The 55000-nt window shown below is 62.5% G+C and carries 53 protein-coding genes, 2 tRNA genes and 3 pseudogenes (1 of these 58 cut by a window edge); 34 read left to right on the top strand and 24 right to left on the bottom strand.

The window, feature by feature from the left end; translation table 11 throughout:
• From BHE01S_RS11325 to BHE01S_RS11310, 3 genes are all read right to left on the bottom strand, one after another.
• Nucleotides 1-1087, bottom strand: partial view of an MFS transporter gene (locus tag BHE01S_RS11325; protein WP_218000410.1) — the 5' portion only. It extends 239 nt beyond the left edge of the window; only the first 1087 of its 1326 coding nucleotides appear in the window; the start codon lies at nucleotides 1085-1087; its stop codon lies off the left edge, out of view.
• A gap of 289 nt (nucleotides 1088-1376) precedes the next feature.
• Nucleotides 1377-2768 (bottom strand): diguanylate cyclase domain-containing protein, encoded by a 1392-nt coding sequence (locus BHE01S_RS11320; RefSeq protein WP_042263830.1) that lies wholly within the window; start codon nucleotides 2766-2768, stop codon nucleotides 1377-1379.
• A gap of 389 nt (nucleotides 2769-3157) precedes the next feature.
• Nucleotides 3158-4306, bottom strand: a complete 1149-nt coding sequence (locus BHE01S_RS11310) for a branched-chain amino acid ABC transporter substrate-binding protein (RefSeq protein ID WP_042263922.1) — start codon at nucleotides 4304-4306, stop codon at nucleotides 3158-3160.
• A gap of 517 nt (nucleotides 4307-4823) precedes the next feature.
• Here BHE01S_RS11310 and BHE01S_RS11305 point away from each other — a divergent pair.
• Complete coding sequence (locus BHE01S_RS11305) at nucleotides 4824-5399, top strand: class I SAM-dependent methyltransferase (RefSeq protein ID WP_084068761.1); 576 nt, start codon at nucleotides 4824-4826, stop codon at nucleotides 5397-5399.
• A 149-nt stretch (nucleotides 5400-5548) separates the two neighbouring features.
• On the opposite strand, the gene BHE01S_RS11300 is transcribed toward BHE01S_RS11305, so the two are convergent.
• Together BHE01S_RS11300 and argC are read right to left on the bottom strand one after the other, a co-directional pair.
• The gene (locus BHE01S_RS11300) at nucleotides 5549-5851 is read right to left on the bottom strand and encodes a DUF4148 domain-containing protein (protein WP_042263824.1); all 303 of its coding nucleotides are present in this window, start codon (nucleotides 5849-5851) and stop codon (nucleotides 5549-5551) included.
• A gap of 366 nt (nucleotides 5852-6217) precedes the next feature.
• Entirely contained in the window at nucleotides 6218-7147 is a 930-nt protein-coding gene (gene argC, locus BHE01S_RS11295; RefSeq protein WP_042263822.1) for an N-acetyl-gamma-glutamyl-phosphate reductase, read from the bottom strand.
• Nucleotides 7148-7276: 129 nt separating this feature from the next.
• Here argC and BHE01S_RS11290 point away from each other — a divergent pair, with 129 nt between their 5' ends.
• Nucleotides 7277-8161, top strand: a complete 885-nt coding sequence (locus BHE01S_RS11290; protein WP_042263819.1) for a LysR family transcriptional regulator — start codon at nucleotides 7277-7279, stop codon at nucleotides 8159-8161.
• A 28-nt stretch (nucleotides 8162-8189) separates the two neighbouring features.
• Here the strand turns inward: BHE01S_RS11290 and BHE01S_RS11285 are convergent, their stop codons facing one another.
• Complete coding sequence (locus BHE01S_RS11285; RefSeq protein WP_042263918.1) at nucleotides 8190-8480, bottom strand: hypothetical protein; 291 nt, start codon at nucleotides 8478-8480, stop codon at nucleotides 8190-8192.
• A gap of 151 nt (nucleotides 8481-8631) precedes the next feature.
• Between BHE01S_RS11285 and BHE01S_RS11280 the strand changes: the two genes are divergently transcribed.
• Complete coding sequence (locus BHE01S_RS11280) at nucleotides 8632-10077, top strand: DEAD/DEAH box helicase (protein WP_042263818.1); 1446 nt, start codon at nucleotides 8632-8634, stop codon at nucleotides 10075-10077.
• 413 nt (nucleotides 10078-10490) lie between these two features.
• Complete coding sequence (locus BHE01S_RS11275) at nucleotides 10491-11408, top strand: LysR family transcriptional regulator (RefSeq protein WP_042263817.1); 918 nt, start codon at nucleotides 10491-10493, stop codon at nucleotides 11406-11408.
• Here the strand turns inward: BHE01S_RS11275 and BHE01S_RS11270 are convergent.
• Entirely contained in the window at nucleotides 11403-12614 is a 1212-nt protein-coding gene (locus BHE01S_RS11270) for a polysaccharide pyruvyl transferase family protein (RefSeq protein WP_042263816.1), read from the bottom strand. The genes BHE01S_RS11275 and BHE01S_RS11270 overlap by 6 nt on opposite strands.
• Before the next feature lie 183 nt (nucleotides 12615-12797).
• Between BHE01S_RS11270 and BHE01S_RS11265 the strand changes: the two genes are divergently transcribed.
• Complete coding sequence (locus BHE01S_RS11265) at nucleotides 12798-13223, top strand: Fur family transcriptional regulator (protein WP_042263815.1); 426 nt, start codon at nucleotides 12798-12800, stop codon at nucleotides 13221-13223.
• A 243-nt stretch (nucleotides 13224-13466) separates the two neighbouring features.
• Nucleotides 13467-13904: a PRC-barrel domain-containing protein gene (locus tag BHE01S_RS11260; RefSeq protein WP_042263814.1), complete on the top strand. Its 438-nt coding sequence runs from the start codon at nucleotides 13467-13469 to the stop codon at nucleotides 13902-13904.
• Between the two features lie 17 nt (nucleotides 13905-13921).
• Here BHE01S_RS11260 and BHE01S_RS11255 read toward each other — a convergent pair whose 3' ends face one another.
• Entirely contained in the window at nucleotides 13922-14776 is an 855-nt protein-coding gene (locus tag BHE01S_RS11255) for an urea carboxylase-associated family protein (protein WP_042263917.1), read from the bottom strand.
• A 270-nt stretch (nucleotides 14777-15046) separates the two neighbouring features.
• Between BHE01S_RS11255 and BHE01S_RS11250 the strand changes: the two genes are divergently transcribed.
• The 3 genes from BHE01S_RS11250 to BHE01S_RS11240 all read left to right on the top strand — a co-directional run bounded on the left by BHE01S_RS11250 (nucleotide 15047) and on the right by BHE01S_RS11240 (nucleotide 17512).
• Complete coding sequence (locus tag BHE01S_RS11250) at nucleotides 15047-15946, top strand: LysR family transcriptional regulator (RefSeq protein ID WP_042263812.1); 900 nt, start codon at nucleotides 15047-15049, stop codon at nucleotides 15944-15946.
• Between the two features lie 221 nt (nucleotides 15947-16167).
• Nucleotides 16168-16479 carry an antibiotic biosynthesis monooxygenase family protein gene (locus tag BHE01S_RS11245; RefSeq protein ID WP_042263809.1) on the top strand — a complete coding sequence of 104 codons (312 nt, stop codon included), beginning with the start codon at nucleotides 16168-16170 and terminating at the stop codon, nucleotides 16477-16479.
• 19 nt (nucleotides 16480-16498) lie between these two features.
• A complete protein-coding gene (locus BHE01S_RS11240) occupies nucleotides 16499-17512 on the top strand; it encodes a zinc-binding alcohol dehydrogenase family protein (RefSeq protein ID WP_042263807.1) in 1014 nt (337 codons plus the stop codon).
• A gap of 127 nt (nucleotides 17513-17639) precedes the next feature.
• On the opposite strand, the gene BHE01S_RS11235 is transcribed toward BHE01S_RS11240, so the two are convergent.
• The 3 genes from BHE01S_RS11235 to BHE01S_RS11225 all read right to left on the bottom strand — a co-directional run bounded on the left by BHE01S_RS11235 (nucleotide 17640) and on the right by BHE01S_RS11225 (nucleotide 20991).
• Entirely contained in the window at nucleotides 17640-17867 is a 228-nt protein-coding gene (locus BHE01S_RS11235) for a hypothetical protein (protein ID WP_042263805.1), read from the bottom strand.
• Nucleotides 17868-18171: 304 nt separating this feature from the next.
• On the bottom strand, nucleotides 18172-19473 hold the full coding sequence (locus BHE01S_RS11230) for an MFS transporter (RefSeq protein ID WP_042263803.1): 1302 nt from the start codon (nucleotides 19471-19473) through the stop codon (nucleotides 18172-18174).
• Nucleotides 19474-19515: 42 nt separating this feature from the next.
• Complete coding sequence (locus BHE01S_RS11225) at nucleotides 19516-20991, bottom strand: mannitol dehydrogenase family protein (RefSeq protein ID WP_042263801.1); 1476 nt, start codon at nucleotides 20989-20991, stop codon at nucleotides 19516-19518.
• Between the two features lie 136 nt (nucleotides 20992-21127).
• Here BHE01S_RS11225 and BHE01S_RS11220 point away from each other — a divergent pair, with 136 nt between their 5' ends.
• Genes BHE01S_RS11220 through BHE01S_RS11210 form a run of 3 tightly spaced genes read left to right on the top strand, consistent with a single transcriptional unit; the run spans nucleotide 21128 to nucleotide 24151 of the window.
• Nucleotides 21128-21859: a GntR family transcriptional regulator gene (locus tag BHE01S_RS11220; RefSeq protein ID WP_042263800.1), complete on the top strand. Its 732-nt coding sequence runs from the start codon at nucleotides 21128-21130 to the stop codon at nucleotides 21857-21859.
• 19 nt (nucleotides 21860-21878) lie between these two features.
• Nucleotides 21879-23087, top strand: coding sequence for a D-mannonate dehydratase ManD (manD, locus tag BHE01S_RS11215; RefSeq protein ID WP_042263798.1), 1209 nt, complete (start codon nucleotides 21879-21881; stop codon nucleotides 23085-23087).
• Between the two features lie 35 nt (nucleotides 23088-23122).
• The gene (locus BHE01S_RS11210; protein ID WP_042263795.1) at nucleotides 23123-24151 is read left to right on the top strand and encodes a Zn-dependent oxidoreductase; all 1029 of its coding nucleotides are present in this window, start codon (nucleotides 23123-23125) and stop codon (nucleotides 24149-24151) included.
• A 16-nt stretch (nucleotides 24152-24167) separates the two neighbouring features.
• Here BHE01S_RS11210 and BHE01S_RS11205 read toward each other — a convergent pair whose 3' ends face one another.
• A complete protein-coding gene (locus BHE01S_RS11205) occupies nucleotides 24168-25046 on the bottom strand; it encodes a LysR family transcriptional regulator (RefSeq protein WP_042263914.1) in 879 nt (292 codons plus the stop codon).
• A 121-nt stretch (nucleotides 25047-25167) separates the two neighbouring features.
• Between BHE01S_RS11205 and bla the strand changes: the two genes are divergently transcribed.
• Nucleotides 25168-26067, top strand: a complete 900-nt coding sequence (bla, locus tag BHE01S_RS11200) for a class A beta-lactamase (protein WP_407669498.1) — start codon at nucleotides 25168-25170, stop codon at nucleotides 26065-26067.
• Between the two features lie 69 nt (nucleotides 26068-26136).
• Here bla and BHE01S_RS11195 read toward each other — a convergent pair whose 3' ends face one another.
• Nucleotides 26137-27558: an aldehyde dehydrogenase family protein gene (locus BHE01S_RS11195; protein WP_042263791.1), complete on the bottom strand. Its 1422-nt coding sequence runs from the start codon at nucleotides 27556-27558 to the stop codon at nucleotides 26137-26139.
• Between the two features lie 101 nt (nucleotides 27559-27659).
• Here BHE01S_RS11195 and BHE01S_RS11190 point away from each other — a divergent pair, with 101 nt between their 5' ends.
• The 6 genes and pseudogenes from BHE01S_RS11190 to BHE01S_RS39020 all read left to right on the top strand — a co-directional run bounded on the left by BHE01S_RS11190 (nucleotide 27660) and on the right by BHE01S_RS39020 (nucleotide 32859).
• Nucleotides 27660-28595, top strand: coding sequence for a LysR family transcriptional regulator (locus BHE01S_RS11190; protein WP_042263789.1), 936 nt, complete (start codon nucleotides 27660-27662; stop codon nucleotides 28593-28595).
• A gap of 200 nt (nucleotides 28596-28795) precedes the next feature.
• Nucleotides 28796-30997 carry a TonB-dependent siderophore receptor gene (locus BHE01S_RS11185; protein WP_084068752.1) on the top strand — a complete coding sequence of 734 codons (2202 nt, stop codon included), beginning with the start codon at nucleotides 28796-28798 and terminating at the stop codon, nucleotides 30995-30997.
• Between the two features lie 144 nt (nucleotides 30998-31141).
• Nucleotides 31142-31226: transfer RNA gene (locus BHE01S_RS11180), tRNA-Leu, on the top strand.
• Nucleotides 31227-31504: 278 nt separating this feature from the next.
• Nucleotides 31505-31580 (top strand) — tRNA-Ala (locus BHE01S_RS11175).
• Nucleotides 31581-31791: 211 nt separating this feature from the next.
• Nucleotides 31792-32028, top strand: a pseudogene (locus tag BHE01S_RS39530) (Arm DNA-binding domain-containing protein); the annotation flags it as partial.
• Nucleotides 32008-32859 carry a tyrosine-type recombinase/integrase gene (locus tag BHE01S_RS39020; protein WP_407669497.1) on the top strand — a complete coding sequence of 284 codons (852 nt, stop codon included), beginning with the start codon at nucleotides 32008-32010 and terminating at the stop codon, nucleotides 32857-32859. The pseudogene BHE01S_RS39530 and the gene BHE01S_RS39020, both read left to right, overlap by 21 nt.
• A 346-nt stretch (nucleotides 32860-33205) precedes the next feature.
• Here the strand turns inward: BHE01S_RS39020 and BHE01S_RS11165 are convergent, their stop codons facing one another.
• The 3 genes from BHE01S_RS11165 to BHE01S_RS11155 form a co-directional block, all read right to left on the bottom strand.
• Nucleotides 33206-33583 (bottom strand): hypothetical protein, encoded by a 378-nt coding sequence (locus tag BHE01S_RS11165; protein ID WP_042263787.1) that lies wholly within the window; start codon nucleotides 33581-33583, stop codon nucleotides 33206-33208.
• Nucleotides 33584-33792: 209 nt separating this feature from the next.
• Nucleotides 33793-34518, bottom strand: a complete 726-nt coding sequence (locus tag BHE01S_RS11160) for an SDR family NAD(P)-dependent oxidoreductase (RefSeq protein WP_042263785.1) — start codon at nucleotides 34516-34518, stop codon at nucleotides 33793-33795.
• A 156-nt stretch (nucleotides 34519-34674) separates the two neighbouring features.
• Nucleotides 34675-35253, bottom strand: coding sequence for a TetR/AcrR family transcriptional regulator (locus BHE01S_RS11155; protein WP_042263907.1), 579 nt, complete (start codon nucleotides 35251-35253; stop codon nucleotides 34675-34677).
• Between the two features lie 168 nt (nucleotides 35254-35421).
• Between BHE01S_RS11155 and BHE01S_RS11150 the strand changes: the two genes are divergently transcribed.
• Entirely contained in the window at nucleotides 35422-36861 is a 1440-nt protein-coding gene (locus BHE01S_RS11150) for an alpha/beta fold hydrolase (protein ID WP_042263905.1), read from the top strand.
• 177 nt (nucleotides 36862-37038) lie between these two features.
• Here BHE01S_RS11150 and BHE01S_RS11145 read toward each other — a convergent pair whose 3' ends face one another.
• A complete protein-coding gene (locus BHE01S_RS11145) occupies nucleotides 37039-38046 on the bottom strand; it encodes a LysR family transcriptional regulator (protein ID WP_084068750.1) in 1008 nt (335 codons plus the stop codon).
• 25 nt (nucleotides 38047-38071) lie between these two features.
• Here BHE01S_RS11145 and BHE01S_RS11140 point away from each other — a divergent pair, with 25 nt between their 5' ends.
• From BHE01S_RS11140 to BHE01S_RS11115, 6 genes are all read left to right on the top strand, one after another.
• On the top strand, nucleotides 38072-39160 hold the full coding sequence (locus BHE01S_RS11140; protein WP_042263783.1) for an alkene reductase: 1089 nt from the start codon (nucleotides 38072-38074) through the stop codon (nucleotides 39158-39160).
• Between the two features lie 120 nt (nucleotides 39161-39280).
• Entirely contained in the window at nucleotides 39281-40027 is a 747-nt protein-coding gene (locus BHE01S_RS11135; protein WP_042263781.1) for an SDR family oxidoreductase, read from the top strand.
• A gap of 110 nt (nucleotides 40028-40137) precedes the next feature.
• Nucleotides 40138-41079, top strand: coding sequence for an alpha/beta fold hydrolase (locus BHE01S_RS11130; RefSeq protein ID WP_042263778.1), 942 nt, complete (start codon nucleotides 40138-40140; stop codon nucleotides 41077-41079).
• 70 nt (nucleotides 41080-41149) lie between these two features.
• Nucleotides 41150-41926 (top strand): MOSC domain-containing protein, encoded by a 777-nt coding sequence (locus BHE01S_RS11125; RefSeq protein WP_042263776.1) that lies wholly within the window; start codon nucleotides 41150-41152, stop codon nucleotides 41924-41926.
• Nucleotides 41927-41936: 10 nt separating this feature from the next.
• Complete coding sequence (locus tag BHE01S_RS11120) at nucleotides 41937-43232, top strand: MFS transporter (protein ID WP_322787292.1); 1296 nt, start codon at nucleotides 41937-41939, stop codon at nucleotides 43230-43232.
• Nucleotides 43233-43427: 195 nt separating this feature from the next.
• Complete coding sequence (locus BHE01S_RS11115; RefSeq protein ID WP_407669494.1) at nucleotides 43428-43853, top strand: pirin family protein; 426 nt, start codon at nucleotides 43428-43430, stop codon at nucleotides 43851-43853.
• 66 nt (nucleotides 43854-43919) lie between these two features.
• On the opposite strand, the gene BHE01S_RS11110 is transcribed toward BHE01S_RS11115, so the two are convergent.
• On the bottom strand, nucleotides 43920-44843 hold the full coding sequence (locus BHE01S_RS11110) for a LysR family transcriptional regulator (RefSeq protein WP_245639705.1): 924 nt from the start codon (nucleotides 44841-44843) through the stop codon (nucleotides 43920-43922).
• 262 nt (nucleotides 44844-45105) lie between these two features.
• Between BHE01S_RS11110 and BHE01S_RS11105 the strand changes: the two are divergent.
• Nucleotides 45106-45459, top strand: a pseudogene (locus BHE01S_RS11105) (SDR family NAD(P)-dependent oxidoreductase); the annotation flags it as partial.
• Nucleotides 45460-45506: 47 nt separating this feature from the next.
• On the opposite strand, the gene BHE01S_RS11100 reads toward BHE01S_RS11105, so the two are convergent.
• Nucleotides 45507-46424 carry an alpha/beta hydrolase gene (locus BHE01S_RS11100; protein WP_052405846.1) on the bottom strand — a complete coding sequence of 306 codons (918 nt, stop codon included), beginning with the start codon at nucleotides 46422-46424 and terminating at the stop codon, nucleotides 45507-45509.
• Nucleotides 46425-46590: 166 nt separating this feature from the next.
• On the opposite strand from BHE01S_RS11100, the gene BHE01S_RS11095 reads away from it, so the two are divergent.
• The gene (locus tag BHE01S_RS11095) at nucleotides 46591-47139 is read left to right on the top strand and encodes a LysR family transcriptional regulator (protein ID WP_042263772.1); all 549 of its coding nucleotides are present in this window, start codon (nucleotides 46591-46593) and stop codon (nucleotides 47137-47139) included.
• A gap of 91 nt (nucleotides 47140-47230) precedes the next feature.
• Here BHE01S_RS11095 and BHE01S_RS11090 read toward each other — a convergent pair whose 3' ends face one another.
• The 5 genes from BHE01S_RS11090 to BHE01S_RS11070 all read right to left on the bottom strand — a co-directional run bounded on the left by BHE01S_RS11090 (nucleotide 47231) and on the right by BHE01S_RS11070 (nucleotide 51818).
• Nucleotides 47231-48067 (bottom strand): enoyl-CoA hydratase/isomerase family protein, encoded by an 837-nt coding sequence (locus BHE01S_RS11090; protein ID WP_042263769.1) that lies wholly within the window; start codon nucleotides 48065-48067, stop codon nucleotides 47231-47233.
• 47 nt (nucleotides 48068-48114) lie between these two features.
• A complete protein-coding gene (locus tag BHE01S_RS36630) occupies nucleotides 48115-49020 on the bottom strand; it encodes a LysR family transcriptional regulator (RefSeq protein WP_084068746.1) in 906 nt (301 codons plus the stop codon).
• Nucleotides 49021-49131: 111 nt separating this feature from the next.
• Nucleotides 49132-50139, bottom strand: a complete 1008-nt coding sequence (locus BHE01S_RS11080) for a zinc-dependent alcohol dehydrogenase family protein (protein ID WP_042263766.1) — start codon at nucleotides 50137-50139, stop codon at nucleotides 49132-49134.
• A 48-nt stretch (nucleotides 50140-50187) separates the two neighbouring features.
• Nucleotides 50188-50586 (bottom strand): nuclear transport factor 2 family protein, encoded by a 399-nt coding sequence (locus tag BHE01S_RS11075; RefSeq protein ID WP_042263761.1) that lies wholly within the window; start codon nucleotides 50584-50586, stop codon nucleotides 50188-50190.
• A 308-nt stretch (nucleotides 50587-50894) separates the two neighbouring features.
• Complete coding sequence (locus tag BHE01S_RS11070) at nucleotides 50895-51818, bottom strand: LysR family transcriptional regulator (protein ID WP_042263758.1); 924 nt, start codon at nucleotides 51816-51818, stop codon at nucleotides 50895-50897.
• A 182-nt stretch (nucleotides 51819-52000) separates the two neighbouring features.
• Between BHE01S_RS11070 and BHE01S_RS11065 the strand changes: the two genes are divergently transcribed.
• The 6 genes and pseudogenes from BHE01S_RS11065 to BHE01S_RS11045 all read left to right on the top strand — a co-directional run.
• Nucleotides 52001-52537, top strand: a complete 537-nt coding sequence (locus tag BHE01S_RS11065) for a cytochrome b (protein ID WP_042263756.1) — start codon at nucleotides 52001-52003, stop codon at nucleotides 52535-52537.
• A gap of 10 nt (nucleotides 52538-52547) precedes the next feature.
• Entirely contained in the window at nucleotides 52548-53108 is a 561-nt protein-coding gene (locus BHE01S_RS11060; RefSeq protein WP_042263754.1) for a YceI family protein, read from the top strand.
• Nucleotides 53109-53196: 88 nt separating this feature from the next.
• Nucleotides 53197-53760 (top strand): YceI family protein, encoded by a 564-nt coding sequence (locus BHE01S_RS11055; RefSeq protein ID WP_157025312.1) that lies wholly within the window; start codon nucleotides 53197-53199, stop codon nucleotides 53758-53760.
• A gap of 20 nt (nucleotides 53761-53780) precedes the next feature.
• Nucleotides 53781-54386, top strand: a complete 606-nt coding sequence (locus BHE01S_RS11050) for an FMN-dependent NADH-azoreductase (protein ID WP_042263752.1) — start codon at nucleotides 53781-53783, stop codon at nucleotides 54384-54386.
• Between the two features lie 81 nt (nucleotides 54387-54467).
• Nucleotides 54468-54728 (top strand): annotated as a pseudogene (locus BHE01S_RS39795) (hypothetical protein); the annotation flags it as partial.
• 97 nt (nucleotides 54729-54825) lie between these two features.
• Nucleotides 54826-55000: transposase (locus BHE01S_RS11045; protein ID WP_042263749.1), on the top strand; the 175-nt coding region annotated here is incomplete at its 3' end.

Below are 55000 nucleotides of genomic sequence, written 5' to 3'. Positions count from 1 at the left end.
AGGCGTAGGACATCACGTTCGAAGCGAGCGTGAAGAGCACGCCTAGCACGATCAGGGCCCACGGCTGCGTGGCTTGCGCGAATAGCGTGATGACCACCCCCATAATGAGGAGGCCGCCGACGATCTGTGTCTTGCGCTCCAGCTTGTCGGCGAACCACACGCCAATCAGCGGTCCGAACGGATTGGCAATGGCAATCACAAAGGCGTACGCAAGACTTTGCGTGATGTGGACGCCCCGGGCGATCAGCAGCGTGGGCACCCATGCGGCGAAACCGTAAAATCCGATCACCTGCGCCATGTTGAAAATCGACAGAATGACCGTGCGCCGCAAATACGGCGCGCGCAGCACTTCGCCGAGCGAGCCGCGCCCGGCCTTTTCGAGCGAGATCGCCCCGAGTGGCGGCAAAGCCGTGCCCGTTTCGGCGGCTACGCGCCGCTCGATGTCGGCAACGATACGTTCTGCTTCGTCCTCGCGGCCATTGCGCGCGAGCCAGCGCGGGCTTTCGGGAATGCTCCGGCGCAGGAACCATACCACCACCGCGCCTATCGAGCCGATCAGGATCACGACGCGCCAGTAGTCGAGGCCGACAGGATGCGAGTCCTTGAGGATATAGGCGAGAAACGCGACCACGGGCACCACGCTGAACGTGATGAACTGGTTGACCGCATAGGCGCGGCCGCGCTCGCCGCTTGGGATCAGCTCGGAAATATACGTGTCGATGGTCACGAGCTCGATGCCAATGCCGATGCCGGCAATGAAGCGCCAGATATTGAGCGCCTGGCCGCTCGTCTGAAATGCCATGATCGCCGTGCAGACGATGTACCAGATCAGCGACCACGTGAAGATGATGCGCCGCCCGAACCTGTCCGCGACCTGGCCGAACGCGAGCGCGCCGACCCACAGCCCGGCGAAGGTCGAGAACACGAAGGTGCCGAAGCCGGCCACCTTGAGCGGCCCGAGTGCGGAAAAGAAACCGAGTGATTCGGGTGTGAAAAGACCCGAATGCACCATGCCGGGCGCGACATAGCCCGTGAAGAAGAGGTCGTAAAACTCGAATACGCCGCCGAGCGACAGCAGGATCACCATCGACCAGACTGTGCGCGAAGGCGGTAGCCGGTCGAAGCGGGCGGCAATTTCCGCCGATTTTTCAATGGACATCCCGATTCCTCATTACATTTTGAAAGCGTGTGGGGAACATATGTGCATGCATCGATGTATTTGCATGGATTGTGCGCGACGTATGCAAATGCCGATACAGGCCTTAGCACGCACTTTATTGATGCCGGGACATGGAAGCACCTGGTTGAAACCCAAATGCGTTGCGCTTTTGGCAATGCCGCTTACGCCAGCGCGAGCAGCAACGAATCGGCACGCGTTACGCGAAGCTCGCGCCCGCGTGGCTCACGCGGTTGCGGCCAGCTTGTTTGGCCGCATACAGCGCGGCATCGGCGGCTTCGATCAGCGCATTGGGGGACGACGCAACGATCGCGTCGCGGGTGGCGCAGCCCGCACTCACCGTCACATAGCCGCCTGCGGCGGGCGAGGGAATGCCGAGTTGCTCGACGGCGGCGCGTGCGCGTTCGGCGAGCGCCGCGGCTTCATCCGCGCCGGTATCGGGCAGGACGAGCGCGAATTCTTCGCCGCCATAGCGGGCGACGAAACCGCCTGGCGCGGGCAACGTGCTCGCAAGCGTGGCGGCTAGCGCACCCGCTACGGCGCCGAGGCAGGCGTCGCCGTGCAGATGGCCGAAGGCGTCGTTGTAGTGCTTGAAGTGATCGACATCGAGCATCACGAGCGAGAGCGGCTGGCCGCTGCGCACGGCGCGCTCGAAGGCCTCGCGGAACTGCTCGTCGAAATAGCTGCGGTTATAGACGTGCGTGAGCGCGTCGCGTGCGGAGGCGCGGATCAGCGTTGCGTGTTCATCGGCGAGCTGGCGATAGAGCGTCGTGACTTCCCACACCAGTACGCACACGAGCACGCCTGGCGCGAACATGCTGAACACGCGCGCGACATACCAGCCCACCGTGAAGCGCTCGATGCTGAGCGTATTGAGCGCGGCGTCGACGAGCGAGGCGAGCAGCGCCACGACGATCCACCAATCGAGCACGAGGCGCAGCCGTCCCTTGAGCAGCACGAGCGCGATGGCGATCAGGTTGAGCGCGCAAATCACGAGGCCCGCGAGATTGTCCGCGATGGCCGACGCCGGCGCGGCGCTCGCAACGTCGCGAAACGGCGATGCGAGGTCCACGTGCGTGACAAGCACGCCCAGCAGCGCGGCAACCGCCGCCGGGCCCGCGATCAGCAGCCAGCCGCGCGCGTCGAGACGTTCGCGGGCGAACGGCGAGGCGGGCAGGCGCTTTCGCACCAGTTCGGCCACGATGACGAGTGCGGGAAAGCCAGCGTGCCAGAACACCCACATCCATTCGGCGCTATTCGGGAGCGCGCCGAATAGCCCCGTGCGCGCAAACACGCCAGGAAACATCAACAGTTGCAGCGCGACGGTAATGGCCGTGAACGCGTAGGCGCCGCCCAACGCGGCGAGCATGGCCACGCGCGTGGCCGCGAAACGTGCGCCCAGCAGGAACGCCGCGATGCTCGACGTGGTGAACACCGTGAGCGCGCACATCGGCATGAACGGGGCGATGCCGGGCAGAGCGTCGCGCGCACGTGGCGCCGCGAGCGCGAGCGTAAGGAGGATCGCAAACGCGCATACGCTGGCGAAGAGCGCCTGTCTGCGTGTTGCCGGACCGATCAGCAAGCCGTCCATATGATGACTTTTGGGTTGATGCGCAGCTCGGGAATGGCGATCGTGGCGTGCCGCCGTGAAGGGCCGCTCGCGTCCGGAAAGCAGACAAATTTGACTGAAGGTATTGTGCTCCGAATCGGCTAAATAGTGGGGCACGGATGCACGGGCCCCCTCATATTGCGTTTCGGTTTTGAGCGCGCGGCTTCAGGGCGCGTATTTGCGGGATAGCGCGAAGGCGGCCTGCCCCGCGAGCCAGGGCGACGGCGGCACGAGGTCCGCAGCGGGGGCGGGGCAATTGGGGATCGTGGCGGATATCCAGCTGGTATTTCAGGAATGCAGCTGCCGGCGCTGCGCGACCTCTCGCTTTGTGCGCGAACCTCGCCTGAAACAGGCGAGGTTCGCGTGGGCGATCAGAGGCCGCTGACCGTCTTGACCGTCACCCACTGGCCGTTCTTCACCTGATAGACCGTGGACGAACCGTTCTTGAGCGAGCCATTCGTGTTGAACCCGATATCGCCGGTGATGCCGTCAAAGCTGCTGGCTTGCAGCTTCGCGCGATAATCGGAGGGCTTCGTCGAATTGGCGGCCTGCATCGCCTTGATGGCGGCCCACGCCGCGTCGTAGCCGAACGGCGCGTACGAGAGCACTTCCACGCCGTACTTCTGTTTGAAGCGATCGGCGAACTTCGCGCCGACCGGCGTGCTGTCGAGCGGACGGCCGTACTCCCACGCCATGGCGCCTTCGGACACGTCGCCCGCGAGCTTGATGAAATCGACATCCTTCACGCCGCCGCCGCCCACGTACTGCGCCTTGATGCCGAGCTGGGCCATCTGCTTCATGATGCCGGCCGCCTGCGGATTAAGAGCGCCCACGAAAATCAGATCGGGGTTCTTGCTCTTGATGTTCGTGAGCTGCGTCTTGAAGTCCGTTGCCTGGTTCGTCGTGTACTCGCGGTCGACGATCTCGCCGCCGTGCGCCTTGACGGCCTTCACGAATTCGTCGGCTTCGCCCTGGCCGAACGCCGTGCGGTCGTCGATTACGGCGATGCGCTTCGCCTTCGTCGTCGTGACCGCGTAGGCGCCCGCGGTGCCCGCGTTTTGCGCGTCGCTCGAGATCACCATGAAGACGTTCTTGAAGCCGCGGCCGCTGATGACCGGGTTCGTCGCCGCCGGATCGATGTCGGGCAGGCCCGCCTTCTCGTACAGCTCGGAGGCGGGAATGGTCGTACCCGAGTTGAAGTGGCCAACGACGACCGAAACGCCTTCGTCCACGAGCTTTTGCGCGACCTGCACGCCCACGCGCGGATCGGCCTGATCGTCTTCGGCGACAAGCTCGAACGAGACCGGCTGACCGTTGATTTTGACGCCTTGCGCCTTGGCGTCGTCGAGGGCCATCTTGACGCCGTTTTCCAGGTCCTTGCCGTAACTGGCGTTCGGTCCGGTGAGCGGCGCGGCAAAGCCGATTTTAACGACGGTATCCGCGCGCGAGGCGAGCGGTGCAATAGCGAGAAGTGCTCCAACTGAAACTGCGATAGGGGTAAGAGTCTTCGCAAAACGCATGTTGTTTCCTTTGTCGGCAAGCATGGGTTCACTGCTGTGGCGTGCATACCGGCCGGGCTCGCCCGCTTCGCGCGGCCGGGTATCGGCGGGTTCACGACTCTCTTGTTCGCGTCGACTGCGTGCTGGGCTCCTCCAGAATAGGCGTGGTATCGATCGAACCGCCCTGCCTGAATATCGCCGGGGCGAAACGCTGAAAGCGACTATAGGAAGCCAATATCGCTTCGTCTTGACCATTCACGACGGTTTCAATGCGCATTTCTGCATAACCGACCGAATCGGAGCAATCAGGGCAAGTACGCCCTGCCGGCGTGAAGCCATTTGCCGTCGATGGCTGCGTAACCGGGTTACGTGCACGCGTGAGCGCGGTGGTCGATCCCGATGCGCGGCCGTAGCCGGTGGAACCGCTTCCGGGGCCTCACGCACGCCAATTCCGGCAGCCTGCTGGCAGACGAGCGTCATTGATGCCGGTCCAGAAGGCGCTGATAGACTTCTTGCATGCAACATGGGAGAAGCGATCATGGGCGCACTCGAACGTGTTTTGATGCGAACATTCGGTCGACCCGAAGGCATCCTCGGCCGGCTCGGCGGCGCAGTCATGGCAAGGATGAACCAACCGTGCGCGGCCTGGGCGATCGGCCTTCTCGAGATTCGGGAAAACGACCGGGTGCTGGAAATCGGATTTGGGCCCGGCGCGGGCATTCAGCTTCTCGCAGCAGCGACACGCTCCGGGCATGTTGACGGCATCGACCCATCCCAGGAAATGCTGGAGCAGGCCACAGCCCGCAACGGCGCGGCAATGGCTCGTGGCCGGGTCGGCCTGCGAATCGGTTCGGTGGAGCGACTGCCGTTCGACGACAACACCTTCGACAAGGTGCTGGCTATCAACTCCATGCAGGTTTGGCAGGACTCCGAAACCGGCCTCGCCGAGATACGGCGGGCCATGAAAGCCGGGGGCACAGTCGCGCTCGGTTTCACGACTTATTCCGGCCAGGAGCCGGGCGGGTTGATCGAACGACTAACCGCCGCTGGCTTCGTCGAAGCGAAGCTCGTCGAAATAGCGAAGGCGATATGCGTGCTCGCTGTCAAACCATGAACGAACAGGCCGGTGTCGGCTGTCCGGAAGGAGTGCAGAACAAGCATATTGCATTCGTGAACGGCGCGAAGCGCATAGCACGATGCTCCACGCCGTCCCGCAGAGAGACGGCATGCTCTCTATCGCCCGGCCTGGCCAGACGAAAAGGCTTACGACCCGCCAAAGAAGACCGGCTTCATCCCGGTCGGGCTGGCCGGATGGCCCATCTGCGACGAGCCGTTCATTGCGGGGCCGTAGCCGCTACCCTGGCCTGCGGCAGCTGCGTCGGTCGCCTGCATGTTGGCGGGAAAGTCGACGGTATTCGCATTGGCCGGATTGAAGCCGGCTTGCTGAAGCTGAGCGATCTCCGTCTCGACCTGTGCGCGCGTCAGCCCGCCATCCGACTGCGCCGACGATGCAAGTGGCACAGCCATGACGGCGACCGCGCAAACTGTCTGGACTAGCGTCTTCATAATGGCCCACCTCCGGGTTGATTACACCGCCTGACTCGTGCTGCAAACGGCCCGTTCATCCGAACCCTGGTTCGACCCCTTGCCAGAATTTGCAGCGCCCAAACGTTATCGCTGTCGTCTGTTTCGATCGTATGCGCGCGTGATCGTTTTGACCTCCATCATTTGATGGAGACTGTCAAACAGCTATCCCCCGATGATTGTGCCCACGAGCGTGACGCAAAATGGGGAAGGCATTCAAGGACAGCGTCCTGGCTCATCCGAACACGCCGCCGGGCGAGCCAGATTAGCCGCAGGCCAATCGCTGACTTGACTGCGCTCGCGTGCGGTGTACTCGCAATCGGGGGAGGGCAAAACGGCGTCGCGGGTCTATTGCCGGGTGAGCATGAGATTCAGGTTCTGCACCGCGGCGCCGGATGCGCCTTTGCCAAGATTGTCGAAAACCGCGGACAGCAGGACGTGCCCGTGTTCCACGTCAGGAAATACGCTCAAGTGCATGTCGTTCGTACCGTTCAGCACTTGCGGATCCAGGTGTTTTAAGGCACGCGATTCGTGCAGCGGCAAGACCCGTACGTGGGTCGCCCCGGCATAGTGACGTGCGAGGCATGCGTGCATCGTGGCGCCATCCACGCCGGGTGCCAGCATCCGCAACGCCAGCGGAACCGTCAGCACGATGCCCTGGCGGAACGCTCCGTACGCAGGGACGAAAATCGGTCGTTGCGCAAGCGAGGCGTGCTGCTGGATCTCCGGCGTGTGCTTGTGCGCGAGTTCCAGGCCGTAGACGCAGTATGAAGGCGCGCCGGCGGCTCCCGGCCCCTCGTGTTCCGCCACGCCGGCACGCCCGCGTCCGGAGTAGCCGGATACCGCATGAATGCTGATCGGGTAATTGCCCGGTATGAGCCCGGCCTGTACCAACGGACGCAACAGGCCAACTGCACCGGTCGGATAGCAACCAGGATTGGTGACCCGACGTGCGTTCGCAATTCGCTCGGCCTGCCCCGGCGTCATCTCCGGAAAACCGTAGGTCCAGCCCGGCTGTGTGCGGTGGGCAGAGCTTGCGTCGATCACGCGGACGGCAGGATTGACGATGGCGCCCACCGCCTCGCGCGCGGCGGCATCCGGCAAACAGAGGATGGCGATATCGCAGGCGTTGATGGCTTCTGCGCGACGCCGCGAATCCTTGCGCTCGGCAGCGGCGAGTGTGAACAGTCTGATGTCGGTCCGGTTGCGCAGGCGGTCGTGGATTTGCAGCCCGGTGGTGCCCTGGTCGCCGTCGATAAAAACTACGGGAGCGCTCATATGTGGATGACTCCGCTGACTGTGGGTGATAACAGGTAAAACGAGCCCCTATGTTGCGCGGACGGATAGAATAGAGAAAGTTGAATTTCATAACGAATACATTCAGATTTTCTGAATCAGGACATCGTCATGCGAGAGATCAGCCTGGACCGCTTGCGCACTCTGGTTGCCGTTACCGACCGTGGTTCGTTCGCCGATGCGGCGCGTGCATTGCACCTGGCGCCGCCGACGGTCAGCCTTCACATCGCCGAGCTCGAAGACCGCATTGGGGCGCCAATCCTGATACGCAAGCGCGGACATGTGGGGCCGACGTCGATAGGCGAGGTGCTGGTGGAGCGCGCGCGCCGGCTGCTGGCCGACGCGGAGCAGGCGTTAGACGATATTCAACGCCAGGTAGAGGGGCTTGAAGGGCGTGCGCGTCTCGGCGCATCTACGGGCGTGATCGCGCATCTGCTGCCGCAAGCGCTCGAGGTCCTGCGCGAGCACCATCCCGCCATCGACATTCAGATTGCCGTGCTGACTTCGCAAGAAACCCTTTCACGGCTGGTGGATGGAACGCTGGATATCGGGCTGATCGCGCTGCCCCAGCCCCCGGTGGCTGGACTTGTGATAAAGCCCTGGCGCCGCGACCCTGTGATGGCCTTTGTGCCGGCGCATTGGCGGTGTCCGGCGCGCGTGACCCCGGAATGGCTCGCCGCGCAACCCCTCATTCTCAATGACGCGACCACGCGTCTCTCGCGTCTGACTGCGGAGTGGTTCGCGACCGGAGGGCACCATCCTGTGCCGCGCATTCAGCTCAACTATAACGATGCGATCAAGAGTCTGGTAGCGGCGGGTTACGGCGCAGCGGTGTTGCCCCACGAGGCCACTACGCCATTACCCGACAGGCGCATTGTCATGCGTCCGCTGCGCCCGGCATTGTGGCGGCGGCTCGGTATTGCACATCGTGCGGGGTACGTTGAGCGTTCCACGCAACATGTACTTGATGTGCTGTGGGATTTGCGACTGGCGTAGGCGTTGCATCGCACGCAGTGATGCGTGGTCAGGCGAGCACAACCTCTGCAAGGAACGTTGCGAAGTAGTCGTCGTCCAGCCATCCTGAAACATGCTTTGACGCTTCGATGCGCTGGATTTCTCTCTGTCCCTTATCCGTCAGGACGGCAATCTGCAATGTGGGGAGATACTTCGTACTGGGGGGAGGGGTTTGGGCTACGGTCTGGATCAAACCCTGGGCGCGAAGCGACGTGAAAATTGCCGGTCGCTTGTGCCACGGTATTTGTCGATACAAGGCAAGTCGAAGAGCTTCTAGTACAGCGCCATTGTTGAATTCCATGAGCATCCTTCTGGTGTTCGACTGAAATGTCCTGCTGGCCCCGAGCAGCTAAGGTAACACACCAAATGGTTCTGTACGATGACACACGAATCCACGCGGCGAAATTAGCGCGGTAACCGCTAGAATTGCGGTTTTAGCCCGGAATACGTCAATGTCTTTCGCCTCGCTTGGCCTGATCGATCCCTTGCTGCGTAATGTGCAGGACCTCAATTACCGGACGCCTACGCCGGTGCAGGCCAAGGCGATTCCCGCCGTGCTCAGTGGCAAGGACGTCATGGCTGCGGCACAGACCGGTACTGGCAAGACGGCGGGTTTTGCGCTGCCGCTGCTGCAACGGCTGGTGCAACACGGCCCCGCGGTGTCCAGCAACCGCGCGCGTGTTCTGGTGCTGGTGCCCACACGTGAACTGGCTGAGCAAGTGCTGCAAAGCTTTATCGCGTACGGCAAAGGCCTCGACTTGCGATTTCTGGCCGCCTATGGTGGTGTGAGCATCAACCCGCAGATGATGAAGTTGCGCAAAGGCGTCGATGTGCTCGTTGCCACGCCGGGCCGTTTGCTGGACCTCAATCGACAGAACGCCGTGCAGTTCGATCAAGTGCAAACGCTGGTGCTGGATGAAGCCGACCGCATGCTGGACCTGGGCTTCGCGCGCGAACTCAACGCAGTCTTTGCTGCCTTGCCCGCACAGCGCCAAACCCTGCTGTTCTCCGCCACGTTTACCGACGATATCCGCGCCATGGCGGCGGGGATTCTGCGCGGCCCGGTCAATATCAGCGTCAGTCCGCCCAATGCCACGGCGAGCAAGATCAAGCAGTGGGTGGTGCCGGTGGATAAACGGAACAAGCCTGAACTCTTCATGCACCTCGTGGCCGAGAACAACTGGGAGCACGCGCTGGTGTTCGTCAAAACCCGCAGTGGCGTGGACTACCTGGCGGCCATGCTGGATGAAGCGGGCTATGCGGTCGACACCATCCACGGCGACAAACCGCAACCCGCGCGCCTGCGCGCGCTGGAGCGTTTCAAGACGGGCGAAGTCAATATGCTGGTAGCCACCGATGTGGCCGCGCGCGGACTGGATATCGACGACCTGCCGCTCGTGATCAACGTCGATCTGCCGATCGTCGCCCAAGACTATGTGCACCGTATTGGCCGTACCGGCCGCGCGGGCGCCAGCGGCGTGGCGGTGTCCCTCGTGTGTGCCGATGAAGCGCCGCAACTGGCCGCAATCGAAGCGCTGATCCGGCAAACGCTGCCCCGCGAAGAAGAACCGGGTTTTGAAGCCGAACACCGCGTGCCGCAAACCAGCGCGACGGGCCAGATCATCAAGAAACCCAAAAAGCCCAAGAAACCCAAAACGTTGCAAGCTGTGCCAGGCGCCATGCAGATGCCCAGCAAGAAACCGCACCCGCAAAGTGGCGAAAACAAGCGCAAGCCTGCCGCGCAGCGCGCCGCGGCCGCAGGTAAAGGCACAAGCTTGTCCAGCGCTAGCCCATTCAGCGTGCAAAAGCCGCGCAGCCAACCCGCCACCAGGCCAGTTGCCGGTTCGCGTAAGCCGGCTGGCAAACCCTCCAGCAGCCGCGGCAAACGCCAATCGTGATCCGTTGGGCTGAGCAACGCCAGCCCTGGAGCAGCCCGGCCACCGGTGCGCTTTGGCGGCGATGTCGGTGCAACCGTGCTTAACGCGGCCAGTGCCTGCGGGAGACGACGGCGAAGCTTACGGCGATCGCACCGGTCGCCGCGCGAAGAGGTGACGCGTGCGTCACGTCGGGCAAGCGAGGACGGCGACTGCGCCCTTTACGCGAACCGGCGTTGTCGACGAGGGGTGTGCCGGATTCGCCGCCGGCCGCCGTTTTGCCGATGGCGTCAGATTCAAGGGCCGTCTGGGGTCCGTCAGTTGTCACGCGTCGATTTGGCATTGCGGATGACTCTCGAGAGGAACACGTCCGTATTGAACGCTTCGCCAATCGATTAGTAAAATGAATGTTCTTACCCGTACGATTACTTTTCCGAATGGAACTGAAATTACTGAGGACGTTTCTGACGGTTACGGAGCTGCGCCATTTCAGTCGCGCGGCTCACGCGCTGCACATGAGTCAGCCGGCTCTCAGCAAGCAGATCGGCGCATTGGAGGCGAGCCTCGGTGGCAGGCTGTTCGAGCGCGGTCGGCACGGTGCGCAGCTCACGCCATTCGGCGAGACGTTCCTGGCTGATGCGCAGGCGCTCGTACGCGACGCGGATGAAATCCTGTTGCGCGCACGTGAAGCAAGCAGCGGGCGGCATGGCCATCTGCGTCTCGGGATCTGCCTGTCCGTATTGACGATTGTGCCGAAGCTCATCGCTGACTTTCGGGAGCAGCATCCCGCTGTCGCCGTTACGCTGAGCGATCTTTCTTCCGCGGAGCAAACGCGTCGTCTTCTGGCGGGTAAGCTCGATGCCGGTTTCCTTCGCTTGCCACCCGCGGATGGCCTTTCGTCGTTCAAAGTCGTAGACGAGCAACTTGCGCTCGCCTTGCCGCCGCACCTTCGGTACACACGCCTTCCGGCGGATCTCGACGTCCTCAATGAAATCGGCTTTATTTCGCTGGTTCGTACACGCGGGCCGGGGCTCGCCGCACAGATCGACCGATGGTGCGTCGAACATCGCTTTGTGCCGAAAGTGACGCAGCAGGCCGAAGACATCCAGTCGGTCCTTACGTCGGTCGCCGCGGGCGTGGGCATGGCATTCATCCCTTCTCGCGCACGCCACCTGCTGCGGGATGCTACGGTACTGCCGCTACACGGCAAAAACGCGAAGTGGCGCGTGGGACTCGCGTGGCCTTCGATGCGGGAAGATCCCGTTACGGCGCGCTTCGTTGCGTACTTGCGCGCCTGCCTGGCTGACCGGGGGCCGGGTCGCCGCCGCCTCACGGATCCGTCGCACGCCCTATAGCCGATTCTCGGCAAGCATGGTTTCGAATCCCGTCCGATACCGCCGCGCGAGCGTGGATGCGGTTTCGCGCAGTGATTCGCCATCGGCCGCGAGTGCATTGGCAACCGTTTCGGCAAGATTGTCCGGATTCACGACACCCGCGAGACCTGCTGCTTCCCATGTCCGCACATAGGCCTCATGCTTGTTTCCCTCGCAAGCATGTTGAGGATGACTGATATTGATGCGGGGAAGCGCGTACGCCATCGCAACAATGCGACCGTGCAGGCTGCTGCCGCAATAAATGCGGCTTCCGGCGATCAGCGCACAGATGTCCCAGACGTTCAGCGAAGCAAACACGCGTACGTGAGCCGCGCGCAGTCGCGCCGCGAGCCGCTCGTACACGGCCAGGTCGTCATGCCAGGGAGCGGCGCCCGCGCGAAACAGCACGATACCCAGGCCATGCTCCTGCGCTGCGAGTTCGAGCTGGGCCGCTAGCGTATCGAGCGTTGCGTCGTCGCCGAAGTCGGCGCTGAATTGCACGGCTGCATAACCGTGAGGGAACGCCTGCCGCACGTCGCGCGGCGCCAGGTTGGCGGCGTGCCGGCGTATTGCCGTGCCGAACAGGACCGCCGTCATGGCGGCGGGGTCCGGTATCAGGCGGGCTTCGATACCCCGTTGCGCGAGCAGCGCCTGGGTTTGACGGTCGCGCACGCTCACTGCGTCCGCGGACTGCAGCGCGGCGAGCACGTCGGCTTCCAACTGCGCACTGCGCGCATCCAGATCGACGCCTCCCACCGCGTTGAACGAGAGGTGCTTCACGCACACGCCCGGCAACGCGGACTTCGAGAGCACATATGGCGCGAGCGACGCAACGCCAACATGCTGTTGCGCCCACGCGCGCCCGTCGCGAAGCCATTCATGTTCGGCGGCAATGAGCGCCGGCACGCGCCGCGGCGGTGCGAGCATCACGGCGGCCTCCCACGCATTGCAGGTCAGCAGTTCGCCGCCTGCGTGTATCACGTTCACACGGCGCTCATGCGAGAAAGCGGCAATGCGCGCGAGTGCGACTGCGGCAGGCCCGCCATCGCCATGCGGATCGCGCGCGGCGAGCCCGGCGAACAGCAGTTCGCGGCGCGGCAGCATGCGCGCCACCACCTGAGCGATCAGCAGGTCGCCGAAGTTGTGCCGGTCGAACGCGCCGAAGATCACCGTGGGCGTGGATGCCATGCGAGCCTCAGGCCGTGCTTCTGTTCCATGTCCGCCAGTCCCGTACTTTTCGATCCAGACGGCGCCGCAGCGTGAAATCGGGCCGCAAGTCAGGCCGCAACGTGCGGCTCACCATACTGACATAAGGAAGCCTTAAGCATTCTCGGGGAAACTGTCCGACTTGCCGACGTGTTTTCCCTGCGTATGAAAACGGTCTACTCCGAACTGAAGAGCGCGCGCCTGCGCCCTACATCCAGCCGCGTGGCCGTGCTGAAGGTGTTTCATGATGCACCGCACGAGCATCTGACGGCCGACCAGGTCTTTCGCCGCATTGCAAAAGATGTCGAGCAATGCAGCCTGGCGAGCGTATATCGCGCGCTTGCACAACTGATGGAATCGTCGCTGCTCGACAGCACGTGGGTTGGCGAAACGCGTGTGGTGTACGAGCTTGGACGCGGCGCGCCGCACGCGCACCTCGTGTGCGAGAGCTGCAAGACTGTGGAGGACATCGACGAGCCCGCGCTGCAGGAACAGCACGCCGCCATCGCTGCGGCGAAGCGCTTTCGCTATACGCATTCCAGTCTCGTCGTTTTCGGGCTTTGCGCCCAGTGCGCCGCGGCATCGTCGTGAACGGGCGCGTGGCGGCCACCATGGCGTGGAGGCTTTGCATCCCGATCGCGCCGTGCTCCATGTCGAAGGTCAGCACGTCCACGCCGCTCGCCGCGAGTACCTGTACGAGCCCGACGCCCGGCAACTCGGCAGCTTGAGCGCATCGTCGCCCCATACCGGCTAACATGACATTCCGCCTGCAGTCTCGCACTGACTCGCAAGGACCTGCGCGGCGAACTAACCGGAATACAGGAGCGAAAGAAAATGCTTTTCCGCAAGACGATGTTGGCCGTAGCCGCATTCAGCGCCGTGCTGGCCAGTGCCGGCGCGAATGCCCAGATCGCGGGCGCGCAGCCCTTGAGCGTTTCGGTCGAGCAGTCGCAGGCGCTGCTCGAAGGCTGGAGCGTGAAGAAGAGCGTACTCGGCAAGCCCGTTTATAACGACGACAACGTGAAGATCGGCACCGTGCGCGACCTGATCGTGGCGCCGGACGGCTCGGTTTCCGCGGCCATCGTTTCGGCGGGCGGTTTTCTCGGCGTCGGCTCGCACGACGTGGCCGTGCCCATCGCATCGCTCGACGTGCGCCAGGGCAATCTCTATCTGCCAGGCGCAACCAAGGAAGCGCTGAAGGCCACGCCCGCGTTCCAGTACGCGAAGGTCGAGTCGCCGCCGAAGCCGAAGAAGGTCGAAAAGCAGCAGTAAGCCATCTCCGTCGCGATTCAGCAGCCGCACTTCCAGTCCGGTTGCTGCAATGCCATACCATGCAGGCCGCGATATTCGGCGACAGGCGGCGAGGACCAGCCCTCCAGCAGCGCCGGCGCCAGCCGGTAGATCTCGATGCCGAGCGGCCGGCAGACTTCCAGCGGGTCGCGCGCATCGGGTCCCCACATTGGCAGCGAGAGGTCGCCGCCGGGGCAGGTCGAAAGCGCGCACAACAGGTCGATCTCGGCGAAAAACTCGAGGTAGTCGCCCTTCTTTGCCGGGCAGGCCTTCATGAAGTACTTGTCCTCCAGATTCAGGCCGGTGCACTGGAACACATTGAGCACGTCGTGCACGTCGTATTCGGTGAGTCCGTACGGCGCGATGGCGCGCGTGAGATTCGAGTGACAGTGGAAATGAAAGTCCTCACCGGTCAGCATGCGGTTCACGTAGGGGTCGCACCGTGTCCCGAGCAAGTCGTGAACGCGCCCGCCATGCTCGTCCACGCCGTAGCCGGCGAGGCTGTCGTCGGTGATGGTGACGAGCGGTCGCAGGAAGGGCAGCGTCGACCACAGGCGGTCGAAGGTGCTCACGTGCGCCTGCTGGAGCTGGCGTGTGCGCGAAGCCCACATGCGCTCGCGCGGATCGTGCCGGTTCCACAGGTTGAGGTCGGCCACCTGCGGGCCTTCGATCGTCACGATGCGGAACACGTGCCCCGCGCTTATGCTCCAGGCTTGCCCCGCGCGTATCGGCACAACGATCGATTCGATTAGCTCGCGCTGATCCTGCTCTTCGGCGATGCGGCGGTAAAAGGGCTTGTTCACGTCGAGCGCGGAGCCCTTGGTCGACTGGTAGGCGGCGGGATAATTCAGCATTGCCTCGTACTCCTGTATGAACCCCATGTGCACGCGTTTGCGATGCCGATGGTGCATGGCTGAACCCTCGGGGGATGTCTGCTGGGGAGTATAGGAATCGCGCAACGGTAAGCCAAAGATTGTTCAGCAGCGGGAAGGCCGGGGAGTCGCGGACCTTTTGCGTGTTTGGGCCTGCCGCGCTTGCGCGGCGCCTTCGTGTACAGTTCGCTTACTTCATGACTGCGGCGCCTGCTTCCGGGGCGAGCGCAGCCCAACGAGACGCGACGGTACATGATCAGACTGGAAGACCTCGTCATCTTTATTAGTGCGGCGGACAACGGAAGCCTCTCGGCAGCCGCGCGCCAGCTCGATCTCACGCCCGCCGTGGCGAGCGTGGGCCTCAAGCGCCTCGAAACGGAACTCGGCACGCGCCTGCTCGCACGCTCCACGCGCAGCCTGCGCCTCACGCCGGACGGCGAGCGCTACCTCGTATACGCGCGCGGCGTCATGGAGCAGGTGGAAGCCGGTCAGAACGCCGTGGCGCATGGGCGCAAGATGATCGGCGGCACGGTGTCGCTGTCGATTCCCTCCGACCTCGGGCGCAACGTGCTCGCGCCCTGGCTCGACGACTTTCAGGCGCAGCATCCTGCGGTGTCGCTCCAGGTGCATATTGGTGACCATGTGACCGATATGTTCCGATCGCCGGTTGCCGTGGCGGTTCGCTACGGCGTGCCCGAAGATTCTTCCCTCGTGGCGCTGCCGCTCGCGCCCGAAAACCGGCGCGTGCTGTGCGCCGCGCCCGGCTATTTCGCGCGTCACGGCAAACCCGCGACGCCTGCCGATGTCTCGCGCCACAACTGTCTGTGCTTCGCGCTGAGCGACATGCTGCACGACCGCTGGACCTTCTACAGCGGCGACGAAGCGAGCGTCGTGAACGTGCAAGGCGACCGCAGCAGCGACGACGGCGAACTCGTGCGCCGCTGGGCCGTGGCGGGGCAGGGCCTGGCGTACAAGTCGCGTCTGGACGTGCTCGCCGATATCAAGGCGGGCCGCCTCGAAACCGCGCTCGACGCGTTTCAGGGCGAAGGCGCGCCGCTGCATCTCGTCTGTGCCCACCGCACGATGCTCTCGCCGACGGTCAACGCACTGCGCGATTGGCTGCGCGATCGCATTGCCGCGTTTCTTGCCTGACGCTTGCCTGACGTGTGATCGCGCAGCAAGTCCGCTCGCGGGTCCGATACCGGCCCGATCGCCATCGGCGCCGGCATGCATGCGCCTTTCCCATCGCTGCGCCGCCCGATCGTCCTCTCGATCTTCAAAGCTGTTTTGAAACTGAATTCGCCGCTTGCCGCTATGCGCGCCGAGCGCACTGGCCGATTATTCGTATCAGTACGAACGGCACGGAGGCTTGAATGATCGTCGCGATAGGCCGCTTTTATCTGCGAACAGACAAGATTTCGCATTTCGAGGCGGCCTGGCTGCGCGTATGCCCGCTGCTTGTGAACAAGCCGGGTTATCGCGGGCATCGCCTCGGTCCGCAGTGCGAAGACGAAGGCTGCTACGTGCTGGAAGTGGAATGGGACTCGCTCGACGCGCAGAGCGCGTTCATGATGCACGGCGATTTCCAGACCTTCCTGCACACGCTATGGCCGTACTTCTCGGCCGACCCCGACCTTTATCACTTCGCGCCCCTCGTTCAACAAAGCCGGTTTCCCGCAATTTGACTGCCCGGAGGTATTCACGATGAAAGCGATTGGTTATTACCGCAGTCTCCCCATCAGCGACCCCGAATCGCTGATCGATCTCGAACTCCCTGACCCGCAGCCGGGCCCGCGCGATCTGCTCGTTGAAGTGCACGCGGTGTCGGTGAATCCGGTCGATGCGAAGGTGCGCGCGCGCATGGCGCCCGAAAACGGCGAGCCGAAAGTGCTCGGCTGGGACGCGAGCGGCGTCGTGCGCGCCGTGGGCCGGGACGTGACGCTCTTCAAGCCGGGCGATCGCGTGTGGTATGCGGGCTCGCTGCTGCGCCCGGGCACCAACAGCGAATTGCATGTGGTGGACGAGCGCATTGTGGGCCACATGCCGCAAAGCTTGAACTTCGCCGAGGCGGCCGCGCTACCGCTCACCTCCATTACGGCCTGGGAGTTGTTGTTCGACCGGCTCGGGGTGGCTGAGGGCACGGTGCCGTCCGGCGACTCGCTGCTCGTGATCGGCGCGGCCGGCGGCGTGGGTTCGGTGCTCGTGCAGTTGGCAAGCAAGCTCACCGGCCTCACGGTGATCGGCACGGCGTCGCGGCCCGAAACGTCGAAGTGGGTGAGCGAGCTGGGCGCACATCACGTCATCGATCATACGAAGCCGCTTTCGCAGGAACTCAAGCGTATCGGTATGGAGGGCGTGGACTATATCGCGAGCCTGAATCAGACCGACCGTCACTTCGACGAGATCGTCGCTTCGATCAATCCGCAGGGGCATGTCGCGCTGATCGACGACCCGGAGCTGTTCGATTTCCGCAAGCTCAAGACGAAGAGCGTGGCCCTGCATTGGGAGTTCATGTACACACGTTCGATGTTCGGGACGAAGGACCAGATTCAACAGCACCGCCTGCTCGAGCGCATGGCTTCGCTCATCGACGAAGGCGTGTTGCGCACGACCCTCAATGAGAGCTTCGGGACCATCAATGCGGCGAACCTGCGCCGGGCGCACGAGTTCGTGGAAACCAACCGCTCGCGCGGCAAACTCGTGCTCGAAGGCTTTTAAATCACGCGGTTCGGTACTCGAGTGCACAGTCGAACCCACAACCGGCCGTGCTCACGACCCGCCGGAAGCGGTTGGGCTCGTTGCCTGAACGGCTCGACGGCAAACCACGCCGTCGAGCGCGAGCGCCTCAGCGCGAAGTGTCGGGGCGTTTCCAGTGCGCGTTGGCGTGCTTGTCCGTAATGCGGACCTTGGCCAGCAGCGGCTTATAGCCCCGCAGGACGATCTCGCTGATCGCGAGAAGCTCGGAACGAAAGATGTTCTCGGCGAATTTGCTGCCGTCCGCGAACTCCAGGGCGTAGCCATCGATGGGCCCCCATTGGCCTCTCGGTAACGGTTCGATATACACGTCCATCATCAATCTCCATTGAATAACAAGCGAATAAGAAGCGTCATTGGTTTCAGTCTATCGCAGTGAAGGACACCTTCCCTGCGGGTTTTTGGCGCCGAAATTGGCTTGTTGTTCAATGACTTACGTGATGTCTTTCACGATAAGAGAAGGTCTCCTTCCATGTGCAATTGCCGGCCTGCCTCCGCAAGCGCGGAATTTGCATACACCGGGCGCGCATTGCACGATATGAAAGAAGCGCGTGCGTGCATTCACTCCGGCTCGCGATGCCGATATGACGTCGCCGCCCGCACCCGCGCTGGTTACGCGCTGGTTACGAATACGCCTTGTCCGTGAGAGCCGCGCTCTTGCGGGCGTCGCGAATGAAAATGGCCGAGAGCACCGCGCCAGTGAGCGCAACCACGCCGGCCAGCGCGAACGCCGTGGCGAACGAACCGCTGCGCTCCACCAGAAAGCCCGTCACGGCCGGCCCGATCACGCCCGAAAGGCTGCCCACGCAGTGCATGCAGCCGCTCACGCTGCCCACCTTGGCGGAATGCACGACGTCCTGCACGATTGCCCAGTAGAGCGCGCCCGTCACATAGAGCAGGAAGAGCGCAATGGACATCAGCGCGATGGCCGCGGCAGCCGTATGCACGAGGCCCGCAACGCCCACGCACACGCCCGTCGCCGCGAGGCAAGTGGAAAGGACGAGCTTGCGGGAAAGCATGAGCTTGCCGGTCCAGCGGAAGATCGCATCGGAGATCGCGCCGCCCGCCGCGAGGCCAACGGTGCCCACGAGCCACGGCACGACGGTGGCGAGACTCATCTCGCGAATGTTGAGGTGATGCGCCTGCACGAGGTAGCTCGGGAACCAGCTCAGAAAGAAGAACAGCACGTAGTTATAGGCGAAGAACGCTACGGCCGTCGCGATCACGAGCGGCTGGCGCAGCCATGTCGAGAGCGGCGCAGCGGCGGCGCTCTCGGGCACCGTGTGGGTCGTGTGCGCGACGCTCGATCCCCGCCGTGTGGGCTCGGCTTCGTCGAGCGTGCTGACGAAGCGGCTCTCCGAAGGACGGTCGGCGGTGAGCAGCATCCATGCGACGCACCATACGAGGCCAATCGCGCAGATGATCCAGAACGCCGGGCGCCAGCCGAAGCTGATCGCGAGCAGCCCGATCACCGGGCCGGCAATCGCGCCGCCAAGCGGCGAGCCGGCGCTCAGGAGCCCCATGGAGGTCGCCGCGATGTCGCGCGGCATCCAGTTGTTGACCATCTTGTTCGCGCCGGCGCAGAGCGGCCCTTCGGCCATGCCGAACAGCACGCGCAGCACGAGCAGGCTCGCGAAGCCCACGGCCGCGGCCGTGAGCCCGCAGAAGATCGACCACAGGCCGACCGCGAGGACGTACACGATCTTCGGCCCGAGCCGGTCGCTTGCGATGCCGCCCACGAAATTGAAAAGCGCATAGCCGACGAAGAAACTGCTGAACACAATGCCCATCTGCGCCGCATCGATGCCAAGGTCCTTTTGAACGAGCGGCGCAGTGATCGAGAGCGCGACCCGGTCGAGGTAGTTGATGCCGTAGACGAGGAATAACAGGAATACGGTTACCCATCCCATCGTGCGTTGCTTCATGTTCGGTCTCCAGTCTCTAAAGATATCGGCACGCGTGCGGCTTCAAGCCGGCGCGGGGCCGGCCAGCAGCGCGTTCGTGCCGTGCCGGCGCAGCGATTGCAGATGCCGGGCGAGCCGTTCGGCGAACGCCTGCGGCCAGGGCGTCGCGCCAAATACGCTCGCGTGCGAGAGTGCGGCTTGCACGGCGTCGAGCGCCGCGCTCGCGCCGCGCAACCTCGCGGCGAGCCCGGGGGCGCCAGGATCGCTGATGACGAGCGACGTGCCCGCGTCGCTGCGTTCGGCCGCGAGGTAGTGGAGCCAGGCGGCGAGCGCGCGTTCGAGATGGGGACGCTCGATACCACGCACCACGCTCTCGCGCAACGCGGGTAGCCAGCGCACCGGCACTTTCTGCGTGCCGTCCGACGCAATCTGGCTGGTACGGTGCGCAAGCGTTGGGTTGGCAAAGCGCGCCAGAAGATCCTGGCAATACGAAGCAACGTCGAAGCCGGGCGGCACCGTCACGGTGGCGAGCAGGTCCTCGATCATCAGCGCGCGTACGAAGGCGGCCATGGCGGGATCGTTCATTGCATCGGAAACGGTTTCGCGCCCGCGCAACTGGCCCACGTACGCAATTGCCGAATGCGAGCCGTTCAGGAGGCGCAGTTTCATGGCCTCGTACGGCTGCACATCGCGCGTGAGCAGCGCGCCCGCGTCTTCCCACGCGGGGCGCGGGCCGCTGAAGCGGTCTTCGATGACCCACTGGGTGAACGGCTCGCATACGATCGCGGCTTCGTCGCGCAGGCCGAGTCGCGCGGTAGCCGCGTCGAGCGACGCGGGCGTGGCGGCCGGCACGATGCGATCGACCATCGTGTTGGGAAACGCGATCGTCTCGCCGATGCGGCGCGCGAGCGCCGGGTCGAACTGCTGCGCATACTGGATCAGCAGTTTGCGCAGTGTGTCGCCGTTGGCCCGCATGTTGTCGCAGCAGACCACCGTGAGCGGCGCGCTCACCGGGCGGTTGCGGATGCCTGCGGCAAGTACGCCAAGCGTGGTGCGCGGCGCCTCGGGTGTCATGAGGTCGCGGCGGATGGCTGGGTCGCCGGCGTCCAGGTCGGCGCTGGCGGGCGCGACGTTGTAGCCCTTCTCGGTCACCGTCAGGCTCACGATGGCCACACCGGGGTCCGCAATCGTGCCGAGCACCCGGTCCATCGCCTCGGGTGCGTAAAGCGAGCCACGCAGCGCGCCGACCACGCGGCTCGCCGCCACCTCGCCGCTGCGCTCGGTCACCGAATAGAGGTGGTCCTGGGCGGCCAGCGCCTGCGGCACGCGCCGCTCGCGCAGGCTCACGCCGACGATGCCCCAGCGCGTGTCGCCGCGCTCGAGCAGCGCTTCCGTATAGAGCGCCTGGTGCGCGCGATGAAACGCACCCAGCCCGAGATGGACGATGCCGGGGCGCACGCGTTGGCGGTCGTACCCCGGTTGGCGTACCGTCGTCGCAGCGTTTGTTAGTGAGCGCTCACACAGAAGGGATATCGTCATACCCGTGTACCATGGTAGGAGTGCGGATGGCCGAAGCTTAATCCGATGTTTTATCTCGTTTTATCGGGGTTAACGCTATGCAGTTACCGAAAAGCGAATTTGCTACCATGGTACAAACAGCTTCCCGTTATCCTCAATGAGCCAGACCGTCATCGAACCGCAAGAGGGCACCGTCCTCGCCGCACTGAGCGGGTTCGTCGCCAATCCCGATACTTCCTATCGCCCGCAGGTGCATGCCTTCCTGCGCGACGCCATCGTGCGTGGCGCGCTGCCGCCGCACGCAAGCCTTTCAGAAGCCGCGATCGCCGAGGCGCTGCAGGTGAGCCGCACGCCGGTGCGCGAAGCGCTGGCTCAGCTCGCCGACGAACATCTCGTAAACATCTATCGCAAGGTCGGCACGATCGTCGCGCCGATCTCCGTTTCGCAGCTCGAAGAGGGACGCTTCGCGCGCAGCACGCTCGAATGCGCGAACCACGTGCAGCTGGCCCAGACCATCACGCTCGACCAGCTCTCGGAGTTCGGCCGGATCGTCGATGACCAGCGCGACGCCGTCGCGCGCGGCGACGTCGATCGCTTTTTCGATCTCGACGAGCTGATGCACCGGCGCCTCTTCGAATTCGCGGGCCGCTCGCATGTCTGGGAAATGCTGCAGCCCATGAAGCGCCAGTTCGACCGTGTGCGCTGGCTGCTGCTCGATCGTGTGGCGGACCATGCGCAGCGCGCGCTGCGCGAGCACGAGCTGATCCTCGCGCAAATGGCCTCGCGCAACTTCGCGCAACTGGGCGCGACGGTGGCGAGCCATATCGACCGCGTGGGCTCGCATCTGCCGGAAGTGCAGGCGCGCGTGCCCGACTATTTCGTCGAATGAAAGAGAGTGGAGAGAGCCATTGAAGATTGAACGGTTGCAGACGATCGTCACCTGCCCCGGCCGCAATTTCGTGACCGTGAAGATCGTGACCGACGAAGGCGTGTACGGTCTCGGCGACGCGACGCTCAACGGCCGCGAACTGGCCGTGCGCGCGTACCTCGAAGATCACGTGTTTGCGTGTCTCGTGGGCCGCGACCCGCGCAATATCGAGGACATCTGGCAATACCTCTATCGCGGCGCGTACTGGCGGCGCGGCCCGGTCACGATGACGGCGATCGCCGCGATTGACATGGCGCTCTGGGATATCAAGGGCAAGCTCGCGAACATGCCCGTGTATCAGCTGCTGGGCGGCAAGAGCCGCGAAGGGCTGATGGTCTACGGCCATGCAAACGGGCGCGACCACGAGGAAGCCATCGACGCGGTGCGCCAGCATGTGGAGGAGGGCTACCAGGCGATTCGCGTGCAGTCGGGGGTGCCCGGTCTCGACAAGGTGTATGGCGTGGGCAAGGTCAAGGGCGAGTACGAGCCCGCCCAGAAGGGGCTGCCGCCCGAGGAGCCGTGGGACACGGCGCTCTATCTGCGCCATACGCCCGAACTCTTTCGCAAGGTGCGCGAGGCCGTAGGCTTCGGCCCGCATCTGCTGCACGACGCGCACCACCGCCTCACGCCCATCGAAGCCGCGCGCCTTGGCCGCGATCTCGAGCCGTATCGCCTCTTCTGGCTGGAAGACGCGACACCGGCCGAGAACCAGGAGAGTTTCCGCCTGATTCGCAGCCATACGAGCACGCCGCTCGCGGTGGGCGAGGTGTTCAACTCGATCTGGGACTGCAAGGATCTGATCCGCGAGCAGCTCATCGACTATATCCGCGCGACCATCGTGCACGCGGGCGGCATTACGCATATGCGCCGCATTGCCGATTACGCGGCCATGTACCAGGTGCGCACCGGCTTTCATGGCGCCACCGATCTTTCGCCGGTCTGTATGGCCGCCGCCGTGAACTTCGGCCTGTGGGCGCCGAACTTCGGCATTCAGGAATTGATGCCGCATAACGCGCTCACGAACGCGGTGTTCCCGCATCAGTACCGCTTCGAGAACGGTTTTCTCGTGATGGACGACGCGCCGGGGCTCGGCGTGGACATCGACGAGACGCTGGCCGCGAAGTATCCCTATGAACGCGCCTATCTGCCGGTCGCCCGCCTGCGCGACGGGTCGATGTGGAACTGGTAAGCATATCTGATCAAATAGACATGGAAGCGTCTGCTATGTTGAGCGTCGTCGTCGATCGACCGAACAGCCTCGCCGTGCGCGAAGTGCCCCTGCCCACGCCCGCAGCGGCGGAGGTGCGGGTACGCGTGCGTTATGCGGGCATCTGCGGCTCGGACCTGCACATCTATCGGGGGCACAATCCGTTCGTGACGTATCCGCGCATCATCGGCCACGAGTTCGTGGGCCGCATCGAGTCCGTGGGCGAGGATGTCGATGCCGCGCGCGTGGGCGAACTGGTGGCCGTCGATCCCGTCATCAGCTGCGGGCATTGCCACGCATGCCAGATCGGGCGGCAGAATGTGTGCCGCAATCTCGTCGTGCTGGGCGTGCATCGCGACGGCGGTTTCAGCGAGTATGTGTGTGCGCCCGCACGCAACGCGTACCGCATTCCCGAGCGTATTGCGCAATCGTGCGCGGCAATTGTGGAGCCCTTCGCCGTGGCGGCGAACGTCACGGCACGCACCGGCGTGCTGGAAAGCGACGTTGCGTTGATTTACGGCGCGGGCACCGTGGGGCTGACGATCCTGCAGGTGCTCAAGCGCGTGTACGGCTTGCGCGCGTTCATTGCGGATCAGCTCGACGAACGGCTCGAGCTCGCACGCAGCTGCGGGGCGCAAGTCGACGAAACGATCAACACACGCAACGAGCCGCTTGCCGACGCGCTGCGCGCGCGCGGCGTGGAAGACGGCCCAACGCTGATTTTCGACGCGGCGGGCCATCCGTCCATTCTCGAAGAAGCGGTGCGGCTCGCGGCGCCCGCAGGACGTATCGGAGTGCTCGGTTTTTCGTCGACGCCTTCGGCCATCGCACAGCAGGAGCTGACGAAAAAGGAGCTCACGTTGTGCGCCTCGCGCCTGAACTGCGCGATGTTCCCGACCGTGATCGACTGGCTGGAGCGCGGCCTCGTCACGCCGGAATCGATCATCACGCACAAGGTGGATTTTCGCGAGGTGAGCAACGCGTTCGAGCTGGCGGAGCACAAACCGCGCGAAACCTGCAAGGTGTTGCTCGACTTCGGCGCGTAACACGACAACTGCGCAATCACGCGTCCTCTCCGCTGCCGGCTTCCTTCACGAGCCATTGTTTGAATGCGCGCATGGCGGGCGTCGCCGTCTTCCCCTTTTGAGACGTGAGCCAGTAGCTGCCTGCCTGCACTTCGATATCGAAGGGCCGCACGAGCCTGCCCGCCGCGAGATCGCGCTCGAACATGGAAGCCGGGGCGAGCGCGATGCCCGCGCCCTGCATCGCCGCTTCCACCATGAGCCGCGACGAATCGAATACGGGCCCGCGCACGGGGCGCGGCGCGAGCCCGGCGGCCTCGAACCAGAGCGCCCAATCGTCGGCGCGATACGAGCGCAGTAGTTTTTCGTTGGCGAGATCGGCGGGACTATCCAGGCGCTGGGCAATATCGGGCGTGCAGAGCGCGGTGAGCGGCGCGTCGAACAGCTTCGCGGCGCGCGAACCAGGCCAGGTGCCGTCGCCGAACCGGATGGCGAAGTCGAGGCCTTCGCCCGCAAGATCGACGAGATTGTTGTTCGTCATGATGCGCAGCTCGACGAACGGATGCGCGTCGTGAAACGACTTCAGGCGCGGCATCAACCAGCCCACCGCGAAAGTGCCCACGGCGCCCACGGTCAGTACCTCGTGAAAGTGGCCGCCTTCGAATTGACGCAACACGGCTTCGATGCGGTCGAATGCGTCGGTGAGCACGGGGCGCAGCGCGAGACCTTCGTCGGTGATCGCGAGGCCGCGCGGCAGACGCTTGAAGAGGGTCGCGCCAAGCCGCTCCTCGAGCGTGCGGACCTGCTGGCTCACGGCCGCCTGGGTGACGTTCAGCTCGCTCGCCGCGCGCGTGAAGCTCAAGTGCCGCGCGGACGATTCGAAGGCGCGCAAGGCATTGAGGGGCAGATACGTTCGCATGATCAAGCCATAAGTTTTCCTGGGGCAGGGTGCAATTTATCATCGTTTGTCACCACACGGAGAACACGCGATAGTGGCGGCTCTTCAAGGAGAGGCCATGATCACGCGGCGTAGATTCACGATGACGGTATTAGGCAGTGCGATAGCTGGTGTTGCATCTCAGGCGTTTGGCGCGGGCGCTGCGAGCACGACGAACGCGACATCAACGGGGTCGCTCGAAAAGCAGCTCGCCGCCATCGAGGCGCAGGCGGGGGGCCGGCTCGGCGTGGCGATGCTCGATACGGCGAACGGACACGTGCGCGGGTGGCGCATGCAGGAGCGCTTTCCGATGTGCAGCACGTTCAAGGTATTGCTCGCATCGGCCGTGCTGACGCGCAAGGATCACGGCAAGGAGGACCTGGCCCGCAAGATCGTGTATTCGCCTGCGCAAGTCGTGTCGTATTCGCCGGTGAGCGGACCGCGAGCGGGCAGTGAGGGCATGACGGTTGCCGAACTGTGCGAAGCCGCGCTCACGCGCAGCGACAACACGGCGGCGAACCTGCTGCTGGAGAGCATTGGCGGCCCTTCGGCGATCACGGCTTTCGCGCGCAGCATCGGCGATCCGGTCACGCGCCTCGACCGCAACGAGACCACGCTCAACGATGCGATCCCCGGCGACCCGCGCGATACGACCACGCCCGCCGCCATGGTCGCGAACCTGCGCGAATTGCTGCTGGGCGAGCGTCTTTCTTCGGCGTCGCGCGAGCAGCTCATTGCATGGCTCGTCGCCAACAAGACTGGCGACGCGCGTTTGCGCGCCGGCTTGCCGAAGGACTGGCGCGTAGGCGACAAGACCGGCACTGGCGACCACGGCACGGCAAACGATGTGGCGATTGTCTGGCCCACCGGGCGCGCGCCCATTCTCGTCACGGCGTACCTGACGGGCGCGGCCCACGCGAGTTCGGCGCAGCGCGACGCGGCGATCGCGCAAGTCGGAGCAGTGGTGGCGAGCCTCCAGGCAAAGGGCCACGCGCGGCGGTGAAGTGGTGGTCCGCGTGGCGGATACGATGCGTAGCCGGGGCGTTTATATCCTGATGCGGTGAGTACCGCATCAAAGCACGCCGAGTGTGGACTTCGGCTCCAGAAACGCTTCGATCCCGAAGGTGCCGTACTCGCGCCCGATCCCCGATTGCTTGAAGCCGCCGAACGGCGCGGCCGGCTCATGTGCGAGCGTGTTGACGAGCACGCGGCCCGCTTCGATCTGCGCGGCCACGCGGCGCGCACGCGCGATATCGGGCGAGACCACGTAGGCCTGCAGGCCATAGGGCGTATCGTTGGCGATCTCGATGGCATGTTCGGTGTCGCGATACGCGATGATCGAAAGCACCGGCCCGAAAATTTCCTCGCGCGCGATGGCCATATCGTTCGTCACGCCGCTGAACACGGTGGGACGCACGAACCAGCCCGACTCGATACCTTCGGGCCGACCCGCGCCGCCCGCAATCAGGCGTGCGCCTTCGTCGATGCCGATGCGGATATAGCGCTGCACGCGCTCCCATTGTTTCTGGCTCACCATCGGGCCGACACTCGTGCGTGTGTCGCGCGGATCGCCCGCTTGAATCTGCGCCACGGCGTTCACGACGCGCGTTTCGAATTCGACGAGCCGTGACTGCGGCGCCAGAATGCGCGTGCCCGCAATGCATGCCTGCCCGCTGTTCATGAAGCCGGCCTGCAGCGCGAGCGGCACGGCTTCGTCGAAATTCGCGTCGTCGAGCACGAGGACGGGCGACTTGCCGCCCAGTTCGAGCGTCACGCGCTTGAGCGTTTCGGCCGCCGTGCGCAGAATCGTTTTGCCGACCGCGGTCGAACCCGTGAACGAAATCTTGGCGACGTCGGGATGTTCGGCGATGCGCGCGCCCACGGTGTCGCCGCGGCCCGTGACGATGTTGAAGAGGCCAGCAGGCAGGCCCGCCGAATGCAGCGCCTCGGTCACGATGTGCGTCTGGAGCGCGCTCATCTCGCTCGGCTTGATGACGGCCGTGCAGCCCGCAGCGAGCGCGGCCGCGAGCTTGCCGCAGATGAAGCCTGCGTCGCTGTTCCAGGGCGTGATCAGCCCGGCGACGCCCAGCGGCTCCATGGTGACTTCTGCCGTGCCCGCGCGCCGCGTGAACGCATAGCTTTCCAGCGTCTTCGCGGCGTCGCGCAGCACGTTGGAGGCGTGCTGCGCCATCCAGCGGCCGCGCGAGACCGGGGCGCCGTATTCTTCCACGATCGTTTCGAAGAGCGCGTCTTCGCGCGCGACGACGGCCTCGTGCAGCGCCATGAGCATCTCGATGCGCTGTGTCTTCGGGGTGCGCGAAAACGCCGGGAACGCGCGCTTCGCGGCGGCGATGGCTGTGTCCGCATCCGCCGCGTCGGCCAGACGCACGCGACCGATCACGGCCTCGGTCGCGGGGTTGAAGAGGTCGAAGTACTCCTCTCCCTGCGGCGTGACGAACGCGCCGTCGATATAGATCTTGTCGATGATCTGCATGGCTGCTCCAGAAAACGTGAGTCGATGCAGGCAAGATAGACGTCTGACATTGCGTTGACTAGCCGTACAATGGCGCATGACCTGTTGAACGATTCGGGACAATGAAAACATCGGGCCTGGTGGAACTCGAAGCCGTGCTGGCTGTGGCGCGCCATCGCAGCTTTCGCGCGGCGGCGGATGAACTGAGCGTGTCGACCTCGGCGCTCAGCCACGCGGTGGCGGCGCTCGAAGCGCGCATCGGCGTGCGGCTCTTCAACCGCACGACGCGCAGCGTGGCGTTGACAGAGGCCGGCGCGCAGTTCGTGGGCAGTGTCGCGCCCGCGTTGTCCACGATCCGCGAGGCGCTCGACCAGGCGGGGAGCTTTCGCGACACGCCCTCAGGCACGCTGCGCATCAATGCTTCGGTGGGCGCGGCGAAACAGGTCATGCCCGTGTTTATCGCTTATCTGCAGCGCTATCCCGAGATGAAGCTCGATCTTGTCACGGAAGGGCGGCTCATCGACATCGTGGTCGAAGGCTACGATGCCGGCATTCGCCTGGCCGAAACGGTGCCGCAGGACATGATCGCGGTACCTTTCGGCGACCGACAGCGATTCGCCGTGGTTGGCAGTCCGGAATACTTTGCCAGGCATGAGCGGCCACGCACGCCCGCCGATCTCAAGTCGCACCGCTGCATACGCAGCCGCATGCCGAGCGGGCAAATCGACCAATGGGAGTTCGAGCGGCGCGGGCAGGCCGTGCGCGTGGACGTGGACGGCGCGTTGACGCTCGACGAGCCCGATCTCATGCTCGCAGCGGCGCGCGCCGGACTCGGCCTCACGTATTTGACCGAGTGGAACGTGAACGCGGATCTGCAGGCAGGCACGCTCGTGCGCGTGCTGCAGGACTGGACGCCGCCACTCGACGGACTCTGCCTCTACTATCCCGGGCGGCGGCACGCGCCGGCGGGATTGCGCGCGCTGATCGAGACGATTCGGGAACATGCCGATGCTGTGCGCGAGCGCGTGAGCGTGCCGGTGAAGAAGAGCCGGCGCTAGTTGGCGATGGGCCGATAGCGTCAGCCATTACTGTCGCACTTACATCACCCATACACATCTGTTGCATTTCCCCGACAAATATTAGGTCTATTTTCTAAATAATAATAGTTCGCATTATCATCTCGGCTCTTTCGCTGATCGGGGCCGGATGGTAGCGCGGCCCGGACAGCGCCGGTTGAACGCAAAGAAGAAGGGAAAGCATGGCTTCGGGGAAGCGCGCATCGCGCACGCGCATGTCGCAAACGCGCACGCAACAATGGCGCAGGATCTGCGCGCACGCGATCATCCACTCGATGCTCGCGGCGGGCATGGTCGGCATCGCACAGGCGGCGCACGCAGCCAATGCCGACGCGGCTAGCGCAGTTGCAAACCCGACCGCCCCAGCCGACGAAGCCACCCAGCTCGCGCCCGTCAAGATCACGGGCAGCAACACCCAGGGCTACGCACCGCAAACCGTCGAGACGGGTCAGTACCGCGGCATGGATGCGCTCGACGTGCCGGCCACGGTGAACGTCGTCACGCGCTCGGTCATGGACGCCCAGGGCGACACCGGCCTCTACGACGCGCTGCGCAACGTTGCGGGCGTGACGCGCCAGCAGCTCAATGGACTCGCGTACGACAACCTCTCCGTGCGCGGCATCCCGCTCGACAATCGCTCGAGCTTCTATCTCGACGGCCTGCTTCCCATCGACAACAACATCTGGATGCCGATGGAGAACAAGGAGCGCGTGGAAGTCCTCAAGGGGGCGTCCGCGCTGTACTACGGCTTCGGCGCGCCGGCGGGAATCGTCAACATGGTGATGAAGCGCGCGGGCAGCGAGCCGGTCACGAGCCTTTCAGTGCTCGGCGACTCGAACGGTTCGATCGGCGCCGCCGCCGACATCGCACGCCGCTTTGGCCCGGGCGGCCAGTTCGGCATTCGCGTGAACGCGATGGACGAGCACGTCGAAACGCCCATCGAAGGCGACCGCGGCTACCGCAAGTTCGTGAGCGCCGCGCTCGACTGGCGCGCGAACGACAAGCTCAAGCTGCAATACGACTTCGAGCACATCGAAACGCGTATCGTCGAACAGGCCGGCATCGCGCCGCTTGCCGCCGTGAACGGCAAGATCACGCTGCCCGCGATGCCCGACCCCTCGAAGCTGCTCGTGCCGAACGACCTGCCGACCAATGCGAGCGCGACGTCGCAGCTCGTGCGTGCCGACTACGCGTTCAACGACCACTGGAGCGCGATGCTCTCGCTCGGCCAGTCGATCACGCGGCGCGACCGCTGGGCCTGGGTGTTCCAGAAGTACAACGTCGCGACCGGCGCGGGCACGCTGCAAGGCAGCCGGCAGTTTGGACAGATGTACGAGAACAAGAACGTGCGCCTCGAAGTGAACGGCGACTTCAAGACCGGACCGTTCACGCATACGGTCACGACCGGTGTCGTGCAGAACTGGTTGTTTCAGCCGGACTTCACGACGTACACGTATACGGCGGCGCAAAACCTCTACGATCCCATCGACATCACGACGCTCAAGCAAAGCGGCAGCACGCGGCAGTTCTACGCGCAGCACGTGCGCAACAGCGGCGTTTATTTGTTCGACCAGATCGACATCACGCCACGCTTGCAGGTCGTGGCCGGCGTGCGCCGCTCGGAGTACATGACCTCGCAGGCCGGTACACCGAACTCCGATATCAACCACACTTCGCCATCGGGCAGCATCACCTACCGCATCACACCGCAGACGAGCGTCTACGCGAGCTACGTCGAAGCGCTCGAATCGGCGGGCAGCGCGCCGGCCACGGCCGTCAACGCGAACCAGATCCTGCCCGCGGCAGTGAGCCGGCAGCAGGAGGTGGGCGTGCGCACGCGCCTCGCCGGCAATACGCTCGTATCGCTTGCGCTCTTCAACCTCAAACAGGCCAGTGCCGGGACAAACGCCGATAACGTCTATGTGATGGACGGCAACGCGCGTTATCGCGGCGTGGAGTTTTCGGTGCAGGGCGATGTGACGAAGGACGTTTCGCTCACTGCATCGACCGTCTATCTCGACGCGAAGCAGATCGATTCTTCCGACCCGACGCTCGTCGGCAAGACGCCGGAGAATACGCCCCACGTCACGGCAAGCCTGTTTGCCGAATATCGCATGCCCATGCTTGCGGGTCTTTCAGTGAATGGCGGCATCTACTACGTGGGGCCGCGCCAGGTGAACAACGCGAACCAGGCACAGATTGGCGGCTATACGCTGTTGAGCGCAGGCGTGCGTTACGCCACGCGAGTGTACGGCAAACGTGTTTCGGTGCAGGCGAATCTGGAGAACGCAGCCAACCGGCGCTACTGGAGTGCGGCAGGGTCGAATCAGCTGGGCGTGGGACTCGGACGCACGCTTGAATTGACCTCAACGCTGGAGTTTTAAGCGTCGGCGCGGGCTTCAAAAAATCTTCGCGCGGGGCCTTCAAAAATGCGCGACGAGTCGATACAATGGCGACCCTTCGAGCCCACGAGGCGAGAATGGACGGGATCTGGCAGGGTCAAGCGAGTCCCCGGGTCGTACTGGAATGCCGACGTGGTGAAATTGGTAGACACGCTATCTTGAGGGGGTAGTGGCGAAAGCTGTGCGAGTTCGAGTCTCGCCGTCGGCACCAAAGTTGAATCGAGTATCGTGCGCCGGAACTGCGTGGTGATACTGGAAAATATGGCGTTCGCGTGCTTCTGCCGCGAATGAGGCAAGAGAGCCGGCTCATAAGCCGGCCTTTTGCTTTTTCCGTTAATCGTAAGGACTCCGGCCTGGTTTCAGGCGCTTGCGCGAGCGTGCTTGCGATGTCGCGCGCGCGGCGTATATAATCGCCGCTCTTCGAGCAGGTCCGTAAGCTGACATGGCTCGATTCTGCGTCATCCCACTGGCGCAGAAGCCGTTCTGAATGGGGGTATAGCTCAGCTGGGAGAGCGCTTGCATGGCATGCAAGAGGTCAGCGGTTCGATCCCGCTTACCTCCACCATCGAATCAAGTTTGATGTGCCGCAGACAGTCGTAGAAGTCCGGGAAACCCGCTACAGCAAAGGCTTAGCGGGTTTTTTGTTGTCCGCTGAGATCCGTTGGTATCTGGCGGCATCCGGCAGATTTTTTGGTATTTCGGTTGGTATGTGACTAAGCTGTGTTGGTACCCCTTGCGCTCGAGGATGGAGGTGCGAGAGGCCGCTTACAGACGTTCAGTGCCGGAATGCGCGTTACCACCCTGACGGCAAAGGCAACAAGCCATCCGACGGTGGAGGGCTCTATCTTCACCTGGACGCTTCTGGCGGAAAATATTGGCGCTTGGCTTATCGATTCCAGGGTAGGCAGAAAACTTTGGCGATCGGAGTCTATCCTGCCGTGTCGCTGCTGGAGGCGCGCAAGCGACGAGATGGAGCCCGCGAAAAACTTGCATTGGGCATCGATCCGGGTGAGGCCAAGAAAAGTGAAAAGCACAAGGCCCTGATCGCAGCAAAAAATTCGTTCGAAGTCGTTGCTCGTGCTTGGCAGGCGGAAGCAAAGAAGGATCGAACTTGGTCTCAAGATTACTCAGATAAGGTCGTACGAGCGCTAGAACTGCACGTTTTCCCGTGGGTCGGACAACTGCCCATGCCGTCGATCCCCCAGGCCGAGATCGTAAAGTGCCTGTACCGTATCAAGGATCGCGGGCACTTAGCGCTGCAACTTGCCCCGATAGCGTTCCAGCGGCCTGGCCAGCTTCGTTTTGCCCACTGGGAGGACATGGATCTCGACGCGGCGATCTGGACTTGGCCGCCGGAAAAAATGAAGATCCGTGAGTGGAGAAAGCAGGATAGCCGGACGCCGCCGCATCTCGTGCCCCTGCCGCGCCAGGCAGTGGAGCTTCTACGAGATATCCATCCTGTGACCGGACCGACCGGGCCTATCTTTCGCAGCATGGCGAGGCGTTCGGAAGGCTCTCGCTATATGAGCGAGAACACGATCAACAGCGCGTTACGGACGCTCGGCTACGATACGCAAGAGGACATCACTGGCCATGGGTTCAGGGCGACTGCGCGGACTTTGATTCGTGAATATCTTGGTTGGGACCCGGACGTGATTGAACGGCACCTTGCACATGGGTCGGACGAGGAACTGGGCGATAGTTACGATAGGGCGACGCTTCTGGAGCGGCGGCGGCATAGGGTCCAGGCATGGGCTGACTTGCTCGATGTGTTGGCGGAAGGGAAGGTTCCTGCTCCAGTCAGAAAGTTTGGCAAGATGCAGGCCGATTTCGTCGAAGCCTGAAGGAGATTTATCGAGCCTCGGAGTAAGCGCGGAGTACACCGGGTATTGGGATCCAGCGGTGGATGGTCATCATGCGTGCTGCATTGCGAAATCAGGCATCTTAAGAATCTACGGGGCATCCGGCGGTTGCCGACCCAATGACGTCAGTTATCCCTTGGGCTGCAACGTCTGCTCCCATCTGTGCAACTGCCTTTCGTTCATGCGAGGCAATGCCGCTTGGTGAACTGTCGATATCGCACGCTGCTTCGATCTGCCGTCGGTGGTCCTTGATGAATGATGTTAAGACCTTCAAGTGTGGTCGCCGGGCAAAGTTACAACACTGGGAAATGCGAGGACGCGATTGACCTCAAGGTCGTGCAAGCGGGAGCCACAGGGGGAAAATATATGAACAGATAAGGTTGGCGGCCAGACTGGCGCTTCGGCGATCCCGGTGCCCAGCTATATCGTCGGCCGTATGCCCGGCAAGATCGATCATCGACGTGCAGAAAATCGCACCGTTCTTGCGCAGCAATTCCACTACCGCCGCGACCTGCGTTTCGTTGAGCTTGCTCCCTTTTACTTTTCCCTTGCTGTTCTTCGGAAGATTGATTCGCAGCCGCCCATATTTCCTGAACAGCTTAGGCAGACTGTGCGAGGTGAGGATCAACGCGCCAAGCGTCGAGACGGCTGGCGCGTCTGCGCCAATGCCCGTGAAATTGCCCGATTCGTCGATGAAGATATGCAAAGCCGCCTCCGTCGAGAACTGTAGCGGACTTTAGGTGGCTATGGCGTAGGAATATGCCCATCTTCATCGTTCCCGGGCTGCCAGTAAAGCGAAGGGTTGGGCAAAATGCGGCCTAACTTTTTTTGTGCCTCGTGTACTGGAAATCCGGCCATTACTGATGACGCTCTGATCTGTTGATACCGGTGCCAGCGCTGCTGGCACGCGTAAGCTCAACGTCCCGCTGCTGCGCCACCATCAACCGGAAGAATCACGCCCGTCGTGAAATCTGCGTCCGACAAGTAGCGGACCGCGTCGACAATGTCTTTGACTCGACCCAGTCGCCCGAACGGATTAAGCGTTGCCAGAAAGGCATGCTTGTCCGGGCTGTGCAGGGGCGTGTCGATCACACCGGGAGCCACGGCATTCACCTTGATGTTGTGTTTCGCCAGTTCCGTGGCAAGCGAACGTGTGGCCTGGTTGATTCCGCCTTTCACGAGTGCCGGTAAGGTCGCGGGCACGTTGGCGTTGGGCTGGATGCCGACCACGGCCGTGACGTTGACAATGTGTCCGCCGCCGTTCTCGATCATGTGCGTCACGGCGGCCTGTGTCGGATTGAAAAAACCGCGCAGATTCGTGTCGATCAGCTTGTCGAAATCGTCGGTCGTATAACCCGTAATCGGCTTGGCAATGAAGATGCCCGCGTTGTTCACGAGGATATCGACCTTTCCGAAGCGATGAATCGCTTCGCTAAAAAGACGCCGCGACGTGTCGGCAACAGCGATGTCTCCCGCTACCGCGAGGAAGTTATCCGGGTTGCCGAGTTTTTCGGCTGCATCGTGCAGACGTTCTTGCGAACGCCCGTTGCCGACGACGTTGAAGCCTGCCGACAGGTACGACTCGGCGAGTGCGAATCCGATACCGCTTGATGCGCCGGTAATGACGACGGTCCGAGACATGGCCAATTCCTCAATGTGTTAATCGAAAACAGAGGAATGGACGATACGCCCGGCAAACGAGATGAAGAATCAGGTGGTTGCGAAGAACACTTGTTCAAATTTCGAGGATGCTACAAACGAGCGGTGCAACGTCCGTGCGCAGCACTTGGCTGTGCGCTAATCCTGCGTACGGGCCGTGCTGTCTTTCGATAGATCGAGCAGGGCATTCATGGCGCGCTTGTAAGGCCCGATTTCATCCATCGCCGCCTGCAGGATTAACGCGCCTTGCAGGCGCGCGACCCAGTCTTCTGCGAAGTGTCGCGCCTTGACGGGCGATATGCCACTCTCGCGCGCCAATATCTCGATCGCCTCGATCCAGTGAACGAGCGCTCGAACCAGATTCTGTCGAGCTTCGGTGCCGATGCTGGCGCTGGACAACTGGCCGAGCACGCATGGCGTGCTGCCCCCGACATACATCTGGTCGAGCGTCGTCACGATCTTGCGGATGCGCGTTCTGAGCGAGCCGGCACCCCGGGCGATGCCGAGGATTTCGCTGTCGATGACGGTCGTGGCTCGCTCGAGCACGGCTTTTGCCATCTGCTCCTTGCCTTCGGGGAAGTGATGGTAAAGGCTCGATTTGCCGAGCCCGGTCACGCGCGACAGGTCGGCCAGGGACGCGCCCTCGAAGCCGCGGTCGCGAAATACCGTGAACAGACGGTCGACGATTTCGTCCTTCGTTGCCTGTGCGGCGGGCATGGTGTGCTCCATTAAAACCGACCATTCGGTACAGTCGGTAGCTTACGAAACTTCATAACACAAATCAATGCTTGACGAAGCGGATTTCTGTTTGTACTGTACCGATCGTTCGGTTCATTTCGATTGTTGAGCCGGACGTAACCCGATCCGATGATCCAGGAGATCCCGATGTCCGCGCTTCCCACCTATCAAACCGTTTCCGTCGCCGACCGTCGTACCGGTTCGGCGCTCAACCTGTTCTACCGCGAGGCCGGCCCGAAAGACGCACCTGCTGTTCTGCTGCTGCACGGCTTCCCGACCTCGAGCCACCAGTACCGTGGCCTGATCGCACGGCTCGCCGACAAGTACCGTGTGATCGCGCCCGATCTGCCCGGTTTCGGCTTTTCCGATGCGCCTGACGCAAAGGCGTTCAGCTATACCTTCGACCATCTTGCCGAGGTGATCGAGAGCTTTACCGACACGATCGGCCTGACGCGCTATGCGCTCTACGTGTTCGATTACGGCGCGCCCGTCGGTTTCCGACTGGCCGTTGCTAATCCGGAACGGGTGAGTGCGCTGATCTCGCAGAACGGCAATGCGTACGAGGAGGGGTTGAGCGAAGGCTGGAATCCGATCCGCGCTTACTGGCAGGACCCGTCCGAGGCGAATCGGGCGCAGTTGCGCGGCTTCCTGGCGGCCGGGACCACGCAGTTCCAGTACCAGCACGGCGAAGCGGATACGTCGCAGATCGCGCCGGAGAGCTATACGCTCGATCAGCACTTCCTTGATCGGGCCGGCAACGACGAGATCCAGCTCGATCTGTTCGGCGACTACAAGGCCAACGTCGCGGCCTATCCGCGTTTCCACGAGTATTTCCGCACGCACCGTCCGCCGACGCTGGCGGTCTGGGGCAAGAACGATCCGTTCTTCCTGCCTGCCGGTGCCGAGGCGTTCCGGCGCGACCTGCCCGACGCCGAAGTGCGTTTCGTCGATGGTGGACATTTCCCGCTCGAATCGCATCTGGACGAAGTAGCCGGGATCATCCGCGCGTTTCTTGCGCGCACGCTCGACGCCGCACAGGGCGCGGCGCTGTTCGGCGTACTGGATGCGGCGAGCGTGCCAGCGGAGGCCCGGCCGATTCTCGAGGCGATGCGCGGCGCGTTCGGCTTCGTGCCGAATCTCGGCTACGCGCTGGCGGCCGAGCCGGCGGTGCTCGGCGCTTATTTGAGCTGGCTGCAGGCGCTCGGCGCGACCTCGCTCGATCCGGTCGCGCAGCAGGTGGCGATGGCGGCGGCCAGCCGCGCGAATGCGGCCGACTATGGCGTGGCGGTGCATGCGACGCTGGCCGGCAAGCTCGGTGCGTCCGGTGTCGTCGTCGAGACGTTGCGCAATGGCGGCGCGTTCGCCGATCCGAAGCTCGAGGCCGTGCGTCTCTTCGCGACGGCCATCGCCTCCAAGCGTACCCAGGTGTCCGACAGCGACGTCAAGGCACTGACGGCGGCCGGTTTCGACCGACGTGCTGCAGTTGCGATCGCGATGGCAGTGGCGGGCAAGACGCTGGCGAATGCGGTGGCGCATCTGTCGCGGGTCGAAATCGATGCGGGTTTCGCGCCGGGCGCCGCGGCTTGATCGTCGGCCGGGACGGTCTCGTATGGTCTTTCCGGCGTTCGCCAATGGGGCTCAGTGATGCCGGATATCTCATCCAGTCAACGAATCGGTTTCGATCGGATCATCGGCGATCGCACGAATCCGATCAGCCGAATTGGCCGGCGTACCGTCATTCGCGATGAGATTGACTCGCGCGGCTTAAGCTGGCTTGGCGAAGCGGGAAAGAGATTCCCGGAGTCGTGGCGTCACGAAGTCGAGAAAGCGTCGCAGTTTGAGCGGCATCATATTTCGGGAAACGTGAACCAGCTGGATCGGCACCGGGTCGAGCTCGAAGGGGGCCAGTACGATCTCGAGCTTGCCGGCGTCGATGGCCTCCGCAACGTGATAGTGCAGCAGTTGCGTGAATCCGAGGCCGCGGATCGCAGCGTCGACGGCTGCATCGGGCGACGAAACCTGCAGCCGCGGCGAAATGGGGAGGATGACGAGCCGGCCTGTGTCCGGACATCGAAAGCTCCAGTCCGGCGAGAACATCGGTCCGTTGAATCTCACGCAAGGCATGTCCGTCAAATCAGCGGGCAGGCTCGGAGCACCTCTTTTCTCGAGCAAGGCAGGGCTTGCACAGACGACCGGGCGAAATGCGCCGATGCGCGTCGCGATCAGGCTGCTGTCGGGCAGTCGGCCGATACGTACAGCCACGTCGACGTGGGCTTCGACCAGATCGACATTGCGGTTCGACTGCGTCAGTGTGACGTCGATCTCGGGAAACTCGTCCAGAAAGTCCAGGATCTGCGGCAGCACATGGAGCCGCCCGAGCAGCACTGGCGTTGCGATTGTGAGCTCTCCGCGCGGTACCGTGAATTCTCCCGTTGCCTCGCGTTCCTGTTCGGCAACCAGTTCCAGAATCTGCCGGGCCGTGGCGGCATAGGCCACGCCCGCATCCGTCAGTGCCAGCTTGCGCGTCGTCCGCGTGAGCAGGCGCGTGCCGAGCTGTTCTTCCAGATCCGTGACCCTGCGCGTAAGCGTGGGCACCGGCACGTTCATTTCCCGCGCGGCGGCCGAGAAACTGCCTTTCTCGATCGCGGCGAGCAGCATGGTCATGGCTTCGAGTCGGTCCACGTCACTTGTCCATTTTTTGAGGAAATGAAAACCGATTTTAGTGGATTCAACATCAAAGCGCCGGACGGCATGATGCGGTTCAGTCGACATCAGTTAGTTTCTCAAGGACCTGTTCATGCAACCTTCTGACTTTTTTGCTCCCGCTTCCATCGGTGCGATGCGTGTCTCGAACCGTGTCGCCATGGCGCCGCTGACGCGGGCGCGCGCCGACCTCGAAGGCGTGCAGACGCCGCTGGCAGCCAGGTACTACAGCCAGCGTGCTTCGGCCGGATTGATCGTCGCAGAGGCGACGAATATTTCCCGGCAGGGGCGCGGTTATGCCTATACCCCCGGCGTCTACACGGATGCACAGGTTCGCGCCTGGCGGCAGGTGACCGATGCGGTGCACGACGCGGCCGGCACGATCGTGCTGCAGCTTCTGCATACGGGACGGATTTCTCACGTGAGCCTCCACGAGGGCTCGCGTGCGCCGGTGGCGCCCTCGGCGATCCAGGCGGGTGGCACCGTGCTGACCGCAGCCGGCATGCTGCCACCGTCCATGCCGCGCGCGCTGCATGCGGACGAAATCCCCGGTGTGATCGACGAGTATCGGCACGCGGCCCGGATGGCGGAGGAGGCCGGATTCGACGGCGTCGAAATCCATATGGGCAACTGCTTTCTGCTCGAGCAGTTCCTGCGGGACAGCACGAATCATCGGGACGATCACTACGGCGGGTCGATCGAAAACCGGCTGCGTTTGCCCGTCGAAGTCGCGCAGGCTGTAGCCGGAATCTGGGGCGCTGGGCACGTGGGCGTGCGGCTGTCGCCAGTCAAGACCACGATCGGCGAAACGCCGCTCGACAGCGATCCGCAATCGACGTATGGACGGCTTGCCGAACGGCTCGGCGCACTGGGTCTCGCGTATCTGCACTGTATCGAGGAGCGGGCGCCGGCCAGCGCGTTAGGCGCATTCGACTTCCAGTCTCTGCGTCGTGCGTTTGACGGCGCCTATATCGCGAACGGCGGCTACGATCGCGCTCTGGCGGCAGAGGCGGTCGCAAGCGGCCACGCCGACATGGTCGCCTTCGGCAAGGCATTCATCGGCAACCCGGATCTGGTCGATCGGCTGCGTGAGGGCTGGCCGCTGACGGAGGCGGGACCGGAGACGTATTACGGCGGTAGCGCCAAAGGCTATACGGACTATTCCCGGTACCAGGCTGCCTGAGCTGCGCTGGTTTGCGCGGCCGATTGCCGCGACATGATTCTCGCGTCGTCATCACGAATGGCGGCCCGTCCATTGAGGAACATAAGTATTCCTCTTTAATAACTGTGTGAAGGAAGAAAAATGAAGCTGAAGAACAAGGTTGCATTGGTCACGGGCGCCACGTCGGGCATCGGCCTGGAAACCGCGAAGCTGTTCCGCGCGGAAGGCGCTTCGGTCATCGTACTCGGCTCAAATGCAGAGCGTCTCGCGGCCGCCGGTAAGGAAGTCGGTGGCGAGGTGTTGCTGCTGTCCGCCGATCTGCGCAAGCCGGCCGATATCGAACGTGCCATCGAAGCGGTACGTGTCAAGTTCGGCCGTATCGACGTGGTGTTCGCCAATGCGGGTGCCGGCAAGGTCGCGCCGCTCGAGGCCGTCACCCCGGCACTGATCGACGAACATTTCTCGCTGAATTTCACGGGCTTGTTCCTGACGATCCAGAAGGCGGTTCCGCTCATGCCGAAGGGCGGCAGCATCGTGGCGACGACGTCGTTCCTCGACACCGTCGGCATGCCGGGTCTGTCGTTGCTGGCTGCGACGAAGGCAGCCGTCCGGTCGCTGGTCCGCACGCTGGGCGCGGAACTGGCGCCGCGCGGCATCCGCGTGAATGCCGTGAGCCCGGGTGCGATCACGACGCCGTTCTACGGCAAGCTCGGTCTGACCGACGAGCAGCTCGCGGCAACCGCATCGGCCATTCAGGCCAGAGTGCCGCTGCAGCGCTTCGGCGAGTCGATCGAAATCGCTCGCACCGCGCTGTTCCTGGCCAGCGACGATTCCTCGTACACGACGGGCGTCGAGCTGGTGGTCGACGGCGGACTCACGCAGTTCTAAGGCCGGCCGACACGCATCCTGAGAAGGGGCTCGGAACGAGGCTTGCCAGCAAGCCTCGTCTAAACCGTTCGCCATTCAAGCAAAGTTTTTCAGACAGGGAGAACCCGACAATGAAAACGCGAATTCTTCTGGCCGCAGCCGTGGCGCTGACGACCAGCCTTGCTGTACAGGCCGCGCCGTTGGAGTCGATTTCGAGCACGACCTCTTATCATCGCGCCACGGTCGATGGCGTCAAGATTTTCTATAGAGAGGCTGGCCCCAGGGACGCGCCGACGATCGTGCTGCTGCACGGCTTTCCGTCGTCGTCCCGCGAATTCGATTCGTTAATCCCATTGCTGGCAACGCACTATCACCTGATTGCGCCAGATTTTCCCGGCTTCGGTCAGAGCGATGCGCCGTCCCCGACGGCGTACACCTACACCTTCGATCACCTGGCGCAGACGACCAGCGAACTGCTCGATCAGCTCGGCGTGAATCGCTACAGTCTGTATCTCCACGACTACGGTGGGCCGGTCGGTTTCCGGATCATGGTCGCGCATCCCGAACGGTTACAGGCACTGGTCATCCAGAATGCCAATGCCTACCGGGAAGGGCTCGGCGTGAAATGGACAGGTATCGCCCAGTACTGGGCAGACCCCAAGGCACACCCGGAAGTGCTGGACACGTTCATCTCGTTTGGCGCAACCGAACAGCGGCACACCGCCGGGACATCGCATCCCGAACGATACGATCCCGATACGTGGACCGACGAATACGCCCATCTGTCGCGGCCCGGTCAGCGCGAGATCCAGGGCGCGCTGCTGTACGACTACCGGACGAATGTCGCGTCGTATCCGGCCTGGCAAGCCTGGCTGCGCGAGCACAAGCCGCCGACCCTCGTGGTATGGGGCAAGAACGATCCGTCGTTCATCGCGCCGGGAGCCGAAGCCTACGGGCGGGATCTGCCCGATGCGGAGATCCATCTGCTCGACGCCGGGCACTTCGCGTTCGACGAACAGACGGACGAGATCGCGAGCCTGATGCTCGATTTCCTGAAGAAGAACGTTGACTGACCTGAGCGCGGATGCGGCGACAGGCCAGGGCTCGTCGCGCCGCGCTCGGAGAACAAACTTCGAGGATGCTATGAAACATGTGAGCTTGTTGTGCCGCTATCCGGTGAAAGGGCTGTCGGCGGAAACGCTGTCGAGTGTGTCGCTGAAGATCGGGCAGGGGTTTCCGTCCGACCGGCGCTATGCCATTGCGAACGGCGAGTGGGTTTTCGATGCGGCCGGTTTCGTGCCTCGTCCCAAGACCGACTATCTCGCACTCGTCAAATACGAGCGGCTCGCTGCGTTGTCGACGTCCTACAGCGACAGCGACGAGATGTTGCGGGTCCGGGAGCGGGCCGGCCAGACGCAGCAATTCCATCTCGGCAGCGAGGTCGACCGCGTGCGCTTCAGCGACTTCATGCTCCGTGTGTTCGAGGGTACGCCGCTGCCGGGACGTCCCGAGCTGGTGGGTGCCGACGGCATCCGGTTCACCGACGTCAGCGTGTATTCGCCGGCGCTGATGAATGCCATCTCGCTGATCAATCTCGCGACGTTGCGCGATCTGGGCCGCGCCATGGGTGCCGAACCCGATCCGCTGCGTTTCCGGGCGAATGTGTATTTCGACAACGGCATGCCGTGGAGCGAGCTTGAGTGGCTCGACCGTGAAGTGATGATCGGCAACGCGAGGGCCCGCATCGTGCGGCAGACGCGACGCTGCGCTGCGACGAACGTCAATCCGGCCACTGCGCAGCGTGACCTTGGCATTCCCCAGGCGCTGGCAAAGCATTTCGGCCATGTGTTCTGTGGTGTCTACGCCGAGATCGCGAGCGACGGCTACGTCGAGCTCGGGGACGAGATCGGGCCGCTATGAGCCAGTAGGTATGTTTTCGATCCGGCCGCGCGATGCGGCCTGGTTGTTATCCGTTTGTTCAGCAAAAGGATTCATGATGGACCGCCGCCTTCTTGTACTCGCCCTTGGCATGTTCGCGCTGGGCACCGATAGTTTCGTCGTCGCCGGCATCCTGCCGCAGATTTCCCATGCGTTCCATGCGAGCATCGGTGCGGCCGGTCAGATGACCACGGCTTATGCGCTGACCTATGCGTTGCTCGCGCCGACGATCGCGGCGCTGGCCGCCGGTGTACCGCGTAAGAGACTGATGCTGATCGGTCTTGGATTGTTCGTCGTTTCGAACTTGGCGACGACGCTCGCGCCCAGTCTCGGCCTGGCGTTGCTGTCGCGCGTGCTGGCTGGCGTGGGGGCCGCAACGTTCTCGCCGACGGCGACGGGAGCGGGAGCCATGCTGGTGCCGCCGGAGCGTCGCGGCTTTGCATTGTCGGTGATCGTCGCTGGACTGACGACAGCGACTGCTCTGGGTTCGCCTATCGGAGCAGTCATCGGGGGGCTGGGCGACTGGCGGTGGACGCTCATGTTCGTCGCTGCGTTGGGTGCCGTTGCATTCATCGGCGTGTGGGCGCTGTTGCCCGAAATGCCACTTGCGCCCGCCATCACGCTTGGAAAGCGCATTGCGCCGATTGCCGATGCGCGCGTGGCGCTGACACTGGCGACGACGCTGCTTGCCATGAGCGGCATCTTCACCGTCTACACCTACTTCTCGGTGGTATTCGATCGTGCCGTGGGCGGCCAGGCCATCGTGCTTGGCGTGCTGCTGGTGATGTGGGGGGCGGCAGGCACGGTATCCAATCTCCTTGCCGGGCGATTGATCGACTCGTTCGGCTCGCACAAGGTGATCGTGCTGATGTTGGGGCTGCTCGTGATCGATATGACGGCCTTTCCGTGGACGAGTCTCCATGTCTGGAGCGCCGCACTGGCTATTGCGGTCTGGGGCGCCTGCGGATGGGGCATACTCGTTCCGCAACAGCACCGGCTCGTTACGCTGGCACCCGCCATCGCGCCGGTACTGATCGGACTCAATACGGCAGGCACCTATTTCGGCGTGACGGCGGCCGGCATTATCGGTGCGGCGGCGATCCCTGTCGTCGGCGGACATCGACTCGGGTTCGTCGCCGCAGTGCTGGTAGCCGTTGCGCTGCTGGTGTCCGAACTGGCGACGCGGCGCATCATGGCCGCATCTGAGCATGCCAAGATTTGCACTGCTCCAGCACACGGTCCTTCCCATTTATGCAAGGTTGTAGCTCGTTCGGATGTGCATAATTAAGGGACTTAAATCTCTCTTTTTCGTCCGGGAAATCACCGTGTCGCACGTTCATCCGTTACCCGTTCATACCCACTCCTCGATTCCTTCGCGAGCGATCGTGTCACGCACGCGCGGTCACCGTGGAGGTTCGATCACTCGATTGATGAGTCCGTCGGATCTTGGCCGAATGGTCAAGCCGTTCGTATTTCTCGACCTGTGGTCGGCAGTTACGACGGCGTGCCGAGCCCGGTTCCGGCACCGCAGGGCATCAACTATGTGCTGGTCACGCTGCGCTCGGGCGAGCGCTGGACTTATCATCCGCCGGAGGGGTATACGGTCGGCTGGCTAGCACTGGCCAAGGGCGAACTCGATACGGGCGGCGTCGTTTCGGCCGGCGAGATGGTGGTTTTCGAGTCCAGCGAGGCGCCGATTGTCCTTGAGGCAACCGGAACCGAAGACGCTGTGTTCGTGCTGGGTTCGGCGAAGCCGCACGATCACTCACTGCATCTCGGCTACTACTCCGTGCATACCTCCGCGGAAGCGCTTGAGGCCGGTGAGCGGAACATCGTCGAACTCGGCCGCAAGCTGCGCGAAGCAGGTGACCGGCGTACCGGAACTGGAAATATCCCTGTCTTTCGTTGAACGGAAACGGCAGGCAGGGCTGAGCGTAGCGTGATTCGGTGCAAGGCGTGGTGCCTTTGGCTGGACTCAGCCCGCAAATTTCTCGGCCAACTTCCGATGCCTGAATGCCTCGGTGAGAAAGTCGATGAAGACCCGGGTCTTACCCGGCAACAATCTCCGCGATGCGTAATAGAGTTTGATCAGCCCGCCATCGGCATACCAGTCCGGTAGCAGCCGGACCAGGGTGCTGTCTTCGATTTCGGGAAGCACGTCGGGCACCATGAGCATCGCCACGCCGAGCCCCAGCTTCGCCGCTTCGCGCATGGCGGTCGGGTCGTTCATGACGATGTCTTCGCCAGCTGTGGCGATGGCCTCGTTTCCCTGCCGGTCGCGCATCGTCCACTTGCGAATCCGTCCGGTAGCCATGCCCCGCATCGCGATGCCTCGTAGCCCCTCGAGTTGATCCGGGCGCGACGGAAAAAGATGTTCGCGCATGTACGCGGGTGACGCGACGGCGATGAGGTGCGCGGGGGCGAGGTTTCTTGCCACCACGCCGGGTGCGAGGTCGAATCCGCCGCCGATGGCGAGATCGTATCCTTCGCGTACGAGATCGACTTGCCGATTCTCGAAATGCCATTCGGGCCGTACGCGCGGATACTGCCGCAGGAATTCCGGCAGCAGAGGCAGGACGTAGCGCAGACCGAAGGTCGGGCTCACGCTGACCTTCAGAATTCCGGCGGGCTCATGTGCGCCAGAAGATGTTTCCTCAATCGCCGACTGCAAGGTGTCGAGGCTCGCACCGATCGACTGCAGGAAGCGCTCGCCCGCTTCGGTGAGCGTGAGCCGCCGGGTGGATCGTTGCAGCAGACGCACGCCCAGATTGCGCTCGAGCGCCGCGACATTACGACTGACCGCTGCCGGTTCGTCAATATGCGTACCGTCGGCGCGGCATCTGCCGAACTGTTCGATGCGATCCGGTCGGGAACGTTCGCCGACATCGATGCCGTGCACTTCGAGCTTCGGGAGGCAGCCGCCGCGCATCGCGCGATCGAAAAACGGACGCTCCAGGGGCTGCCGGTACTGATCCCACCGCTTGCCACGCGCTGCTAGGGAGTGGTGCACCGGCCATACCGCATCCGCCTCAATCTCGAGGCGATTCGATCCGGGTTGCCTCCCTGATTCACGCTATTCCGGTTGAAAATTCAATGAGCAAGCTTGCAGAAAAAGTCGCCATCGTCACCGGTGCTTCAAAGGGCATTGGTGCCGCTATCGCGAAGGCACTCGCATCATCAACATCGGCTCGGTGGTGTCGCGCACTACGCCGCCGGCAAACGCAGTCTATAGCGGGACGAAGGGTGCAGTAGACGCCATCACGGGGGTACTGGCGAAGGAGCTGGCGCCCCGCGGGATTCGGGTCAATGGTGTCAATCCGGGCTATGTCGTGACTGAGGGCACGCAGGATGCCGGCATCGTCGGATCGGATCTCGCGGATGCCGCGATCGCCCACACTCCGCTGGGTCGTTCTGGCGAGACGCGCGATATTGCCCCGGTCGTCGCTTTTCTGGCATCCGACGATGCTCGCTGGTTGACCGGCGAATGCATCATTGCGAGTGGCGGGATGCGCTGACGGACAAGCTGGAATAGAGGGTGAGGCGATCCCCACCCTCCGCTGCTTTATCGAGCAGCCGTACCGGCGTCTTCGAAGGCGCGGCGAAATGCCTGGATGCGCGCCGCGTTGTACGCATCCGCGAGCGGCGTGCCGAAGGCGACATCGAATCCGTGCGTAGCGCCGCGGTAGAGGTGCAGTTCCACCGGGACACCGGCTTCGACCAGTTGCGCGGCATAAAGCAGGCTTTCGCGCGCGAGCAGGTCCAGATCGCCGACGCCGATCACGGCCGGCGCGAGACCGGCCAGATTGCCGATGCGCGTCGGCACAGCCGGATAAGGCGGCGTTTCGGCTTGGAAGCGTTCGTTATCGCCGAGGTAGCTTTGCCAGCCGAACAGGTTCGAATCCTTCGGCCAGATGAATTCCCCGGCGTTGGGGCCAGGATTGAGGCCAAGGCCCGTGCGGTTGTCGAGCATCGGGTAGGTCAGCAACTGGAGCACGATCGGTACTTCGCCGCGGTCCCGCACGAGGAAGGCGAGTTGCGCGGCCAGGCCGCCGCCACCGCTTTCACCGGTGATGGCGATCCTGGCCGGATCGACGCCGAGTTCGCCAGCCGACGCATGCAGCCACTTGAGCGCGGCGTAGCAGTCTTCGAGGCCAGCCGGAAACGGATGCTCGGGCGCGAGCCGGTAATCGACCGACACGACGACGCAGTCGAGTTCGTGCGCGAACGTGTGGCAAAGGCCGGCGGCCGGTTCGGGCGTACCCGCGACGAATCCGCCGCTGTGAATGTGCAGGATGGCCGGCCGATCCGATCGGGAACCCTGCGGCTTGAATACCAGCACGCGGACCGTGCCGTCCGGCGTCTGAATCGAGCGCGATTCGGACGTGACGTCACTGCGCCGGGCGGGGTCGTTCAGCATTGCGACGAATTTGTCGATCTCGGGCCGGATCGGAATCAGATTCTCGGCATTGATGTCGAGCACGGCCGGTTCGTTGCCGTAAACGCAAGAAGATTTTTTTCAAGCAGATGCTTTCCGCTCATTCGTTGACTCCAATACTTTGGTGAGGAATGTAGGCAACCATGCTAGCGAAAAGTAGTTATCCGGACTATGCGCGTAATCTGGATGAAGTATGAGAGAGATTTCATGAATGAATATTCCGCCGACTAACGAGCTGGTTGCATTTCAGAAAGTAGCCAATCGGCTGAGTTTTCGGAAAGCATCCGAAGAGCTCAATGTAACGCCATCCACGCTAAGTCACCTGATCCGTTCTCTCGAGGAGCGGCTGAAGACGCGGTTGCTGAATCGAACGACGCGCAGCGTCGCTCTGACGGAGCCTGGAAGAAAACTATTCGTTCAGCTCAACGCGATTCCCGGCAATTTGAGCGATGTACTCGAAGGCTTGCACGAGGAAGCTGGCCGGGCGGGACCATACGGATCAATACTGGCGAGGTGGCGGCCAGGATTTTCTAAGAAAATTAATCACAACGGCCTCGTCATCGAGGCTGCGATCAAGGGGCTCGGTATTGCGCATCTTCCAGTGGCGCTGATCGAGGACGAGCTCTCCGCTAAGCGGCTGGTCGTGCTTCTGGACGACTGGTGTCAGTCTTTGCCGGGACTGTGTCTCTATTACCCCAAGAATCGCCATCTTCCATTGGCGTTCCGGTGTCTACTTGGCATATTGAAGGGGAACGTCTGATCTGGATTTCGAACGTGGCCGGAAAAGGATTGGGCACGTTCGGAAGCGGGGAGATTTAACGAGGATGTTTCATCACGTGGGAATGCAATTTTTATTGCAGAGCCCCGGAAGCGGGAAGTTCACCTACGACTTGACCCAGACGCATCTCGGTCTCGGAGCGTTGTTGTAAACCGCGTTCGAGCAGGGCGGCGGAACGTGTGCGCGTACCCGGATGCGCGGCCGATTTAAAGAAGGCCGACAGCGCGGGCGGGAAGACTGCATCGGGTGGCAGTGAAACGACATCCATCAATGCCTTGCTTTCGACGATCGCGTGCTTTTCGAAGGATGCTAGTCGGAGCGCGAAGTTATCCACGAACGCCTCGATCTCGGCATCGGGCAGCGCCCGATTGATATAACCATAGCGTTCGGCGACTTCGGCCGTAAAGTCGTCGGCGCCGAGAACGACCTCGAGTGCGCGTCCGCGGCCCATCAACCCGGCAAGGCGAGCCATCGGATTGCCGCCGGGTACGACGCCGAGCCCGACCTCGAACTGTCCCAGTATCGCGCGCTCGAGGCTGGCGAAACGCATGTCGCAAGCCAGCACAAATTCGCTGCCGGCGCCGCGCGCCCGGCCGCGAATATCGGCGATCGAGACCACAGGCGCGCGCGACAAGCGTGCTAGTACATCGATCCACGGGTGCATACCCGTTGGCCCGGGCAGCATAGCGGCGACCCGCTGTTTGTCAGCGAGCACATCCCAGTGAGCCATGAAGAAATCCGGGTCGGCGCTTCTGAACACGATGGCCTTGACGTCGTTATCGCTTTCGAGCGAGGCAACCAGATTCTGCAATTCTTCGATCGTATCCGGATCGATCAGATTGATCGGTGGATTACGGAACGTTGCGATCCACAAGCCCGATCTAACGTCCAGGCTGATTTGCTTGTTCATCTCTGTTTTCCCGTGGAGGTTGATGTCTGCCTACACAGCCGGCAAGTTCAAACGCGAGCCTGAGTCTGTGCTGCGAAGCGTTGAATGAGCCAGGATGCTGCCGGCCCTGGTGGTGCATCGATACGATGTATTGCGCTGAGCTTGTATCGACCGCCATCCGACTCAGGAAGACGCAGCCGCACCAATCTGCCGGCCTCGATGTCTGCTCGTACCATGGGCTCGGGCATATTGCCCCATCCAATGCCCGCGACGAGCAGTGCGTGTTTCGAGCCGAGGTCGGCCAGCCGCCACGTGCGCAGACTGAGTACGCCGAAATCATGCCCTTCCGTGACGGGCGAGCGATCTGTCAGGACAAGCTGCACGTGTTTGCGGATGTCTCCTGGAGTGGGATTTCCGTTGCTAACGAGCGCGTGTAATGGCGATGCGACAGGGATGAGTTCGACGTGGCCGATATGGATAGATTCGATCCCTGGCGAGGCTTCTTGCAGCGGGCCACTGATGCCGATGCCGGCACGGCCTTCCTGGACGAGATGCACGACAGCACCGAGCGCTTCGACGTGCAACTTGATAGCGACAGTCGGAAATTCGGCTTCGAACGCATGTAAGGCATCGACCAGGCGCTCAGTAGGAAGCATGACGTCTACGGCGAGCACGACTTCGCCTTCCAGGCCGCTGATGAGACCTCGTACGCGCGCCCGGAGGCTGTCGACACCGTTGCACACCGTGCGCGCTTCCGACAGAACGGCGATTCCAGCTTCGGTCAGCGTGGGTTTCCTGGTCGATTCTCGATCGAACAGCGGGACGCCCAACTGGGTTTCCAGGGTGGCGATCGTATAACTGATGGCCGAAGTCGCTCTACTTAATCGACGGGCCGCCGCCGCGAAACTGCCTGTTTCGACCACGGTCAGAAAGACCTTCAGTTGATCGAGACTGGGTATTCCGGGGTTGCTCATAAAGCCTCTGGGGGATTTCTTGCCATGCCACGCTGATCCCGGCTTCGAGAAGGGAGAAGCTGCAATCCTCGAAGCTGATCTCAGTTCGGTGGCGGCAGTGTCGAATGCCAGTCAGATCTGGATGCCGATCTTCCCGAAATGGCTGCCCTGAGCCTGATAGCGGAAAGCATCTGCGAGCTCCTCGAGACCGAAGTGACGATCGATGACGGGCTTCAATCCCGTCGCGTCGATACCGCGGATCATCTCGATTTGCTGCATACGGCTGCCTACGATGATACCTTGCAGCCGTGCCTGTTTTGCCATGAGCTGTACGGTGGGTACATGCCCGCCCCAGCCGGTATGAACCCCGATCAGTGCAATCAATCCGCCCAGGCGAACAGCTTCGATAGACTGCGTCAGAGTGCCTGGCCCTCCGAGCTCGATGACATGATCGGCGCCTCGTCCCCCGGTGAGATCCAGTACGCGGCGTCCCCATTCCGGGCACGCCTTGTAGTTGATCGTATGATCGGCTCCGAGCGCCGTGGCGCGCTTGAGTTTTTCGTCGGATGACGACGTTATGATGACCGTCGCGCCCATTCGCTTTGCGAACTGCAGAGCGAAGATCGATACGCCACCCGTGCCTGGCACCAACACGGTATCGCCGGCCTGAATCCGGCCTTCGACAACGAGTGCTCGCCAAGCCGTGAGTCCAGCCGTCGTCAGGGTCGCCGCCTCCGCATGTGTATAGCTGCGTGGTGCTTGCGTGAACGAGTTTGCGGCTGAAACGACGACGTCTCGCGCGTATCCGTCAACCCCGTCACCCGGAACAGACGAGAAATCCCGGACAGGCGGTCGGCCAAGCTGCCAGGCTGGCGAAAAACAGGAGACGACACAATCGCCGGGCTTGAATTCCGCCACGCCTTCGCCGACTTCCTCGACCACTCCCGCACCGTCGGAAAGAGGAATCCGACCGTCCGTAGCAGAACCGGGAATGGTCGCCACGTTGTAGTCGTGATAGTTCAGCGAGCTGGCATGAAGACGTACCCGGATCTGCCCCTGCTTGGGAGAGCCAGGATCTTCCAGATTGGTCTGCTTGAGATTTTCCAGACCGCCTGGAGCGCGTAGCAGGATGGCTTTCATGTTCTTTTTGATTTTTCCGCGTAACCGCGGCGCAAACCTGGTCGGCGATTAAGGCTGGAATGCCGCGACAACGCGGGTAGCATCCCAATACTCGCGAAGCGTGACGATTTTTCCGCCTTCGGCGCGCAGATAGAGGATGTAGTTCTGGTTGTAAGCACGTCCGGTTTTGATGGCCGTGCCGCTGCCAGTGAATTCCGCCACGACCGCATCTTCGCCTTCGATGCGAAAAACCTTTGATACTTGTACCTGGAAATCGCTGACAGCGTCGAGGAAGCCGCGGACGCTTTCAGCTATGGCTTCGATTCCGTGTAACGGGCTTTTGATGCCAGCTGACGCGCCATAGACGAACTCCATGGTGGCGTCGTCCGCGAACAGGGCACGCCAAGCGGCGAAATCAACCAGCATCTCGTGAAGGTGCGCTTCGAGTAGTTCGGGGGCGTGCATCATGCGATCACCTTTACCGAAGGATGGTACACATCGAGGCTGAACGCCTCCGCGCCCGATATGGAGATCTGGATTTGCGAGTTCATATTTTTTGCAATAGATGAAGCAGGCGAGTAGGTCAAGCCTGCGTTGTGCGGCTTACAGAGGGGGACATGACATTCGTGGATACGAAGGTATCTGGAAATCATTGATAAGAATAGCCGGAAAATTTTGGTGATTATGTTCAAGTAATTTGAAATGGTTGATCTCAATCGGTCCAGAAATTTTTTGACTATCGAGGAGCGCCCTTGAAGTCCAAGGTGCGATGACGCTTATCGACCGGCACCGCTCCACGACGGACTTGCCGGCGTGTCACCTAACCCTTCCAAAAGAAATTCAGCAAAAACCGCTACCGCAGGTGGCACGGGCGGGCGACTCGTGTAGACGAGCTGCAGTCCGAAGCCGGTACCTGAACGCCGATAGGTGGGCAGAACGCGTACCAGTTTGCCTTGCGCAATCATTGGCCCGGCCAGCAGTTGCGGCACCAATGCAATGCCCAGGCCAGCGACGCAAGCTTGCACCAGCACTCGCATGTCGTTGACCGCGAACCTGCTTTTGATCGATACCTCCTGGCTGCCACGTGCGCCATGCAAACGCCACATGCTGCGACCCTGCCGATTGGAAATCGTCAGACAGTCGTGTTCGGCCAGATCTCGCAGCGTTCGTGGCGCAGGTCGCCGCGCCAGATAGGCGGGGCTCGCCGCCAGAATCACTTCATCCGGTGCCAGTCGACGCACCTTAAAACCGCTACCCGTCTCGATGCCGGTACGTAAAGCCAGGTCGACGCGCTCGGTGATCAGATCAGAGGGAGAATCATCAAGCAGAAAATCGACGCTGATGTTTGGGTAGCGGGTATAGAACTTGACCAGCCATTCCATGCCGAAGAATTCAAACAGACCAGCCATCGCGGTAATTCGGACCGAGCCAGACAGTGTCTGCTCATCAGCATGGCGCTGCCCGATCTCCAGAATCTGGTCGAGCGCAGGCGCATAGCGTTCAAACAGTGCTTGCCCTTCTGTGCTCAGCGCGAGTTTGCGCGTCGAGCGATGCAGCAGACGGGTGCCGAGCTGTCCTTCGAGCCTATCGATGCGTCGACTCAATGTATTCGACGGCATACGTAGACGTCGTGCCGCTTCAGAAAAGCTGCCGGAACGGACTACCTGGACGAACATCGCCAGGTCATTCAGATCGATCACGCGATTTCTCCAAAAATGGATTAATTCCATCCGATTTTACCGTCTAGTCTGGAATGCCCTCAGTCTCCATACTTCGAACTCTATGCAGGAAGTGATTATTTCCAATCGTTCAAAACAGACAAAGAATCTCTTGGCCAGATCGATCCAGGCCTTCAGCCAAATTGAGAAACTCATCGAACTACATGCCGACCGCCTATACGCGGACGGCGATAACACTGCACTGGCTGATTGCATTGCTGATCGTCTGTGGCTTTGCGCTCGGCTGGGTGATGACCGACATCCCCGGCTTCACGCCGACCAAGCTCAGGTGCTTCTCGTGGCACAAATGGATCGGCGTGACCGTGCTTGCGCTCGCTGCCCTGCGCTTGTTGTGGCGCGCCACGCATGTGCCGCCTGCATTGTCCGACAACGTCACGGGCTTACAGCGCGTGGCCGCACATGGCGTACATCACCTCCTGTACCTGCTGATGTTCGCGGTTCCGCTGACTGGCTATTTCTACAGTTCGGCCGCTGGCATCCCGGTGGTCTATCTGGGACTTGTGCCGCTGCCGTCCCTGATTAATCCGAACCCGGCGCTCAGGCCCGTACTACGCGAAGCGCACGTGCTGCTCGACTACACGCTGCTTGCGGTCGTCGTATTGCACGTGTTGGGCGCGCTGAAGCACCGGTTTTTCGATCGCGACGACGTACTGTCGCGCATGTTGCCCTTTCTCAAGTGAAGACGATTCGATGAACGTTCTGTTCCTGCCCTCCATGATGGTGGCTATGGCGGCCATCACCTTCGGCCTTGTCGGCAGAGCACATGCGCAGGTAGATCCAGCACAGAGCAAGGTATCGGCCGTAGCCAGACAGATGAACGTGCCCACGGAAGGCGTGTTCAGGAAGTTCACAGCCCAGATCAAGTTCGACCCAGACAAGGCAGCGCAGGGCAATGCGCAGGTCACGATCGATGTCGGCAGCTACGACCTCGGAGACACCTCGTACAACGATCAGGTTGCTGGCAAAGAATGGTTCGACGCGAAGGACTTCCCGCAAGCCATCTTCGTTTCCACGGCGATTGTGCCGACCGGTGGCAACCACTACAACGTGACCGGCAAGCTCACCATTAAGGGCAAGACTGTGCCGGTCACGGTGCCAGTTACGGTGACCCGGGCTAGCGGCAAGCAGATATTCGATGGCACGCTGCCGATCAAACGCCTCGTTTTTGACATCGGTACCGGTGCGTGGAAAGACACTTCGATCGTCGCCGACGACGTGCAGATCAAGTTCCATCTCGTAGCCGTGAAGTAAACGAGAGCGGCTGCCTATTTCCCACTTCCACCATGCCGTGCTTCGCGCGGCGCTCATTACCCAGGAGATCATTTTGGAAAGAAACCTGATGCTTGCCATCGGCACGCTCGCCGCCGCCGTGTCGTTCTCGGCTTCCGCCGAACCCACGACCTATCAGTTCGATCCGACGCATACCTATCCGAGCTTCGAAGCCGACCACTTCGGCGGCCTGTCGGTCTGGCGCGGCAAGTTCAACACTTCGTCAGGTACCGTCGTGCTCGACCGCGCTGCCAAGACCGGTACGGTCGACGTGATCACCAAGGTCGCCTCGGCCAACACCGGGAACCAGGCGCTCGATGCTGAACTCGGCGGCGAAAAATTCTTCGATGCGGCCAAATTCCCGGACGCTCACTACCAGGGCAATATCAAATTCGACGGCAGTACGCCGTCGGAAGTCGTCGGTTCGCTCACGCTGCACGGCGTCACGCAGCCGCTCACGCTGAAAATCCACACGTTCAAATGCCTCGTGAACCCGATGCTGAAGAAGGAAGAGTGCGGCGTCGATGCCTACGGTGAGTTTGACCGCTCGGCATTCGGTGTCGACTTCGGGAAGTCCTACGGTTTCAGCATGAAGACCAAGCTGCTGATCCAGGCCGAAGCCATCAAGCAGTAATCCCACTGGAGATTAGTCTCATGAAACTGCTACACGTAGATTCCAGCATCCTCGGGCAGGGCTCCGTCAGCCGTGACCTGTCGGCGGATATCGTTGCCACCTTGCGGGGCCGCCATCCCGATCTGACGGTCAGTCGTCTTGATCTTGCTGCTACGCCGATCGGCCATCTGACGGCGGCACACCTCGGGGCCGCCCAGGGTGCGTCCGTGGACGAGGCACTAAAGGCTGACGTTGCCATAGGCAATATCGCGCTCGAGGAATTTCTCGCAGCCGATGTCGTGGTCGTTGGCGCACCGATGTACAACTTCACCGTATCGTCGCAACTGAAAGCCTGGATCGACCGCATTGCTGTTGCCGGAAAAACCTTCCGCTACGGGGAGCAAGGTCCGATCGGACTGTGTGGCGACAAGAAGCTCATCATCGCTTCGTCGCGCGGCGGCGCTTATATCGAAGGCTCGCCTGCCGCCTTCATGGATCATCAAGAAACCTATCTGCGCGGACTTTTCGGCTTTCTGGGCATCACAGACATCACCTTCATTCGTGCTGAAGGTGTCGCGATGGGTTCTGAAGCACGTAGCGGCGCTGTCGCCTCGGCAAAGACGGAAATCGCAACGCTTGCTGCCTGATATTGACGGGGCACTCGCGACGCAAGAACTGATGTCCGTGGATGATGCACCGGAAAGATTGGTCGATCTGTTCCTTGGCTGATGAGCGAAGCCAATCAAACAGGCGCGAAGGTTGAGCTAGAAAAGGCAAAGCCGCTCGAGTTCGGATTCCCCGCCACATGCGACGTGTTTCATAGCGGAAATGCGGAGACCGATCTCTCTAGCGTATCGACTTTCTGCCGATCAGATCAGGGCTTACGCAACAATATGAATTTCGATCGCCAGCAGCTAGAAGCGTTTTCTGCGATAGTGGAGACTCGACATTTCGGCCGTGCCGCGACGTTACTGAATGTCACTCGCGGCGCGGTGTCTCTTAGAACCCTTAACAAAATGAACGAAGGGGCTGTTAACCCTCGACGAATGCTGTTAACCTTTTCATTGTTTCGACGACGAAAAGGACATGGCCAAGCCGATACTCGACGACGAACTTTGGGCACTCATCGAACCGTTGCTGCCCCCTCCCAAACTACGGCGAACCCGTTATCCGGGGCGCAAGCCGCTCGACAATCGTGCGGTGCTCACCGGCATTCTCTTCATCTTGCAGACAGGCCTGCGTTGGGACCTGCTACCTCGCG

Source organism: Paraburkholderia heleia NBRC 101817, from assembly GCF_000739775.1.
In the GTDB taxonomy this organism is placed as follows: domain Bacteria; phylum Pseudomonadota; class Gammaproteobacteria; order Burkholderiales; family Burkholderiaceae; genus Paraburkholderia; species Paraburkholderia heleia.
Note: the sequence above shows the minus strand (reverse complement) of the source record. Positions and strands in the feature narration are given on the sequence as shown.

What these genes read in the sequence shown, in the direction of transcription:
- BHE01S_RS11320 (WP_042263830.1), bottom strand. Translation starts at nt 2,768, where the DNA reads ATGGACGGCTTGCTGATCGGTCCGGCAACACGCAGACAGGCGCTCTTC.
- BHE01S_RS11310 (WP_042263922.1), bottom strand. Translation starts at nt 4,306, where the DNA reads ATGCGTTTTGCGAAGACTCTTACCCCTATCGCAGTTTCAGTTGGAGCA.
- BHE01S_RS11305 (WP_084068761.1), top strand. Translation starts at nt 4,824, where the DNA reads ATGGGCGCACTCGAACGTGTTTTGATGCGAACATTCGGTCGACCCGAA.
- BHE01S_RS11300 (WP_042263824.1), bottom strand. Translation starts at nt 5,851, where the DNA reads ATGAAGACGCTAGTCCAGACAGTTTGCGCGGTCGCCGTCATGGCTGTG.
- argC (WP_042263822.1), bottom strand. Translation starts at nt 7,147, where the DNA reads ATGAGCGCTCCCGTAGTTTTTATCGACGGCGACCAGGGCACCACCGGG.
- BHE01S_RS11290 (WP_042263819.1), top strand. Translation starts at nt 7,277, where the DNA reads ATGCGAGAGATCAGCCTGGACCGCTTGCGCACTCTGGTTGCCGTTACC.
- BHE01S_RS11285 (WP_042263918.1), bottom strand. Translation starts at nt 8,480, where the DNA reads ATGGAATTCAACAATGGCGCTGTACTAGAAGCTCTTCGACTTGCCTTG.
- BHE01S_RS11280 (WP_042263818.1), top strand. Translation starts at nt 8,632, where the DNA reads ATGTCTTTCGCCTCGCTTGGCCTGATCGATCCCTTGCTGCGTAATGTG.
- BHE01S_RS11275 (WP_042263817.1), top strand. Translation starts at nt 10,491, where the DNA reads ATGGAACTGAAATTACTGAGGACGTTTCTGACGGTTACGGAGCTGCGC.
- BHE01S_RS11270 (WP_042263816.1), bottom strand. Translation starts at nt 12,614, where the DNA reads ATGGCATCCACGCCCACGGTGATCTTCGGCGCGTTCGACCGGCACAAC.
- BHE01S_RS11265 (WP_042263815.1), top strand. Translation starts at nt 12,798, where the DNA reads ATGAAAACGGTCTACTCCGAACTGAAGAGCGCGCGCCTGCGCCCTACA.
- BHE01S_RS11260 (WP_042263814.1), top strand. Translation starts at nt 13,467, where the DNA reads ATGCTTTTCCGCAAGACGATGTTGGCCGTAGCCGCATTCAGCGCCGTG.
- BHE01S_RS11255 (WP_042263917.1), bottom strand. Translation starts at nt 14,776, where the DNA reads ATGCTGAATTATCCCGCCGCCTACCAGTCGACCAAGGGCTCCGCGCTC.
- BHE01S_RS11250 (WP_042263812.1), top strand. Translation starts at nt 15,047, where the DNA reads ATGATCAGACTGGAAGACCTCGTCATCTTTATTAGTGCGGCGGACAAC.
- BHE01S_RS11245 (WP_042263809.1), top strand. Translation starts at nt 16,168, where the DNA reads ATGATCGTCGCGATAGGCCGCTTTTATCTGCGAACAGACAAGATTTCG.
- BHE01S_RS11240 (WP_042263807.1), top strand. Translation starts at nt 16,499, where the DNA reads ATGAAAGCGATTGGTTATTACCGCAGTCTCCCCATCAGCGACCCCGAA.
- BHE01S_RS11235 (WP_042263805.1), bottom strand. Translation starts at nt 17,867, where the DNA reads ATGATGGACGTGTATATCGAACCGTTACCGAGAGGCCAATGGGGGCCC.
- BHE01S_RS11230 (WP_042263803.1), bottom strand. Translation starts at nt 19,473, where the DNA reads ATGAAGCAACGCACGATGGGATGGGTAACCGTATTCCTGTTATTCCTC.
- BHE01S_RS11225 (WP_042263801.1), bottom strand. Translation starts at nt 20,991, where the DNA reads ATGACGATATCCCTTCTGTGTGAGCGCTCACTAACAAACGCTGCGACG.
- BHE01S_RS11220 (WP_042263800.1), top strand. Translation starts at nt 21,128, where the DNA reads ATGAGCCAGACCGTCATCGAACCGCAAGAGGGCACCGTCCTCGCCGCA.
- BHE01S_RS11210 (WP_042263795.1), top strand. Translation starts at nt 23,123, where the DNA reads ATGTTGAGCGTCGTCGTCGATCGACCGAACAGCCTCGCCGTGCGCGAA.
- BHE01S_RS11205 (WP_042263914.1), bottom strand. Translation starts at nt 25,046, where the DNA reads ATGCGAACGTATCTGCCCCTCAATGCCTTGCGCGCCTTCGAATCGTCC.
- bla (WP_407669498.1), top strand. Translation starts at nt 25,168, where the DNA reads ATGACGGTATTAGGCAGTGCGATAGCTGGTGTTGCATCTCAGGCGTTT.
- BHE01S_RS11195 (WP_042263791.1), bottom strand. Translation starts at nt 27,558, where the DNA reads ATGCAGATCATCGACAAGATCTATATCGACGGCGCGTTCGTCACGCCG.
- BHE01S_RS11190 (WP_042263789.1), top strand. Translation starts at nt 27,660, where the DNA reads ATGAAAACATCGGGCCTGGTGGAACTCGAAGCCGTGCTGGCTGTGGCG.
- BHE01S_RS11185 (WP_084068752.1), top strand. Translation starts at nt 28,796, where the DNA reads ATGGCTTCGGGGAAGCGCGCATCGCGCACGCGCATGTCGCAAACGCGC.
- BHE01S_RS11160 (WP_042263785.1), bottom strand. Translation starts at nt 34,518, where the DNA reads ATGTCTCGGACCGTCGTCATTACCGGCGCATCAAGCGGTATCGGATTC.
- BHE01S_RS11155 (WP_042263907.1), bottom strand. Translation starts at nt 35,253, where the DNA reads ATGCCCGCCGCACAGGCAACGAAGGACGAAATCGTCGACCGTCTGTTC.
- BHE01S_RS11150 (WP_042263905.1), top strand. Translation starts at nt 35,422, where the DNA reads ATGTCCGCGCTTCCCACCTATCAAACCGTTTCCGTCGCCGACCGTCGT.
- BHE01S_RS11145 (WP_084068750.1), bottom strand. Translation starts at nt 38,046, where the DNA reads ATGTCGACTGAACCGCATCATGCCGTCCGGCGCTTTGATGTTGAATCC.
- BHE01S_RS11140 (WP_042263783.1), top strand. Translation starts at nt 38,072, where the DNA reads ATGCAACCTTCTGACTTTTTTGCTCCCGCTTCCATCGGTGCGATGCGT.
- BHE01S_RS11135 (WP_042263781.1), top strand. Translation starts at nt 39,281, where the DNA reads ATGAAGCTGAAGAACAAGGTTGCATTGGTCACGGGCGCCACGTCGGGC.
- BHE01S_RS11130 (WP_042263778.1), top strand. Translation starts at nt 40,138, where the DNA reads ATGAAAACGCGAATTCTTCTGGCCGCAGCCGTGGCGCTGACGACCAGC.
- BHE01S_RS11125 (WP_042263776.1), top strand. Translation starts at nt 41,150, where the DNA reads ATGAAACATGTGAGCTTGTTGTGCCGCTATCCGGTGAAAGGGCTGTCG.
- BHE01S_RS11120 (WP_322787292.1), top strand. Translation starts at nt 41,937, where the DNA reads ATGTTTTCGATCCGGCCGCGCGATGCGGCCTGGTTGTTATCCGTTTGT.
- BHE01S_RS11095 (WP_042263772.1), top strand. Translation starts at nt 46,591, where the DNA reads ATGAATATTCCGCCGACTAACGAGCTGGTTGCATTTCAGAAAGTAGCC.
- BHE01S_RS11090 (WP_042263769.1), bottom strand. Translation starts at nt 48,067, where the DNA reads ATGAACAAGCAAATCAGCCTGGACGTTAGATCGGGCTTGTGGATCGCA.
- BHE01S_RS36630 (WP_084068746.1), bottom strand. Translation starts at nt 49,020, where the DNA reads ATGAGCAACCCCGGAATACCCAGTCTCGATCAACTGAAGGTCTTTCTG.
- BHE01S_RS11080 (WP_042263766.1), bottom strand. Translation starts at nt 50,139, where the DNA reads ATGAAAGCCATCCTGCTACGCGCTCCAGGCGGTCTGGAAAATCTCAAG.
- BHE01S_RS11075 (WP_042263761.1), bottom strand. Translation starts at nt 50,586, where the DNA reads ATGATGCACGCCCCCGAACTACTCGAAGCGCACCTTCACGAGATGCTG.
- BHE01S_RS11065 (WP_042263756.1), top strand. Translation starts at nt 52,001, where the DNA reads ATGCCGACCGCCTATACGCGGACGGCGATAACACTGCACTGGCTGATT.
- BHE01S_RS11060 (WP_042263754.1), top strand. Translation starts at nt 52,548, where the DNA reads ATGAACGTTCTGTTCCTGCCCTCCATGATGGTGGCTATGGCGGCCATC.
- BHE01S_RS11055 (WP_157025312.1), top strand. Translation starts at nt 53,197, where the DNA reads ATGCTTGCCATCGGCACGCTCGCCGCCGCCGTGTCGTTCTCGGCTTCC.
- BHE01S_RS11050 (WP_042263752.1), top strand. Translation starts at nt 53,781, where the DNA reads ATGAAACTGCTACACGTAGATTCCAGCATCCTCGGGCAGGGCTCCGTC.